Consider the following 41,304-nt stretch of genomic DNA (forward strand, 5'->3'; position numbering starts at 1 on the left):
CTGCAGCGCACCGCCGCGAGGGCGTCAGCCCAGGGCGGTCTCCAGCTTGGCGGTGAGCTCGTCCACATCGAAGTAGTTGTCGATCACGACGATATCGGCATTGGTCTTGCCGATGGCGTCGACCAGCTCCGACGAGGTCAGGATGACCTGGGCATCCGCCCCGACCGTGCTCACCCCGGCGATGTCGGTGGCCGTGACGAAAGCCTCGATATCGAGGCGTTTGAGCGCGCGCTCGGCGTTGATTTTGAGGATGGCGGAGGTTCCCACTCCCACCCCGCAGAGTGCGACGATCTTCATGAGGGCTCCTCGGTTGCGGTCGGCACGCCGAGCAGGGCACGGATGGCGTCGGCATCCGTGGCCGCGGCGAGCGAGGGGATGACGTGCGCGTCGTTGAAGACGTTGGCCAGCTCGGCCACGAGCAGCACGTGCTCGTCGGAGCTGGTGACGGCGAGCCCGAGCACCACGCTGACCGGGTCGTTGTGCGGATGTCCGAACGCCACCGGGTCGGCCAGGGTCACGATGCTGAGACCCTCGGTGTGCACATCGGGTCCGGGTCGGGCGTGCGCGAGCGCCAGCCCGGGCGCGATGACCACGTAGGCACCGAATTCCTCGATGACGGCGATCATTCGCTTCGTGTATTCGGGGGCGGTGGCGCCGGAGCGCTCGAGGGCGTCACCGGCGGCGGCCACCGCGCCGCGCCAGTCGTCGACCTGGACGCCGATCGCGATGGCTTCAAGGGGCAGGGGCGGAAGGGGCATGGGAACTTTCACGGGGTTGGGGGTCGGCTTTCGCGAGTCGCTCAGGCGCTTTCGAAACCGGCGACGATGGCGTCCGCCAGCTCTTCGCGTTCGTCGAGCGGAAGGAACGCGGCCTGCGCCGCGTTGAGCTGGAAGACCTCGAGGTCGTCGATGTCGTAGCCGAACGCGTCGCTGAGCAGCGCGAGTTCCTGGGTCAGGGTGGTGCTGCTCATCAGGCGGTTGTCGGTGTTGACCGTGACCCGGAAGCCCAGCTGGTAGAGCAGGTCGAAGGGGTGGTCGAGCAGGTCCGCGCCCCACGCGGCGATTGCGCCGGTCTGCAGGTTGGACGACGGGCTGAGCTCGAGGGCGATTTCGCGGTCGCGCGCCCACTGCGCCACCGGGCCGAGCGTGACGTAGGTGTTCTCCGCGTCTTCGCGGCCGATCACGATGTCCTCGGCAAGGCGCACGCCGTGGCCCAGGCGCAATGCCCGGCCGTCGTAGAGCGCCCCGCGGATGCTCTCCAACCCGTCAGCCTCGCCCGCATGCACGGTGACGGGCAGGAAGGCCTTCGCGAGGAAGTCGAACGCGTCCCGGTGGTGGTGGGCCGGGAACCCCAGTTCGGCCCCGGCGATGTCGAAGCCGACAACGCCGTTGGAACGATGCCGCACGGCGAGTTCCGCGATCTCCAGGCTGCGCTCGGCATGCCTCATGGCCGTGATCAGCTGGCCGATCCGAATGCGGGACCCGGCGCCCGCGACCAGCGCGATGCCGGCCTCGATGCCCTCCTGCACCGCCTCGACGCTCTGGTCGAGGGTGAGGCCGCGGGCCAGGTGCTGCTCGGGGGCCCAGCGGATCTCCCCGTAGATCACGCCGTCGGCGGCGAGGTCCTCCACGAACTCGCGGGCCACGCGCGCCAGGCCTTCGCGGGTCTGCATCACGCCGACGGTGACGTCGAAAGTCTTCAGGTAGTCGACCAGGGTGCCGGAGTCGGCCTGGGTGCTGAACCAGGACCCGAGCGATCGGGCATCCGTCGCCGGCAGCGCCAGCCCGACCGCGTCGGCCAGCTCGATGATGGTCTGCGGGCGCAGGCCGCCGTCGAGGTGGTCGTGCAGGGAGATCTTCGGCAGTGCGTTGATGCTCGTGCCGACACCGGGCAGCAGGTAGTCCTCAGGGCTCGTGTTCACCCCTTTAATCTACCGGCTGGGTGCTGAGAGTCACACTGCTGGGCCGAGCCGGCCCGCACATCCGTTCAGATGCACGGGCCGAGACCGGCCGGGCGGTTCAGCGGCCGATGCGCTCGGCGATCAACGGGCCGCCGTCCTGCACGGGCTCGTCGGGGTCTCCGATGCGATATGCGCCGTCCACGGCCTCCAGGGCCCGCACGAAGCGCTCGGGCTCGTCGGCGCTGAGGGTGAACAGGGGCTGGCCGGCGCGCACGGTATCGCCGGGCTTGGCGTGCAGATCGATGCCGGCGGCGTGCTGCACCGGATCCTGCTTGCGGGCGCGGCCGGCGCCGAGGCGCCAGGCGCCGATGCCGAATGGCAGCGCCTGCTGCTCGACGAGAACACCGTCTCGCAGGGCGGTGACGACGTGGGTCTCGCGGGCCACGGGCAGCGGGGCGTCGGGATCGCCGCCCTGGGCACGGATCACGTCGCGCCACTTGTCCATGGCGCGCCCGTCGGTGAGGGCGGATTCCACGTCGACGTCGGTGATGCCCACCAGAGCGAGCATCTCCCGGGCCAGGGCCACGGTGAGCTCGACGACATCCGCCGGCCCGCCGCCGGCGAGAACCTCGACCGATTCACGCACCTCGTTGGCGTTTCCGATCGCGAGCCCGAGCGGCACGTTCATGTTGGTGAGCAGAGCGGATGTCGCCACGCCGGCGTCCTCGCCGAGGGCCACCATGGTGCGGGCGAGCTCCCGGGACCGTTCGATGTCTTTCAGGAACGCACCCGACCCGAACTTCACGTCCAGGACGAGGGCGCCGGTGCCCTCCGCGATCTTCTTCGACATGATCGACGACGCGATCAGCGGGATCGCCTCGACGGTGCCGGTGATGTCGCGCAGCGCGTAGAGCTTGCCGTCGGCCGGGGCCAGACCACCGCCGGCGGCGCAGATCACGCCGCCGAATTCCTGCAGCTGCGCGAACATCTCCTCGTTGGTGAGGTGCGCACGCCAGCCGGGGATGGATTCGAGCTTGTCGAGGGTGCCGCCGGTGTGGCCGAGGCCGCGGCCGGACAGCTGCGGCACGGCTGCACCGAAGACCGCCACGAGTGGCATCAGCGGCAGGGTGATCTTGTCGCCGACGCCGCCGGTGGAGTGCTTGTCGGTGGTCGGCTTGCCGAGTCCGGCGAAGCTCATCCGCTCGCCGCTGTTGAGCATCGCCATGGTGAGATCCTTGATCTCCCGACGGTTCATGCCGTTCAGGAAGATCGCCATGGTCATGGCGGCCATCTGCTCGTCGCCGACGTAACCGCGCGTGTACGCGTCGATCAGCCAGTCGATCTGCGGCGTGCTGAGCTCGCCCCGATCACGCTTGGCATGGATCAGGTCCACGGCGTCGAAGGCCTCGATACGGTTCTCGTTGGTGCTCACAGCTACTCTTCCTGATATTCGGCGAGCTGCCTCGGCCCGAAGGCGTCCGGCAGCACTTCATCGATGGTGCGCACACCCGACACGGTCTCCAGCAGCATGCCGGGCGCGGAATGTTCGTACAACAGCTGACGGCAGCGGCCGCAGGGCATCAGCGTTCGGCCGTTGCCGTCGACGCAGGTGAACGCGACGAGCTGGCCTCCCCCGGTCAGGTGCAGCACGGAGACGAGGGCGCATTCGGCGCAGAGGGTGAGCCCGTAGGAGGCGTTTTCCACGTTGCATCCGCTGATCACACGACCGTCGGTGACCTGCGCCGCGGCGCCGACCGGGAACTTCGAGTACGGCACATAGGCCTGGGCCATCGCCGTCGTCGCGGCCTCCCGCAGCGCGGCCCAGTCGATGTCGCCGGCCGCTGGCGAGGCGCCATGGCTTACGCCGGTCACGATTTGATGTAGGGCTTGCCGGATGCCGCCGGTCCCCGCGACGTTCCGACGAACCCGGCAACGGCGGCGATGGTGATCAGGTACGGCAGCATGAGCATGAACTCGCTCGGCACCGGCGAGCCGATGACACTGAGCACATTCTGCAAGTTGGTCGCGAACCCGAACAGGAGGGCGGCCAGCGTGGCCCGGATCGGATCCCAACGGCCGAAGATCACGGCGGCCAGCGCGATGAAGCCGGCTCCGGCGGTCATCTCCTTGCCGAATGCGCCCACCGAACCGAGGGTGAAGTAGGCGCCGCCGAGGCCGACGATCGCCCCGGCGAGCGACACATTCCAGAACCGGGTGCGGCCGACGTTGATGCCGACGGTGTCTGCCGCCTGGGGGTGCTCGCCCACGCTGCGGAGGCGCAGGCCCCACCGGGTGTGGAAGATGCCGTAGTACACCAAGGCGACGGCCACGTACATGATGTAGACGATCAGGGTCTGCCGGAACAAGACCGGCCCGATGATCGGGATCTCGCTGAGCAGCGGGATGTTGATCCGCTCGAATCGAGGCGGCTGGTTGAGCAGGGCCGCGTTGGGCGCCATCACCTGGGAGTAAAGGAAACCGGTGACGCCGATCACGAGAACGTTGAGCACGACACCGACGATGACCTGGTCGACGAAGTACTTGATCGAGAACGAGGCGAGCACCATCGAAACGAGCACGCCGGCGAGCATGGCCGCGACGAGGCCGAGGATGGGCTGGTTGGTCAGGGACGCCACCATGGCCGAGGTGAACGCCCCGGCGAGCAGTTGCCCCTCGATGGCGATGTTGACCACGCCGACCCGTTCGGAGATGACACCGCCGAGGGCGCCGAAGATCAGCGGTACGGCCAAACTGAGCGAGCCGAACAGCAGCCCGGGCACCGGGATGGACTCGCCGGCGGCAGCCCAGACCAGGAATCCGATCAGGAAGAGCACCGCGTAGACGGAGATCAGCCAGATCGGCACCTGACGCCTGGACTGCACCAGCCACACGCTCACGCCCGTGATCAACAGCAGCAGCACACTGATGACGATGCCGGTCAGCCGGGTGGGCAGCAGGAGATCGGAAAGCTGGATCAGGTCGCTCGAGGTGGAGAGCCGCATGGTGCTGACCCCCTCGCGGCCGAAGGCCACGAAGAGCGCGAAGGCGACGACGGTGAAGATCGCCAGGGCGATGGGCGACTTCCAACTCTTCACGATTTCGAAGTCGGGGCGATCGTCGGCGGTGGATGATACGGGCTGGACGGCCGGGGCAACGGTGCTCACTGTGCAGCCACCTCCTGGGAAACGTTGGGCAGTGCCCGGCGGGGCGCGGAGCCCGGGGCCGGCAGTCGGAAGATGGCCCGCACGAGAGGCGGAGCCGCGATGAAAAGCACGATCAGTGACTGCACGACGAGCACGATGTCGATCGGCACACCCTCCGCCGCCTGCATCGAGAAACCGCCGGCCTTGAACGCGCCGAACAGGATGCCCGCGGCGAACACACCCCAGGGCTTGGAACGGCCCAGCAGCGCGACCGTGATCGCATCGAAGCCGATGCCGGAGTCGAGTCCGGCGCCGAAACCGCTGGTCGTGGTGCCGAGCACCTGGTTGATGCCGGCCAGGCCGATCAGTCCGCCCGAGAACAGCATCGCGTAGACGTAGATGCGCTTGACGCTGATGCCGGCGACGCGCGCCGCGTGGGGGTTCAGTCCCACGGCCCGGAACTGGAAGCCCAGGTTCGACCGGGACAGCAGCCACCAGGTGAAAACCGTGGCGGCGATGGCCAGGATGAAGCCGAAGTGCAGCGAGTACGTCGAGCCGAGAAGGTCCGGGAAGACCGCGGTGACCTTCGTCGCCGGGCTCTTCGGGTTGTTCGATCCGGGGGTCTTCAGGAAGCCCTCGCGCAGCAGGTAGCTGACCAGGTAGAACGCGACGTAGTTGAGCATGATCGTGGTGATCACCTCATGGGCGCCGGTGCGGGCCTTGAGCAGACCCACGATCCCACCCCAGAGGGCGCCACCGAGCACGCCGGCCACGAGGGCCGCGACCATGTGCAGGCCGTAGGGCAGGTCGACGGCGAAACCGACCCAGCCGCCGAGGGCGGCGGCGATCAGCATCTGGCCGCGGCCACCGATGTTGAACATGCCCACCCGGAAGCCCAGCGCCACGCCGAGCCCCGCCATGATCAGCGGGGTCGCGAAGGTGAGCGTCTCGGTGAGCGGCTTGATGCCGGCGGCGAAGCTCGGCCGACGGAAGTTGTAGACCGACCCCTGGAACAGGGCCGAGTAGGCGCCGGACACGGAGTACCAGACTTCCCGCAGCAGGTCGCCGGGCCGGGAGAAGAAGTAGCCTGCGGCTTCCTGAACACCCTCGTTGGTGAAGGCGATCATGATGCCGCCGACGAAGAGCGCGAGCACGACGGCGAGCACGGAGATGATCGCGTTGCCGGTGGTGATCTCGCGGAACGCCTGGTTCCAGCGGGACGGCTGTTCGGGGGCCGGGCTTGACGGCGTTCCTGACGTGGTCGTGGGACCCTGTGTCGCGCTCACGCGGCAGCTCCTTCTCCGGCGGGCGTTTCGCCGGCCATCATCAAACCGAGTACGGCGCGCGGCGTGTCACCGGGGACGATGCCGACGATGCGACCGCGGTACATGACCATGATCCGGTCCGCGAGGGCTGCCACCTCGTCGAGCTCCGTCGAGATGACGATCACGGGCGTGCCGGCATCCCGGGTGGCCACGATGCGTTCGTGGACGAACTCCACCGAGCCGACGTCGAGCCCGCGGGTGGGCTGGGCGGCGACGAAGAGGCGCAGATCGCGGCCGAGCTCGCGGGCGAGCACGACCTTCTGCTGGTTGCCGCCGGAGAGCTTGCCGACCGGGGTCTCGATGCCCTGGGCGCGCACGTCGAACTCTGTGACTTTTTTTTCGGCGAACGCGGCGAGGACGGCCCGCTGCACGTTCCACCGTTTGACGAAGGGGAGCGCGTTCGAGCGGTCGAGCATCAGGTTCTCGGCGATGGTGAACTCACCGACCAGTCCGTCTTCGTTGCGGTCTTCCGGCACGAATCCGACTCCGGCGTCGAGTACCTGGCGCACCGAATGCCCGCGCAGCGACTTGCCGTCGAGGGTGATCTCCCCGGAGACCCGCGATTGGAGCCCCATCATCGCCTCGGTGAGTTCGGTCTGGCCGTTTCCCTGTACCCCGGCGATGGCCAGGATCTCGCCCTTGTGCACCTCGAAGCTGACGTTGTTGACCAGGATCTGGCCGTGCGGGTCGAGCACGGTGAGGTTCTTCACCGACAGAACCGCCTCACCGGGCAGTGCCGGGGACTTGTCCACGGTGAGGTCGACCGCACGGCCGACCATCTGGGTGGCCAGCTCGACGTTGCTCGCGGTCGGGGACGCCTCGCCGACGACCTTGCCCAGACGGATGACGGTAATCCGGTCGGCGACCTCGCGCACCTCGCGCAGCTTGTGCGTGATGAACACGATGGAGGTGCCGCTCGCCTTGAGCTGGCGCATGATGACCATCAGCTCGTCGGTCTCCTGCGGCGTGAGCACGGCGGTGGGCTCGTCGAAGACGAGCACCTTCGCGTCGCGCGAGAGCGCCTTGATGATCTCGACCCGCTGCTGCACGCCGACGGGGAGGTCTTCGACGAGCGCATCCGGGTCGACGTCGAACCCGAACCGCCGGGAGATCTCGCGCACGTGCTTGCGGGCCGCGGGCAGGTCGAGGCGACCGCCGGCCTTGGTCTCCTCATGCCCGAGCATGACGTTCTCGGCGACGGTGAACACCGGGATGAGCATGAAGTGCTGGTGCACCATGCCGATGCCGGCGGCCATGGCGTCGCCGGGGCCGCTGAAGTGCTGCACCACGTCGTCGAGGAGGATATCGCCCTCTTCGGCCCGGTACAGGCCGTAAAGCACGTTCATCAGGGTGGATTTCCCCGCGCCGTTTTCGCCGAGCAGTGCGTGGATTTCTCCGGCCTCGACGGTGAGGTCAATGTGGTCATTCGCGACCAGGGCACCGAATCGCTTCGTAATGCCTCGAAGTTCGAGCTTCATGTCGTCGATTCTATTCAGTGGCGAGCGAAAGTTGACGCTCTTGCTCATATGTTGGCGGGGTGGCGCGGTTCGCTCGGGTGTGCAGGCATCACGGCCGGCGACATCCGCCCACTAACGCAGGAGGGGAGGCCCGCATGATGCGTGCCTCCCCGACTGCGTCTGAGTGCTGTTTCGGTGCTACTTCGGGGTCGCGGGCGACTCAACCTTGAGAGCGCCGCTGATGATGTCGGCCTTGATGGCCTCGATCTCGGTCATGACCGCGGGGTCGACCTTGGACTCCCAGTCGTGGAGCGGGGCGATGTCGACGCCCTCGTTCTCGAGCGTGCCGACGTAGGGGGTGGACGAGAAGTCGCCCTCAGCGTCGTCGAGGATGATCTGCTCGGTGGCATCCGTCATCTGCTTGAGCACCGAGGTGAGGTACAGCGAAGCGAACTCGGGCGTGGTCTCGAACAGGTCGCTGTCGACACCGATGATGGCGACGTCCTTGCCGGAGTCCTGAATGGCCTGCGCGGTGCCCTGGAAGAGCGGTCCGGCAACCGGGAGGATGATGTCAGCGCCGGCATCGATCAGGGTGGTGCTGAGCGCCTTGCCCTGGTTGATGTCGTCGAAGCCACCGGCGAACAGGCCGGTCTGGGTGGCCTTGTCCCAGCCGCTGACGGTGACGTCGGTGCCCTTCTTCTCGTTGTGGTAGGCGACGCCGTCGACAAAGCCGTCCATGAAGATGGTGACCGACGGGAACTGGAGTCCGCCGTAGGTGCCGACGACTCCGGTCTTGGTGGTGCCCGCGGCCAGGTAGCCGGCCAGGAACGCGGCCTGCGCCGTGTCGTACAGCACCGGCTTCACGTTGTCGAGCGTCAGCGGGCTGAAGTCGTCATTGGAGAGCGCGGAGTCGATCAGCGCGAAGTTGGTGTCGGGAGCGGCCTGGGCGGCATCGCGGGTGGCGTTGGAGAGGGCGAAACCGACGGTGAGGACGAAGTCGCAACCCTGGTCGACCATGCTGGAGACGTTCGGGCCGTACTGGTCTTCCGACTTGGACTCGGCCTGCTGGAATTCGATGCCGAGGTCGTCGGAGGCCTTGGTGATGCCCTCGAAGCTGGACTGGTTGAAGGACTTGTCGTCGAAGCCGCCGAAGTCGGAGACGATGCAGGGCAGGTAGTCGGATTCGGCACCGCCACCAGCGGTTCCCTCATCGGTCGGCGCCGGCGCACAGGCCGCGAGAAGGGCCACGACGCCCAGCGTGGCAAGGCCGCTGAATGCGACCCGTCGTTTCATGATTGTCAAAATGACCTCCAATGGTCGCCCGGCGCGGGTTCGCAAGGGGCTGTATTGGGTTACACGCTATCGAATGATTCTCTGCTCAAAGGAGCAAAACGGGCCCGTGGGCGAAAGGTTATCAAGACGCGATACTGGTCCACGGAAGGCCTGCCGGACGCCCCGGCCGAATCGGGCCCGAAAATGCCCTCGATCGGGGGGTTTATGCCCTTAGAGCACGTCGTTGCTGCCGGACAGCTTCAGCGCGTCGACGACGGCCTTGACCTTCTGCGCGTTGGCGCTGGTAGTGATGAGGAGGGCGTCCGGGGTGTCGACCACGACGATGTCCTCGACGCCGATCAGGGCGATCATGCGCCCGGTGTGGCTGACCACGATCCCGCTCGAGGAGTCGGCAAGCACCCGGGCACCGTCGCCGAGGATGGCGAGATCGCGCTTGCGGCCGTTGGCGTGGATTTTCGCGATCGATGCGAAGTCACCCACGTCGTCCCAGTCGAACTGACCGGGGATCACGGCGAGCTTGCCGCGGGCGGCCGCCGGTTCGGCGACCGAGTAGTCGATCGCGATCTTTTTCAGGCGGGGCCAGACGCGGTCGACCACGGCGCCGCGGCGCGGGGTATCCCAGGCCTCGGCCAGTGCGAGCAGCCCGGCGAGAAGTTCGGGCTCGGACGCCCCGATCTCTTCGAGCAGGCGGTCGGCGCGGGCGATGAACATGCCCGCATTCCAGAAATAAGTGCCGTTGGCCAGGTAGTCCTGGGCGGTGGCAAGGTCGGGCTTCTCCACGAAGGAGTCCACCGACAGCGCGCTGGCGGCGCCTGCAATGTGCAGCGCGCCGGCGGTCTTGATATAGCCGAAGCCGACGGCCGGCTCCGTGGGCTGGATGCCGATGGTGGCGATGTAGCCGGCGTCGGCGGCGCGCACGGCCTCGGCGACCGCCTGGCGGAACAGGTGGTGTCCCTTGATCACGTGGTCGGCGGCGAAGGAGCCGATGATGACGCCCGGTTCGCGTTTCTCCAGAATCGCCGCGGCCAGGCCGATGGCGGCGGTGGACTCGCGCGGCTCGCTTTCGAGCACCACGTTCAGGTCGGCGAGCTCGGGGAGCTGCTCCTCGACGGCGGCGCGGTGCGCGCGGCCGGTGACCACCATGATGCGCTGCTCGCCGGACAGAGGTGCGAGGCGATCCCAGGTGGCCCGGAGCAGGGTCTGGCCGGAGCCGGTCAGGTCGTGCAGGAATTTGGGGGCGTCGGCGCGGGAAAGCGGCCACAGCCGGGATCCGATCCCACCGGCGGGAATCACGCTGTAGAAACGATCGAGTGGTTCCGTGGAAGGCAGCATTCGGCCAGACTACCGCCCGGCCCACGCCGTTCACGGTGCGTTCACCTGCCCGCCGGAGGGCGTGCCTACGCTCACCCTCATGAGGGTTGCACTCATCACCGAAAGTTTTCTGCCTACGGTCAGCGGAGTCACCACGAGCGTGTGCAAGGTGCTCGAACATCTTTCCCGCACGGGCCACGACGCGATGGTCATCGCCCCGGCCGGCGCCCCGGCCGAGTACGCCGGGTTCCCCGTGCACGGTGTTCCCGCGGCACGCTACCGGCAGTTCCCGGTGGGAATGCCCAGCCCGCAGGTGCACCGGCTGCTGGCCGATTTCGCCCCGGACGTGCTGCACGCGGCGTCTCCGTTCCTGCTCGGCGCCCAGGGCATCGCGGCCGCGAACCGGCAGGACGTCCCCAGCGTCGCCGTTTTCCAGACGGATGTCGCCGGTTACGCCCGCCGCAACCGGCTCGGCCCGGCCGCGCAGTCCGCGTGGCGTTTCGTCAAGTGGGTGCACGAGGGAGCCGATCTCACCCTGGCTCCCTCCTCCGCGTCGATGGCGGACCTGCGCCGCGTCGGCCTGCGGCGGCTGGCGCACTGGACCCGCGGCGTCGACCTGGTCGGCTACCACCCCAACCGGAGATCCGACCCGGAGGCGTCGGCGCTGCGGAGCCGGCTGGCCCCGAACGGGGAGGTCGTTGTGGGCTACGTCGGCCGCCTGGCGCCGGAGAAGCAGGTGGAGAGGTTCCGGGCCCTGCGCGGGCTGCCGGGCATCCGCCTCGCCCTCGTCGGCGACGGCCCGTCGCGGCCGGCACTCGAGCGGGAGCTCGCCGGGATGCCGGTGACCTGGCTCGGCCGCCTGGACGGGGCGGATCTCGCCCGGGCCTACGCGAGCTTCGACCTGTTCCTGCACGCGGGCACCGAGGAGACCTTCGGCCAGACCCTGCAGGAGGCGCACGCCGCCGGGCTGCCGGTCGTCGCACCGCGGGCCGGCGGCCCGATCGACCTGGTCAGCCACGGCGAAAACGGCTTCCTCTTCGTTCCGGACGACGAGAGCGACCTGCGCCGCTGCGTCGCCCGGCTGGTTCTGGACCCTGCGTTGCGGCGGCGGATGGGCGAGGCGGGACGCCGGAGCGTGCTCGGTCGATCCTGGGAAAACGTGTGCGGCGCGCTGCTGGCGCATTACGAGCAGGTCGTCGACGAACGAGCCGCCGTTCGCGCCATGGTTGCGGTTCCGCTGTCAATGCAGCGCTAGCCGGACATTCGCGTTTTATCTCGGCACAGAGACACTTATAATTGATTCACGTGCGCACGGCGCATTGTCGGCCTGATTCGTCGAGGCCGTTACTCAGCCAGGGAGGGTTGGTCATGCCAGAGCAGGCAGCGACACTGACATCCCAGCAGAAGACGACATCACGTCGCCCCGCCGGAACCCTGTATCGGGGCCGTGAGGGCATGTGGTCGTGGGTCCTCCACCGCATTACGGGTGTTGCGATCTTCTTCTTCTTGCTGGTTCACATCTTGGACACCGCGCTGGTGCGCGTCAGCCCGGAGGCCTACAACGCGGTCATCAGCAGCTATCAGACGCCGATCATGGGCCTCGGCGAAACCGCGCTCGTCGCGGCCATCGTGTTCCACGCCTTCAACGGGATTCGGATCATCCTGATCGACTTCTGGAACGCCAAGTACCAGAAGGCCATGTTCTACGTCGTGATCGCCCTGTGGGTGGTAACGATGCTCGCCTTCGTGCCGCGCCACCTGATCAACGTGTTCAGCCACTAGAACGGGGAGAGCCATGACATCCACAATCGAAGCTCCCCGCAGCCCCTACTCTCGCGCGCCGCGCTCCCGCGGCGTGAACTGGGAGAAGTGGGGCTGGATCTACATGCGCGTCTCCGGCGTCGTGCTGGTCGTGCTCATCTTCGGCCACCTCTTCGTCAACCTGATGGTCGGCGAGGGCGTCAGCGCCCTCAACTTCGCTTTCGTCGCCGGCAAGCTGACCACCCCGTTCTGGATGGTCTGGGACGTTCTCATGCTCTGGCTCGCCCTGATCCACGGCGGCAACGGCATGCGCACACTGGTCAACGACTACGCCACTCAGCGTCTGACCCGCGGCATCCTGAAGTCCGCCATCCTGGCGGCCGTCGTGATCCTGATCGTGCTCGGCACGCTCGTGGTCTTCACGTTCGATCCCTGCCCGGCCGGTTCGCCCGCCGATCTTCTTCCCTCGTTCTGCTCGGCCATTTAGGAGCTGCAAACACCCATATGACTACGGATGCTTTAACCGCGCCCTCAGAGTCCACCGTCGTCGACGGTGTGCACTACCACAAGTTCGACATCGTCATCGTGGGAGCCGGGGGTGCCGGTATGCGTGCCGCCATCGAAGCCGGCTCCGGCGCCAGCACGGCCGTAATCTCCAAGCTGTACCCGACGCGCTCGCACACGGGTGCGGCGCAGGGCGGGATGGCCGCGGCCCTCGCCAACGTCGAAGAAGACAACTGGGAATGGCACACCTTCGACACAGTCAAGGGTGGCGACTACCTGGTGGATCAGGACGCGGCCGAGATCCTCGCCAAGGAAGCCATCGACGCGGTCATCGACCTCGAGAACATGGGCCTGCCCTTCAACCGAACGCCGGAAGGCAAGATCGACCAGCGCCGGTTCGGCGGCCACACCAGCGACCACGGCAAGGCGCCGGTACGGCGTGCCTGCTACGCCGCCGACCGCACCGGCCACATGATCCTGCAGACGCTCTACCAGAACTGCGTCAAACGCGGCATCAACTTCTTCAACGAGTTCTACGTGCTCGACCTGGTCATGACACCGGTCGACGGGGTCGACCAGCCCTCGGCCGTCGTCGCCTACGACCTGTCCACCGGCGAACTGCACGTCTTTCAGGCGAAGGCGTTCATCTTCGCCACCGGCGGGTTCGGCAAGATCTACAAGACCACCTCCAACGCGCACACCCTGACCGGTGACGGCGTGGGCATCGTGTGGCGCAAGGGCCTGCCGCTCGAGGACATGGAGTTCTTCCAGTTCCACCCGACCGGACTGGCGGGCCTCGGCATCCTGCTTACCGAGGGCGCGCGCGGCGAGGGCGCCATCCTCCGCAACGCGGCCGGCGAACGGTTCATGGAGCGCTACGCGCCCACCATCAAGGACCTCGCCCCGCGGGACATCATCGCCCGTTGCATGGTCAAGGAGGTCGCGGAAGGCCGCGGTGCCGGTCCGAACAAGGACTACCTGTACCTCGACTGCACCCACCTCGGTGCCGAGGTGCTCGAGACCAAGCTGCCCGACATCACCGAGTTCGCCCGCACCTACCTGGGCGTCGACCCGGTCACCGAGCCGGTGCCGGTCATGCCCACCGCGCACTACGCGATGGGCGGCATCCCCACCAACGTGAACGCGGAGGTGCTGCGCAACAACACGACCGTCGTGCCCGGCCTCTACGCGGCCGGCGAATGCGCCTGCGTGTCCGTGCACGGCTCCAACCGCCTCGGCACCAACTCGTTGCTCGACATCAACGTCTTCGGCAAGCGGGCCGGCAACAACGCCGTCGCCTATGTCGCGACGGCCGAGTTCACGCCGCTGCCGACCGACCCGGCCCGGGGTGTGCGGGAGCTGCTGGAGGGCATCCGCACCTCGACCGGAACCGAGCGCATCGCAGTGCTCCGCAAGGAGCTGCAGGAGACGATGGACGCCAAGGCGCAGGTGTTCCGCACCGACGAGTCGCTCTCCGACGTCACCAACGTGATCCACGGCCTGCGCGAGCGGTACAAGAACATCGGCGTGCAGGACAAGGGCCGCCGGTTCAACACCGACCTTCTCGAGGCCGTCGAACTCGGCTTCCTGCTCGACCTGGCCGAGGTCGTCGTGTTCTCCGCACGCAACCGCAAGGAGAGCCGCGGCGGGCACATGCGCGACGACTTCCCCCTGCGCGACGACGCCAACTACCTCGTGCACACCATGGCCTACCTGACCGGAGACCCGCTCTCCGCCGACGCCGCCGACCACATTGCGCTCGACTGGAAGCCGGTCACCATCACGCGCTACCAGCCGATGGAAAGGAAGTACTGAGTTGAGTACCGCAACCGCAACCGCACCGACAACGGCGAGTGCCCCGGTCGTGCCGGAGGAAATCCAGTCCTTCACCGTGACCCTGATCATCCGCCGGTACAACCCGGAGGTCGACGACGAACCGCACTGGGACGACTTCGACGTGCAGATGTACCCGACGGACCGCGTGCTCGACGCTCTGCACAAGATCAAGTGGGAGCAGGACGGCTCACTGAGCTTCCGCCGCTCCTGTGCGCACGGCATCTGCGGCTCGGACGCTATGCGCATCAACGGCCGCAACCGCCTGGCCTGCAAGACCCTGATCAAGGACCTCGACATCACCAAGCCGGTGTACGTGGAGGCGATCAAGGGCCTGCCGCTGGAGAAGGACCTGATCGTGGACATGGAGCCGTTCTTCGAATCGTTCCGTGCCGTGCAGCCGTTCCTGGTGGCGAACAACGCCCCCACCGACGGCAAGGAGCGGATCCAGACCGTCGCCCAGCGCGAACGCTTCGATGACACGACGAAGTGCATCCTCTGCGCCGCATGCACGTCGAGCTGCCCGGTGTTCTGGACCGACGGACAGTACTTCGGTCCGGCCGCGATCGTCAACGCGCACCGCTTCATCTTCGACTCGCGCGACGACAACGCCGCCGTACGCCTCGACATCCTGAATGACAAGGAAGGCGTGTGGCGCTGCCGCACGACCTTCAACTGCACCGAGGCCTGCCCCCGCGGGATCCAGGTCACGCAGGCCATCTCCGAGGTCAAGCAGGCCATGCTCCGCGGCACCGTGTAGCCGGTCCAAACCCTGGCCGGTCTTGTCACGACGTTTCGTCGTGGCGAGACCGGCCTTTCGCTTTCTCCGTCGCCCGGCTGCCGCTTAGGCTGAGCGGGTGAACACTCCCACGGCGATCGACCGGACCAAGACCCTCATCGCGCGGGTCATGCGCTCGCGCCCGGTGCGGGTCTTCACCCGGTTCGGGGAAAGCGGCGGCGGCATCCTGGCCGGCGGCATGTCCTACCAGGCCATCTTCGCGACGTTCGCGGCCCTCTGGCTGACCTTCTCCATCGCGGGACTGTGGATCACGTCCAATCCCGACCTCGAGCTGACGCTCTACTCCTTCATCAACCAGTCCGTCCCCGGGCTGATCGGCGAGGAAGGCGTGATCGACCCGAGCGTCCTCGCCGACGCCAGGGTCTTCGGCTGGTCCGGCGTCATCGCACTGGTCGGCCTGCTCGCGACCGTGCTCGGCTGGCTCTCGACAACGGCGCAGGCGGTGCGCACGATCTTCCGGATGCCGCCCGACAAAACCTTCATCCTCCTCGTCAAGCTACGGGAGCTGGGCCTCGGAGTTTTGTTCGCGGTCGTGCTCGTGCTGTCGGCGTTGATCTCGATCGCGAGCACCGAGGCGCTCGGGGCCCTGTTCGGGCTTGTCGGGGTGTCCCGGGATTCGTTCTGGTTCAACGCCGCCGCACGCGCGGTCGGCCTGCTCCTCGTGCTCCTGATCGACACGATCACCCTCGCCGCACTGTTCCGGGTGCTGTCGCGGGTGCGGATCCCCGTCCGCCAGCTCATCACCGGCTCCATCCTGGGCGCGGTGGGCCTCGGCGTCCTCAAAGTCCTCGGCAGCACGCTGCTCGCCGGCGCCGGCCGCAACCCGCTGCTCGCCGCATTCGCGGTGATCATCGGACTGCTGATCTGGTTCAACCTGACCAGCACCCTGACACTGCTCGCGGCATCCTGGATCGCCGTCGGCATGGACGACGCCGGGTTATCACCACGACGGATCAGCGCGGACGAGGTTGCCACCGAGAAGCGCCGGCAGGAGGAGGAGGCCTTCCGCGTGGTGGTGCAGGCCGAGCTTCGGGAGGCCCGCCTCGCGCACGACACCGCGAGCTGGCCCCGCCGGCTGCTGACGGGACGGCGCCTGCACGCCGCCGAGAAGCGAGCCGCTGGGCTGACGAACGACGGCCCCCGGCCTGAGCCAAAGTAGAATCGAGGAATGCCTTCCGCCTCGACTGCCGCTTCCACCCCGGCCGCGTCCGACCCTGCCTCCTCCGCCGCCTCCGCCGATTCCGCTGTGGTCGCGGCTTCCGCTGGCGAGCGCCTGCGGATTGCCAGCGTGAACGTGAACGGCGTGCGCGCCGCCTTCCGCAAGGGAATGGGCGACTGGCTATCCGAACGCGACGTGGACATCCTCGCCTTCCAGGAGGTGCGTGCCTCGACCGAGGACCTCGAAGGTCTGCTCGGACCGGAATGGAGCATCCTGCACGACGCCGCCACCGCGAAGGGCCGGGCCGGGGTGGCCCTGGCCAGCCGATCGACCGCGGCCATCCACCGGGTCGAGCTCGGCGCCGCCGAATTCGACAGCGCCGGCCGCTGGCTCGAAGCCGACTACGAGGTCAACGGCAAATTGATCACCGTCGTGAGCACCTACGTGCACTCCGGCGAGGTGGGCACCCCGAAGCAGGTCGAGAAGTACACGTTCCTCGACGCCATGCTCGAACGACTGCCCGAGCTCGCCGCACACAGCGACCGGGCCGTCGTGCTCGGTGACCTGAACGTCGGGCACCGCACGTTCGACATCAAGAATTGGCGCGGAAACGTGAAGCGCGCCGGGTTCCTGCCCGAGGAGCGCGCCTACTTCGACCGCATCGTCGGCGCCGAAGACGCCCCGGACTACAACGCCGGGGCCGGACTTGGCTGGGTCGACGTGGGGCGCCGGTGGGCCGGCGAAGTGGACGGGCCGTTCACCTGGTGGTCGTGGCGCGGCCAGGCGTTCGACAACGACACCGGCTGGCGGATCGACTACCAGCTGGCCACAGCGGCGCTCGCGGCATCCGTCACCGGCTACGTCGTCGACCGCGCGGCCGCCTACGACCAGCGCTGGTCCGACCACACCCCCGTGGTCGTCGACTACACCATCTGACCTCCCCTCCATCTCGCGCCTTCGGCCCGGCCGGCGGCCACACGCTACGAAAAGATCTGATCCCATGACCAAGCCCCGCCTCTACTCGGGCATGCAGCCGAGCGCCGATTCCCTGCAGATCGGCAATTACATCGGCGCCCTCCTGAACTGGAAGGCGCTGCAGCAGACCCACGACGCGTACTTCTCCATCGTCGATTTGCACGCCCTGACCGTGGCGCAGGACCCGGTGAAGCTGCGGGAGAACACCCGCCGCACCGCCGCCCAATACATCGCGAGCGGCATCGACCCGTCGGCGTCGACACTGTACGTGCAGTCGCATGTCGCAGCACACGCCCAGCTGGCCTGGGTGCTGAACACCATCACCGGTTTCGGCGAGGCCAGCCGGATGACCCAGTTCAAGGACAAATCCGCCCGGCAGGGATCGGACGCGACGACCGTGGGACTGTTCGCCTACCCGATGCTGATGGCCGCGGACATTCTGCTGTACGACACCGAGATCGTGCCGGTCGGCGAGGACCAGCGTCAGCACGTCGAACTGACCCGCGACCTCGCGGCGCGCTTCAACGCCCGGTTCGGGCAGACGTTCACCGTGCCGGAGGTCGCCATCGTCACGGAGACCGCCAAGATCTACGACCTGCAGAACCCGACGTCGAAGATGTCGAAGTCGGCCGAGTCGCACGCGGGCGTGATCTGGCTGCTCGACGAGCCGGCGGTGACGAATAAGAAGATCATGCGCGCTGTCACGGATGCCGAGGGCGGCGTGGTCTTCGACCGCGAGAACAAGCCGGGCGTGGCCAACCTGCTGACGATCTACTCGGTGCTGGCGGAGCGCTCGGTGGGTTCGATCGAGGACGAGTACGCCGGCCGCGGCTACGGCGACCTGAAAAAGGGTCTCGCCGAGGTGGTCACGGGCACGTTCGGGCCGATCCGGGCGCGCGTTCTCGAGCTGCTCGACGACCCGGCCGAACTCGACCGTCTCCTCGCCCTCAACGCGGACCGGGCGGCGGCGGTGGCCAACGAGACGCTGGCGCGCGCCTACGACCGCGTCGGCCTGCTACCGCGGCGGTAGGGCGGTGGTGTCGATCGTGCTGAGCTCGCTGCCGATGGGGCGGGGCCGGCCCGTTGACGTCGTCGTCGTCGTCGTCGTCGGGTAGCGGATGTCCGCGCCCGGGCCCGCCGTCGTTCTGTTCGACCTCGATGACACCCTGTTCGCCCATCGCGGCGCCGTGGCCGACGGCATCCGCGCCTACCTCGACTCTCTGGGCGGCACTTACACCGACGCCGACCCCGGCAAGGCGCTGGCACTCTGGGACGACCTGGAAGATCGGCATTACCACGCCTACCTCGCCGGCAGTCTGGACTTCGCGGGGCAGCGCCGGGAGCGGGCCCGCGACTTCGCGGCGGCGCACGGCGTGACCCTGACCGGGCCGGCGGCGACGAGCTGGTTCGACGCGTATTTTCTGCACTATCGGGCGAGTTGGCGCCTCCACACCGATGCGCTCCCCTGCCTCGACGCGCTGGCCATCGCCTTTCCGGGCGTGCGGATCGGGCTGATCACCAACGGTGAGTCGACGCCTCAGGGGCACAAACTGGCGGACACCGGGCTCGACGTGCGGGTGGAGCACGTGATCGCATCCGGCAGCCTGGGCTTCGCCAAGCCGGATCCTCGCATCTTCCGGCATGCCTGCACGGTGTTCGGGTCGGAGCCGGAGCAGGCCGTCTACGTGGGCGACCGGCTGCGCACGGACGCGATCGGAGCCGCCGCGGCCGGGCTGACCGGAGTCTGGCTGGACCGAACCGCGGCCGGGGCTGGTGGTGCTGGGGCCGGGGCCGATGTGGCCGAGGCCGCTCGGCTGGGCGTCATCCGGATCGCCAGCCTCGCCGCGCTGCCCGGGGCTCTCGCGGCCCGCAGCCACACCCCACTGACCGCTGGCCCCCGCTGACGGTGCCGCTGGGGTCCCCGCTGACGGTACCGCTGACCGCTGGCCGGCCCCTGTGTGGCCAACTCAGGACATCCGTCGCATGCGTTCCTCTTCGCACCGGAAACACGCGGCTCTGATGCTGCGATCCGGCCGATCTCCTGAGTTAGCCACACGAGGGTGGGTCTCGACCACATGGAGGTCGGGCCCGCGGGCGGGCCGCCCCGCTGCGCGCGCCGCCCGGCCACGCTGACGGCAACGCCGGGCTCGAAGCAGGCACGGGCCCTGCCTGCGTGGCCAACTCAGGACATCCGTCGCATCCGTCCCTATTTACCCCGCAAACACACGGGTCCAATGCTGCGATCCGGCCGATCTCCTGAGTTAGCCACACGAGGGTGGGTCTCAACCGCATGACCGGCAGGTTGGGTGACCGCCGAGCCGGACCCGGCAGCCCCGCGGGATCGGATGTCGGCTTGCCGGGAACCGACTAGNCCGCGGGATCGGATGTCGGCTTGCCGGGAACCGACTAGACCATGAAGGTGCTGGAGCGGATGTCGGCTTGCCGGGAACCGACTAGACGATGAAGGTGCGGTAGTGACTGGTCGACGCCAGAAGGCCGATGATCGCGGCGATGACGCGCTCCGGGTGGTGGATGATGTCCCGGTAGAGCACCCGCAGAGTCAGGTACCCCCGCATGGCGAGGTCGCAGTCGCGGGTGCGGTCCCGCGCGTGCGCCTCCCAGCCGTCGTGAAACTGCCGGCTATCGGCTTCGACCGCTATGCGCCCCTCGACGATCATGTCGACGCGACCGACGCCCCCGATCTCGACCTGGATCTCGACGTCGAAGCCCGCTCCCGTGATCACGAGGCGGAGCACGGTCTCCTGGCCGGATTCGCTGCGACAGTCGATGAGCGGGCGCAGGGACTGCAACTCCGCGGGCAGGGCTGCGAAGATCTGGGCCACGGCCTGCTCCGCAAGCAGTCTCTTATACAAGGCATTATCGAGTGAGGCGATCGCGAATCTCGGCTCCTGGCACCGGAAAACCTGGACCAGCGCATCGGCCAGCCCGATACGGAACTCGGTGCCGCCGCGGGGGTCGAGCAGTTGACCCCAGTGGAGTTCCACACCGTCTCGGTTGTGAGCGTTGAGCTGTTGAAATCGGTCGTGCGGCGCCCTCAACCGGGAAGCGGTGGGGTCGACATGGATGTGCGCGAAGGTGCTGTCCAGGGCGAAGATCCCGGCATTCGCAACCGCGGAGACGCAGGCGAGTCGCCCACCCAGCCGCACCGCTTCGAGGATGTGCGCATCCGTATCGGGAAGCGCATAGTGCCCTCGACGTGCCCTCACCAGATATTCACTCTTCACGGCCGCCCTCAGCACCCGCCAATTGGCGCCGGCGGCGTTCAGCGCCCCGGTTTCGGCGATCTGCACATTGTGCACGCGGAAGTACTCTGCCCAAGTCATGTCGACAGTGTGGACAGCGCGGGTTCTGTCCGCCGCGTCGGCCGCCCACCTGTGGCCTGCTCCGGTCAGCCTGTGCTGTGGAGGACCCGCGGTGGCGCCGCCGACCCGTGGCTAATTCAGGAGAAACGGCTGTGAAGCGAGGGACAAACTGCACCAGTCCGGCATCCTTCGGCGCCGCCGGGGTAGATCTCCTGAGTTAGCCACACACACCACCCACGGGAGCTGCCCACCGGGACGCGCCATGAAGGAACTGGCCGACGGGGCACGGATGCCGAGACCCGGCGGCCAGGTGCGGCCGACGGGTCTCGGTGGGGTGCGTCGTGTGCGGAGGGGGGGGTGAGGGCTAGATCACGTCGGCATCGACCCAGTCCAGGGACTTGGTGACGGCCTTCTTCCAGTTGCGCAGCAGTCGGTCGCGCTCGGCGATGTCCAGGCTCGGCTCCCAACGTGCGTCTTCCTGCCAATTGGACCGCAGCTCGCCGAGGTCGTTCCAGAAACCAACCGCCAGGCCGGCCGCGTAGGCGGCACCGAGGGCGGTCGTCTCCGCCACCACCGGGCGCACGACGGACACGCCGAGGATATCGGCCTGGAACTGCATCAGCAGGTCGTTGGCCGAGGCCCCGCCGTCGACCTTGAGCTCGGTCAGCGGCACACCGGAGTCGGCGTTGACCGCATCCAGCACCTCCCGGGTCTGGTACGCGATCGCCTCGAGTGCGGCGCGGGCGATGTGGCCCTTGTTCACGTAGCGGGTGAGGCCGACCAGGGCGCCACGGGCATCCGCACGCCAGTACGGCGCGAACAGGCCGGAGAAGGCCGGCACGAAGTAGGCGCCGCCGTTGTCCTCGACGGACAGGGCGAGCGCCTCGATCTCCTCGGCCGTGTTGATGATGCCCAGGTTGTCGCGCAGCCACTGCACAAGCGAGCCGGTGACCGCGATGGAGCCCTCCAGGGCATAGTGCGGTTCGGCGTCGCCGAGCTTGTAGCCGAGCGTGGTGAGCAGACCGTTCTTGGAGTGGATGATCTCGGTGCCCGTGTTGAAGATCAGGAAGTTGCCGGTGCCGTAGGTGTTCTTCGCCTCACCCTGGTCGAAGGCCGCCTGACCGAATGTGGCGGCCTGCTGGTCACCCAGGATGCCCGCGATCGGGGTTTCGCGCAGCAGGCTGTGGCCGCTCGCGATGCCGTAGACCTCGGACGAGGAACGGATCTCGGGCAGCATCGACTTGGGCACATCGAACGCCGCGAGGATCTCGTCGTCCCACTGCAAAGTTTTCAGGTCCATGAACATGGTGCGGCTGGCGTTGGTGACGTCCGTCGCGTGCACGCCGTCCTCGAGGCCGCCGGTCAGGTTCCAGAGAACCCAGGTGTCGGTCGTGCCGAACATGAGGTCGCCGGCCTCGGCTTTCTCGCGGGCCCCCTCGACGTTCTCGAGGATCCAGACGATCTTGGTGGCGGAGAAGTAGGTCGCCAGCGGCAGACCGACCTGGGCCTTGAACCGTTCGACGCCTCCGTCGGCGGCGAGCCGATCCACGATGGGCTGGGTGCGGGTGTCCTGCCAGACAATGGCGTTGTAGACGGGGATGCCGGTGTGCCGGTCCCAGACGACGGCGGTCTCGCGCTGGTTGGTGATGCCCACTGCCGCGATGTCGTGGCGGGTCAGGTTGGCCTTGGCCAGAGCCTGGCCGATGACCTCACGGGTGTTGTTCCAGATCTCCATCGGGTCGTGCTCGACCCAGCCGGCCCGGGGGAAGATCTGCTCGTGCTCGAGCTGACCGGTCGAAATGATCGACCCGGCCTTGTCGAAGATGATCGCACGGGAACTGGTGGTTCCCTGGTCGATTGCGATGACGTACTTTGCCATTGTTAACTCCTTTGTCAATGCTGGGTTCACGGTTGTTCAGGAACGAGAAGAGGAGAAGAGCGCGCCGCCTAGGCGAGGATCGGCAGGAGGAACGCGGAGGTCCAGCCGGCCAGCAGGCCACCGATGACGGGACCCACGACGGGCACCCACGAGTAGGCCCAGTCGGAGGAACTCTTGCCCTCGATCGGAAGCAGGAAGTGCGCGATGCGCGGGCCGAGGTCACGGGCGGGGTTGATCGCGTAGCCGGTCGGTCCACCGAGCGAGGTGCCGATCACGATCACGAGCAAGGCCACCGGCAGGGCACCGAGGGCGGCCAGGCCGCCGTTCTCGCCCTGGCGTCCGCCGCCGAACGCGATGACGACGAAAACGAGCACGAAAGTGCCGATGATCTCGGTGACCAGGTTCCAGCCATAGGAACGGATGGCCGGGCCGGTCGCGAACACGCCCAGCTTGCTGGCCGGATCCGGTTCCTGGTCGAAGTGCTGCTTGTAGGCGAGCCAGACGAAGGTGGCACCCAGGATGGCACCGACCATCTGGGCCCCGATGTACGTCGCCACGGACACGGCGTTGACCGGGACACCCGAGCCGAATTCGGTGGCCCCGGACGACACGAGTCCCAGGGTGACGGCGGGGTTCAGGTGAGCGCCCGAGTTATAGGAGACGATCACGCCGGCGAAGACCGCGAGGCCCCAGCCGATGGTGACCATCAGGAATCCGCCGCCGAAGCCCTTGTTCTTGGTCAGGGCGACGTTGGCGACCACCCCGCAGCCCAGCAGGACCAGGAGAGCGGTTCCCACCACTTCCGAGAGAAATACGATACCGAGATTGTCCACGTTGACATCCTTTTAGATCATTGAAATGAAGAAAGCGAAAGAAACGGATAGTAGAAAACCTAGCGACTCGAGACCGCCGATGGTCCTGAGCGTGCTGCACGTTTGTGCAGATCAGCCTGTAAGTCTGTGGGTACGGAGCCGAGCCGGGGCCGAGCCGGAGGTCAGGCTGAGGCAGGCGACCGCAGCGGCCGCCCGTCGAGTAGCCGCGAGCAGTACCTGGCAGCTCCGAGCAGCCCCGAGGAGTCCCTAGACGGCCGTGACGGCCGGCGTCTCCACCGGGGCCAGGTGCACGCCGTACATGTCGAGCAGCGTGTTCGCCGCGGTGTCGACCTCATGCGCGCTCCGGGCGGCGTCCCAGCCGAGAACCGGTGCGAGCACGCCGGCCAGCTCGGTGAGCAGTGGCAGAGTCACTTCGCCGCGGAAAGCGATGCTGGTGCGGCGCAGCAGCAGGTCCATCAGGTGCATGACCGATTCCGCCCGGGCGATGAGCTCGATTTCGCGCCGGGTGTAGCCGGGGTGCTGCGTGAGCGGTGCGTCCGGTTCGGCGGTGAGCCAGGCGATCACCTCGGTGGCGCGCGTGCCGTACCGGGTCAGCAGCACGTCGGCACGCTCGGCGCCGACCTCGTCGCCGTTGGCGGCCACCCAGACCCGGCGTGCGGCATCCGTCGCCGGGAAGTCTCGGCCGCCGCCGATGGGCAGGCCGACCGTCGAGACGGTGCGCGGCACGCCGAGCAGGGTCAGGATGTCACCGCTCAGGTGCTCGGCCAGGGCTCGGAAGGTAGTCCACTTGCCGCCGACCAGGCTCAGCAGGGTGCCGGGCCGGGCGCCGAGCGGGCGCGATTCGATGCGATAGTCGCGCGAGACGAAACCGGGCGCCTCGTCATCGTGGCGGGGCAGCGGGCGCACGCCGGCGAACCGGAACACGATCTGCGACCGGTCGACGGCCACCTTCGGGAAAACGTGGTTGACGAGTTCGAAGAAGTAGTCGACCTCGGCCTCGGTGCAGCGCGCCGGCTGGGTCATGTCGTGCTCGAGGTCGGTCGTGCCGACGAGAACGCGGCCCGCGAGCGGGTAGATCAGCACGATGCGGCCGTCCTTGTGCTCGAAGAAGATCTCGCGACCGCCGGTCGCGGCGAGCAGTTCGGGGTTGTCGAGCACGACGTGCGACCCCTTGGTGCCGCCCATGTAGGTGCTGGCCTGGCCGAGGGCCGTGTTCGTGAGGTCGGTCCACGGTCCGGATGTGTTAACCACGATGTCGGCCTCGAAGCTGAATTCAGCGCCGGTGACCGTGTTGCGCAGACGCACGCCCGCAGCATCCATGCCGACGGCCTCGATGTAGTTGGCGCTGCGGGCATGGGGGCCGGCGGCCAGGCCGTCAGACAGCACATCGAGGGCGAGACGCTCCGGGTCGTGCATGGAGGCGTCGTAGTAGGTGGCCGTGTATTTGAGGCCCGGATTGATCTGCGGCAGCACCGTGAGCGACGCTTTCTTGCCGAGGAACTCGTGCCGGGGCACATTGCCACCGTCGCGGGAGAAGGAGTCGTAGAGCATCATGCCGATCTTGATCAGCAGAGCTCCGCGCTCCTGGGCCGCGCCCTGTTTGTGGGTGAGGAACCGCATCGGCGCCGACATCACTCCGGAGAAGGTGGAGTAGATCGGGATGGTCGTCTTGAGCGGTTTGACGTAATGGGGGGCGATCTTGAGAAGGCTGTTGCGCTCCTCCACCGACTCCTTGACCAAGCGGAATTCGCCGTTCTCGAGGTAGCGCACACCGCCGTGGATCATGTGCGAGGAGGCCGAGGATGCTCCGGAAACGTAGTCGCCCTTGTCGACGATGGCGACGTCCACGCCCTGCAGGGCCAGATCGCGAAAGGTCGCGATGCCGTTGATGCCGGCTCCGATGATGAGAACCTGGGCGCGGGGGCAATCCTGGATGGCGGCCTGGGCGGCGGCGCCACTGGACGTGGCCGGTGCGGAGGAAGACTGATCGGGTGTGGACAGCACTGTTCGCTCACTTCTCTGTGGGGTTTGAGGGGATTGCTTCCACCCTGCTAGGTTCTACACAAACGGTCAAGCGGTTTGAACATATGTGCAAGGAGTCAGAATGACCCATCCGGACGATCCGTCCCTGTCGGACCGAACCAGTGACGCTCTCACGGCGGCCCACCTTTATTACATGCAGGACCTGACCATGGAGGCCATCGCCCGGGAGTTGCACACCTCCCGCTCCTCGGTGTCCCGCCTGCTCAGCCAGGCCAGGACCAGCGGGTTGGTCGACATCCAGATCCGGTCCCCGCTCGACGCGACGAGCCGGGTGGAGAAACTCATCCTGGACCGATTCCAGGTCACCGCGCACGTCGTGCCGGTGCCCGACCACGCCAGTGACGTCGACCGATTGGAGCGGGTGGCCCTCTCGGTTGCACGCATTCTCGGCGAGTTCTTTGATTCGAACATGATCATGGGTATCGCCTGGGGTTCCACCATGAATGCGGTCAGCCGCCACGTGACCCCCAAGCGCACTCACAACGCACAGATCGTGCAGCTGAATGGCGCCGGCAACACGCGCAGCACCGGCCTGGACTACGCCAACGAGATCTTGCAGCGGTTCAGCAACGCGTTCGGCGCCCGCCTGGAACAGTTCCCGGTTCCCACTTTTTTCGACGACCCGGCCACACGCACGGCGTACTGGCGGGAACGCGGCCTGCGCCGGCTCCTGGAGATGCAGCGGAACATGGACGTCGCTCTCTTCAGCGTGGGTTCGCCCTTCTCCAACGTCCCCAGCCACGTCTATGTCGGCGGTTACCTCGACGATGACGAACTCACGGAGCTCAGCGATGCCGGGGTCGTCGGCGACGTCGCGACGGTCTTCTACCGCGCGGACGGATCAACCGACGGCATCCCGCTCAATGATCGCGGCACCGGCCCGGAACTGTCGGTGCTGCGCCGCACCCCCCGGCGCATCTGCGTCGTCTCGGGCAAGTCCAAGGTGGACAGTCTCCGTGGTGCGCTGGCCGCCAACCTGATCACCGACCTGTTCATCGACGAGAGCACCGCCCGGGAACTGTGCGAGTGAAAAGACGCAGGCCCGCCGGCGCCACGAAAGTTCGTGGCGCCGGCGGGCCGACAAGTCAGTGCTTCTGCACGTACTTGACGGGGGCAGGCAGGCCGCGTGCCACGCGAACGGAGCGCGAGAGCCGCTCGATCGACTTGAGGGCGTCGAGGACGTCGTCGGCAGTGACCACGAACGGCATGTTGTGGATCGTCTCACCCGGCAGGGTTGACGCCGCGGCGATGGCCCTCAGCTCCTTCTCGTCGTCCAGGCTGAGACCGATCTCGGTCAGCGTGGTGGGCAATCCGACGAGAGTGGTGAACTCGATGAAGTCTTCCACCTCGGCCCGTGGCGCGCCCTCAAGGACCAGCTGGGTCAGCGAGCCGATGTTCACCTTCTGACCGTGGGTGAGCCCGTGGGTCTGCGGGGCCGCGGTCAGGCCGTTGTGGATGGCGTGGGCGGCGGCCAGACCGCCCGACTCGAAACCGAGGCCGGACAGGAGCGTGTTCGCCTCCACCAGCTTCTCGAGGGCAGGAGTGACCAGGTTGTCACGCACGGCGTCGAGGGCGGGAAGAGCGTTCTCCCAGATGACGTCCCACGACAATTTGGCCAGCGCGGTGCCGGTCTGGGTCGGCAGCCCCCCGGCCATCGTGGTCGCATGGGCAGCCGCCGTGGCCCGGGCTTCGAGCCAGGTTGCCAGCGCATCGCCGACTCCGGCGATCAAGAACTCGACCGGCGCGTTGGCCACGATCTGGGTGTCGATGAGCACGAGGTCGGGATTGCGCGGGAAGAACCGGTACTCGACGAACTCGCCCTCATCCGTGTAGATCACCGAGAGTGCGGAGGTGGGAGCATCGGTCGACGCCACCGTGGGCACGCTGACCCAGCGAATACCGGCCAGGAAGCCGGCGGCCTTGGCGGAGTCGATCGTGCTTCCGCCACCCACGCCGATGATCACGTCGGCCGCGGTCGCGCGGATCTTCTCGACCAGCGCGTCGACCGCGGATGCGGTTGCGAAGCGGCCGAAGGCGACCCGTTCAACGCGGAGGCCGGCAGCAGCTAAGCTCGCCGAGACCTGCTGCCCTGCGAAACCCCACACGACGTCATCAGCGACGATCAGGGGGGCGGAGCCGATCTGGGATACGAATTCGCCGAGGCGATCGATCGCTCCCTTGCCTTGGACGTAACGTCCGGGGCTCATGACTGTGCGGATTGGAGTGGTCATCGTGGACCTTCTTCCTGGTCGAACTGCGTCTACATCTTTGTCGGACGGCGGCGGTGAACCGGTCTTCCGGGGCACAGATTTCACACTACATCCGCCGATTCGACCGATACCGGATGCTGTGCAGCGGGCGACCGTGCAACCGCACCCTCCGCGCGCTGCCCCGCACGTCCGCCCAACCCGAGGCCCCGGATTCGAGAGGAGATCTGGCGCAAGAACAGGCGTCTCGAGACCTATTTCTGAATGCTATTCAGGATTTGCGGGACATACATTGCTTTTTCTGAAGACACGCGGTGCACGTCTGTGCAAATCCGATGCTCGGGCGGACCCGGCACCGGCAGCTAGTCCGGCGCCGGGTCCAGCAGGAGCGCGGCGGCGGACCGGGCAGCACCGGCGCTGCCGGCGGCGACCGCGGCGATCGCGGCGTCCCGGCACTGGGTTACCGTCACGCCGCGCAGGAACTCCGCCACACCGCCCAGGGCGCGCGGGGACATCGACAGGCTGGTCGCCCCGAGTCCCACCAGGATGGCGGAGAGCATCGGATCGGCCGCGGCCTCACCGCAGACCCCGACCGGTTTGCCGGCCGCCAGACCGGCCTGGCAGGCCTCCCGGATCATCCTCAGGACCGCGGGCTGCCAGGGGTCGTTGAGCAGGGCGAGCTCCCCCATCAGCCGATCGGCCGCCATGGTGTACTGGGCGAGGTCGTTGGTCCCCAGACTTGCGAAGTCCACCCGTTCGAGGATGGGGCCCGCCGTGATGGCGGCAGCGGGAGTCTCGATCATCACGCCCACATTGTGCAGGCCGTGCGCGGCACAGCGGGCCGCGAAATCCACGGACTCGTCGACGGTCGCGATCATGGGGGCCATGACGCCGACGTCGGCGTTTTCCGCGGCGGCCGCCGCTGCGATGGCCTGCAGCTGGGTGTCCAGCAGTTCTGGCCGCTGCCACGCTGTGCGATACCCCCGGATGCCGAGGGCAGGGTTGACTTCGTCGGCCGCCGTGACGAAGGCCAGCGGCTTGTCGGCCCCGGCATCCAGCGTTCGAATCGTGACCTTCTTTCCGGGGAATCCGGCGAACACCTGCCGGTACGCGGCGACCTGTTCGTCGAGTCCCGGAGCCTCGGCGTGGTCGAGGAAGCAGAATTCGGTGCGGAAGAGGCCGACACCCTCGGCCTTCGCCTCGATCGCGGCGGCAACACTGTCCGGCGACGCCACGTTCGCGAGGAGCTGAACGCGGTGCCCGTCCCTGGTCTGTCCCGTGCCGTCGAAGGTGATCACCCGGCTGTGCTGTTCCTCGGCTCGCGCCACCTGGTCGTCGGAGGGGTTCACGACGATCTCACCGGTCGTGCCGTCAACGATCACCACGCTTCCCTCGGGCAGGTCCATCGCGTCACGAGCCGCCACGACGGCAGGCAGGCCGAGCGCCCGCGCGAGGATGGCCGTGTGGGAGGTGGGGCCGCCTTCGACGGTGACGATCGCCCGACACACCGTGGGGTCGATCAGGGCCGTGTCGGCGGGGGCCAGGTCCCGGGCCACGAGCACATACGGCTCCACACGATCCGGCAGCCCCGGTGCCGGTCGGCCGAGCAACTCGGACACGATGCGGTTGCGCACGTCATGCAGGTCCGGGATGCGTTCGGCGAGGAGCCCACCCTGCGCCGTGAAGGCCGCCGTGACCTCGCCCACGGCCGCCCAGACGGCACGCTCCGGAGTGTGGCCCTGCCCGGTCACGCGGGAAACGGCAGCGTCGATCAGCCCGGGATCCGCCGCCATCAGCGCCGTTGCTTCCAGGATGCCCCGCGCCGCGCCCGACACCCGGGCCGCCTTGTCCCGCAGTGCCCGGGCTACGGATGATGCGGCGGCCACGATCCGCTCCGCGGCCGCCTCCCGCGCGCTCACCGGGAGTGCGGCTGCCGGTCCCGGTTCATCCAGTGTCTCCGGCATGCGCACGATCGGACCGACGGCCAGGCCGGGGCTCACGCCCAGGGGCCCGCTCGACGGCGCTCCGCTGGATGGTGCCCCGCTGGATGGCTGAGCCTGCGGTTGGGACAGGGACAGCGCGGGCTCGGGCGCGCGAGCGGAGGCGGCCCCCAGCTCCCCGAAGCCCTTCCCCACGAGGTCGCTCACGGCCTCGAGCGCCTCCACGGCCTGCCGCCCGGCCGCGGCGACGGAGATCGTGTCGCCCTTCCGGGCGTCGACGGTCAGCAGGGCAGTCGGGCTGTTGGCCGGCACCGGGGGCCGCCCGGTGCGGAGGTTGGCGACCGTGACCGTGGCCTCGAAGGCGCTGAGGGCGGTGACGAGCATCGACACCGGTCTCGCGTGCAGGCCGTCGGGGTTCGGCAGCGTCACCTCGATCGCGTGTTCCGCCGCCGGGCCCGAGTCGGCCGGCAGATCGGCCGGGTCCTCGTCGCCCAGGTGACTCTGCTTGGCGCGGAGAGCACCTCGGGCCTCACGTTCCACTTCGTCCAGGGTGGCGCCACCCGCCGCGCGCACCACGGCCGCCATCAGGCCCTCCACGAACGGGCCGCTGCTGAGCCGGACGGGCAGGTCGGGGTCGTCCGAGAACTCGAGCGCCATTTCGGCGCTCATCACAGCCGATCCCAGATCCATCATCACGAGCACGCCTTCGGGAGAGGCAACCTCGGCGATGGCCTCGGCGACCTTGAACGCATCCGTTCCGATCACGCCCTCGCCGGCACCGGCTGCGATCGCGATGTCCGGGCCGTTGACCCCGACCATTTCCACTGCGAGGTCCACTGCCGCCTGCGCGAGACGGAGGCTGTGCGACACCACGACGATTCCGATCACGGTCTACTCCTCGCCGAGGATCTCGGCCAGAGCCTGGAAAAGCAGCGCCGTCGACGCGGCTCCCGGGTCGATGTGGCCGATGCTGCGTTCCCCCAGATAGCTGGCCCTGCCCTTGCGGGCGACCAGGGGTGCGGTGGCATCCCGCCCGGTTTGCGCGGCGGAGTAGGCGGCACGGGCCGCCGAGGAGATATCGGAGGAAATGACGAGTTCGGCATCGAACGCGTCGAGCGCGGGAGCGAGGACGTCGAACATGGTCTTGTCGCCGGCCTCGGCCTTGCCGCGGGCAACAACGCCGCCCAGCCCTGCACGGAGCGCGGCCGCCAGGCCGGGCGCGTCCAGGGTGCCGACCGGTCCTGCCGAGGTACCGATCCGCAGGAAGAAGGTGCCGTACAGGGGGCCGCTGGCGCCACCCACGGACGTCACCAGGGTCATCCCCACGCCTTTGAACAGTTCGTCGACGGCGCCGGCCGGTGAGGCCTGGATTTTCTCCAGTACCGCACCCATTCCACGGGTCATGTTCGAGCCGTGGTCCGCGTCGCCGATGGCCGAGTCCAGCTCGGTGAGGTAGGAGACCTGCTCGGTCACCAGGTTGCGAAAGCGGGTGAGCCAGCCGGTGAACTGGTCAAGGCTGATCGTGTCATTCGTCATGGTGCTAGATCCCCCACCGCAGTCCGGAGGTGTTCACCGGCGCGTCCCACAGCTGAAGCAGATCCTCGTCGGCCTTGAGGATCGTGACGGAGCAGCCCGCCATGTCCAGCGCGGTGATGTAATTGCCCACGAGTGAGCGGGCAACCGTGATGCCGGCGGCGCCCAGGATCTTCCTGACTTCGGCATACATGACATAGAGCTCGATCAACGGGGTTCCGCCCAACCCATTCACCATCACGATCGTCGGGGCGCCGGTGTAATCCAGGTCGGCGAGGATCGGCTCAACGAGCAGACGAGCGATCTCGGCGGCGCCGGCCAGCGGCACGCGGCGGCGTCCCGGCTCCCCGTGAATGCCCACGCCGATCTCCATTTCGCCCTCGGCGAGTTCGAAGGTCGGCTTCCCGGCCGCGGGAACCGTGCAGCTGCTCAGGGCCACGCCCATGGAACGGCCGGACTCATTGACCTGGCGGGCCACCGCGGCGACGGCCGCGAGGTCGCGGCCTTCCTCAGCCGCCGCACCCGCGATCTTCTCGAGCAGGACAGTGGTGCCGACGCCCCGGCGGCCGGCGGTGAAGGTGGAATCCTCGACCGCGACGTCGTCGTCGACGACCACGACGGCAACCTCGATCCCGGTCTCCGCCGCGGCCAGTTCCGCGCCCATTTCAAAGTTCATCACGTCGCCCGTGTAGTTCTTGACGATGTGAAGCACGCCCGCTCCACTGTCCACGACCTTCGTGGCCTCAAGCATCTGGTCGGGTGTCGGCGAGGTGAAGACCGCCCCGGCGCAGGCCGCGTCCAGCATTCCCACGCCGACGAAACCACCGTGGAGCGGCTCATGGCCGGTTCCTCCACCGGAGAGCAGCGCGACTTTGCCGGCTCTGGTCGGGTCTGCTCGGTAGATGATGCGGTTGACGTGGTCGACGCGAAGTTCCGGGTGTGCGGCCGCCACGCCGACGAGGGAATCGGCGAGAACCGTCTCCGGGGAATTGATCAGTTTCTTCATGGTGAGACCTCCAGGATTATCTTCATGTTTGCTCTCCGTTGAACTTTTCGAGCTGGATCCGCGAGCACCTTTCCTCGCGACTCAAAGAAATACAGAACGCAATTCGATAATGTCGAATATCCTCCGGAGAGATGGTCGATGTCAACACGGTGCAGGAAGACTTGTCGGGGACGCGGCATACTGAAGGGATCAACCGGAGAGGCAGCTGTGATTCAAGCCATCGATCGTGCGGCGAAAGTGCTGTCGTCGTTGCAGGGCGCACGCCACCTCGGCATCACCGAGCTCGCCACCGAACTCGGGCTGCCGGTCTCGACCGTGCACGGCATCGTCAAATCTCTGCAGGGCCACGGTCTTGTCGCGCAGGAGCCCGGCGGCAACCGGTACATGCTCGGCCCGGCCCTGCTCAAACTGTCGAATGTCTACCTCGACACGCTCGATGTGCGCGCGCGGGCCATGCGCTGGACCCTCGAACTCGCGCGCAGAACCGGACTGTCCACACGTCTGGGGGTGCAATTGTTCGACGAGGTCATCATCATTCACCACAATCAGCGGCCTGACGGCAGCCAGCAGATGCCCGAAACGGGCCTGTCCATCCCGGCCCACGCCTCGGCAATGGGCAAGGTTCTCCTCGCATACAGTCCGGAATACGCCTCCGGACTGCTGGGGAGGCCCCTGCGCAGTCTCACCGGCGCCACGATCATCGACCCGGCTCAGCTGGCCATCCAATTCGCGTCGATCGTGAGCAACGGCATCGCCACCGAAGAGGACGAGGCCGTGCTGGGCGAGTCGTCGATCGCGGCGCCCGTGGTCGACACCCGCGGCAATGTCATTGCCGCGGTCGCCATCGTCGTACCGTCGAGCGAGTGGCCTCCCGACTCCAGCGTGCTGAACGGACTGCGTGAGACGGCCCGGAACATCTCCCGGGAACTTGGCGCCAGCACCTGGCCGCCGCGGGCCCCCCAACCGGCCGTCGCCGCGCATCCGCAGTCGTGAGCACCACCCGCAGGCCGCACTCTCGAACGGGAATTTTTCTATGGCCGACGCGTTGAGATATAACTAGTAGTAGTTATATGAAACGTGCTCCGGGGTCGGTGTAAGTCCGAACCGGCGGTGAAAGTCCGCGACCCGTGCCGCTCCCAGAGCGGAACGGTTGAGCTGGTGAAATTCCAGCACCGACGGTTAAAGTCCGGATGAGAGGCGCACGAGTCGATGGACCATTCCGGTCGGTCGGCGGGTTTCGCAACCCACATGGTGTTCGCCGCACCGAAAACCCGGAGTTCGTTGCACCAACGGACAGGACGGGAATGACGGACCAAGCGACGCTCGAGGCCACCATGCGGCGTGCGCTCGCGTTGGCCGCGAATGGGCCCGCCACAGGCCCGAACCCCCGCGTCGGCTGTGTTCTCCTCGACGATTCCGGGCAAGTCCTGGCCGAAGGCTGGCATCACGGCGCCGGAACCCCCCACGCCGAGGTTGTCGCCCTGAGCCGACTCGCCGCCGGCGCGGCCCGCGGTGCCACCGCCGTCGTCACCCTCGAACCCTGCAACCACACCGGCCGCACCGGCCCCTGCTCGCTCGCCCTGATCGACGCCGGCGTCCGCCGGGTCGTCTACGGCGTCGCCGACCCCGGTGTCGACTCCTCGGGCGGGGCCGACCGGCTCCACGGCGCCGGAATCGACGTCACCGGCGGGCTGCTCGCCGGCGCGGGAGAGGCATTCCTCGCCGACTGGCTCGTCGCCGCCCGTCTTGGGCGCCCGTTCGTGACGCTCAAGTGGGCGTCGAGCCTCGACGGGCGCGCGGCGGCCGACGACGGGACCAGCCGCTGGATCACCGGACCGGAGGCCCGGCAGGACGTGCACCGGCGTCGCGCGGCAGCCGGCGCCATTCTCGTCGGCACCGGCACCGCGCTCGCCGACGACCCTGCCCTGACCGCCCGCGACGCCGCTGGAGAGCTTCTGCCCACGCAGCCGGTGCCGGTCGTGATCGGCACCCGCGGCATCCCCACCGACGCCGTTCTCCGCGCCCACCCGCATCCGCCCCTCTTCTTCGCCACCGACGATCTGCTGGCCGTGCTGCACGACCTGCACCGGCGCGGCATCCGTCACGCCTTCATCGAGGGTGGGCCCACTCTCGCCAGCGCGTTCGTCGCGGCCGGCCTGGTCGACGAGTACCTCGTGTACCTCGCGCCCACGCTGCTCGGCGGCGCCCGACTCGCCCTCGGCGACATCGGGGTGGCCGGCATCACCGACCAGCGCCGCCTGGCCATCGACCACTACGACCGACTCGGCGACGACCTCCTCGTCGTCGCCCGGCCGAGATAGGACACCCATGTTCACCGGAATCATCGAGGAACTCGGCCAGGTCGAGAAGGTGGAGCGATCCACGGATGCCGCCCGCCTCACCATCCGCGGCCCGCGAGTCGTGGCCGACGTCGGCCACGGCGACTCGATCGCGGTCAACGGCGTCTGCCTCACCGTGGTGGAGCGGACCGGCGACACCTTCACCGCCGATGTGATGGCCCAGACCCTCCTGATGTCCACCCTCGACGCCGCCCGCGCCGGCAGCCCGGTCAACCTCGAGCGCGCCGCCCTCGTCGGCGACCGCCTGGGCGGCCACATCGTGCAGGGTCATATCGACGGCACCAGCACCCTGCTGGCCGTCACCCCCGGTGAGGCCTGGCGGGTGCTGCGATTCAGCCTCTCCGCCGAACTCGCCCCGCTCGTGGTGGGCAAGGGCTCCATCGCCGTGGACGGCGTCTCGCTGACCGTCAGCAACATCAGCCCGGCGAGCGAACCGGACCAGTGGTTCGAAGTCTCGCTCATCCCCGAAACCCTCACCGTCACGACGCTGGGACAGCGCGCGATCGGCGATCACGTCAACATTGAAACCGACATCCTGGCCCGCCACGTCGAGCGCATGCTCGCCCTGGCGGACGCCGGATCGAAAAGGAGCCACTCATGAGCCTCGCCGACATTCCCACCGCACTGGCTGCCCTCCGGCTCGGGAAACCGGTCATCGTCGCCGACGACGAGGGCCGTGAGAACGAGGGCGACGTGATCATCTCCGCCCAGATGGCCACCCAGGAGTGGATCGCCTGGACGGTGCGGTACTCCTCCGGCTTCATCTGCGCGCCGATGACCAACGACCTCGCCGACAAGCTCGATCTGCCGGTGATGGTGCCGAACAATGAGGATCCCCGCGGCACGAATTACACGGTGTCGGTCGACGCGGCCGACCGGCTCAGCACCGGGATCAGCGCGGCCGACCGCGCGCACACCCTGCGCGTGCTTGCCGATCCGGCCTCCAGGCCGTCGAGCTTGCACCGGCCCGGCCACATCATGCCGCTGCGCGCGAGGGATGGCGGTGTGCGCGAGCGGGACGGCCACACGGAGGCGGCCGTCGACCTGATGAAACTGGCCGGCCTCGTGCCGGTCGCCGGGATCTGCGAGATCGTCGCCGAAGACGGCGAAATGATGCGCCTTCCCGGGCTTCTCGCCCTCGGCGAGCGCGAGGGCGTGCTGGTGATCACCATCAAGGACCTGATCGCCTACCTGCAGGAGTTCCACACCGACACCGCGCTGCCCACAGTCAGCCCGATCCTCGAATCGCCGCGGGTGGACTTCGAGGTGGAGACCACGGTGCCCACCCGGCACGGCTACTTCCAGGTGCGCGCCTACCGGGACCGGATGACCGGCGCCGACCACGTGGCCATCGTCTCCGGCACCCCCGCCGACGGCGCGATCGTGCGGGTGCACTCCGAGTGTCTCACCGGTGAGGCGTTCGGCTCTCTCAAATGCGAGTGCGGACCGCAGCTGGATGCCGCCCTGGAGACCATTCAGGAGCTCGGCGGCGTCGTGGTCTACCTGCGCGGCCAGGAGGGCCGCGGCATCGGGCTGATCAACAAGCTGCGCGCCTACAAGCTCCAGGAGGAGGGCCTGGACACCTTCGACGCCAACGTGGCGCTGGGCCTTCCCGCCGACTCCCGCGACTACGGCGCCGCCACGGCCATTCTGCACGACCTGGGCCTGTCCGGCGTGCGGCTGCTGACCAACAACCCGGAGAAGGTGCGCCAGCTCGAGGCGCACGGCATCACCGTGACCGAGCGAGTGCCGCTCGTCGTCGGCGTCGGCACGCACAATCAGGGCTACCTGGCCGTCAAGCGCGACCGGATGGGCCACCACATCGCAGAAGCAGACATGCTGAAAGGAATCGCACTATGAGCGGAGCAGGCTCCCCGGAGATCGAGATCGACGGAACCGGGCTGGACATCGTGATCGTCGCCGGACGCTGGCATGACGTGATCACCGACGGGCTGATCGCCGGTGCGACCCGGGTGCTCGAGGCATCCGGTGCCCGCTACTCGCTCGTGCGGGTTCCCGGCAGCTTCGAGCTGCCGGTGGCGTGCAAGGTGGCCCTCGACAACGGCGCCGACGCGGTCGTCGCGCTCGGCGTGATCATTCGTGGCGGCACCCCGCACTTCGAGTACGTGTCGTCGGCGGCAACGGATGGCCTCACCCGGGTGGCGCTGGACACCGGCAAACCGGTGGGTTTCGGCGTGCTCACCCTCGACGACGAGCAGCAGGGTCTGGACCGGGCGGGCCTGCCCGGCTCGAAGGAGGACAAGGGCGAGGAGGCGGCCGCGGCGGCCATCGCGACCGCTCAGCTGCTGCAGAAGCTGCGCGCGTAGACGTTCGAGTGATCCCATTCCGGCCGAGAGTGCCCGTTCCGCGGTCACTCTCGACCGGAACGGGCACTGCGCGGCGGCATCCGTGTACCTGCGCCGGCAGATGTTGCCGCATCGGACAACAGTTGCCGGCGTGCCGGCAACAGTTGCGTCGCGCGCGGGAGCTAGTCGCTCACGGGAGCTAGTCGAGGAACAGGGTGCGCAGTCGCCGGGTCGTGAAGACCAGTCCGAGCAGGATCATCACCAGGTAGTAGAGCACGTGCCAGAGCATCCCGGCGTCGACCTGACCGGCGGTCAGGCCGCGCACCAGCTCCACCCCGTGCCAGAGCGGGAGCGCCTGGATCACGTACTGGATCGGCTGCGGGTAGACGCTCAGCGGGTAGAACGTGGCCGAGAACAGGAACATCGGCAGCAGCAGGAACGTGATCCAGTCCATCTGCTGGAACGTCTTCATGAAGCTCGTCACGGCCATCCCCACGCTCGCGAAGCCGAACGCGATCAGGAGCACGGCCGGCAGGGCCAGCAGTGCCGACCAGGACAGGTTCAGCCCGAGCGCCTGCATCACGACCAGGAAGCCGGTGGCGTAGAGCGCCCCGCGGAGCAGCGCCAGCGAGATCTCGCCGAGCGCGATATCCAGCGGGCCGAGCGACGTGGACAGCATGCCCTCGTAGAGCTTGGCGAACTGCATCTTGAAGAACACGTTCCAGGTGGAGTCGTAGATGGCGCCGTTCATCGCGGCGACCGCGAGCAGGGCCGGCGCGATGAACGCCGCGTATGGCACCTCCTGGCCCGACTCGGTCGTGATCGTGCCGACCAGCGCGCCGAGGCCGAGGCCCATCGAGAGCAGGTAGAAGATCGGTTCAAAGAAGCCGCTGACCACGACGAGCCAGTTGGTGCTCCTCGTTGCCTGCCAGCCCCGGAACATGACGCTGCGGGCGTTGCCGGCGTAGAGCGCGCCGAGTGGGCGGGATGCCGGGGCATCCGTTTGCCGCTCGGTTCCGGTCATTTGTTCAGCCGCCTCGCCGTGATGCGCCGGGCTGCGACCCAGCCGGCAGCGAGCAGCACGGCCAGGTAGAGCACGTGCACCACGCTCAGCCAGAGCGGTTCGTTCGCGCCGTAGGCGAACACCCGGGCCAGTTCGGTGCCGTGCCAAAGCGGGGAGATCCAGCCGATCCACTGCAGCCAGATCGGCAGCACGCCGAGCGGGAAGAAGGTGCCGGAGAACAGCGTCATCGGCAGGATGACGAAGCGCATCACCATGGCCAGCTGGCCGGTGTCCTCGGTGAGGGTGGCCGTGTACGCCATCAGCAGGGCGCCGAAGCCGAGGCCGGTGAGCAGGGCGACGAACACGGTGACGAACCCGGCCGCTGCCGAAACCGCGCCGAACAGCAGCATGAACCCGTAGAAGATGCCGCAGGTGACGACCATGCGCACGGCCACCGCGATGACGATGCCGTTGATGATCTGGCCCGGCTGGATCGGGGCGGCATTCATCGCGAAGAACACCGGGTTCCATTTGAAGCCGAGCATGATCGGGTAGGTGAACTCGTCGCTCGCCACGGCAATCGCCGCGCTGCAGAGCAGGGCGGGGGCGACGAACGGCAGGTAGCTGACCCCGCCGACGGCATCCGTGCCCAGGTTGGCGTCGACGAGGGTGGCCAGGCCGACCCCCATCGCGTAGAGGTAGATGACCGGGTTGCCGATCGCGGTCACGACCACCGTCTGGGCGTAGGCGCGCAGCGACAGGAAGCGGTGCTCGGCGACGTACCAGGAGCCCCAGCGCCGGGTGCGCCGGGTGGAACGGATGGCCCGGTCGCCGACGGTCTCATCGACGGTCATTCGATCAGGGTCCGTCCGGTCAGGCGCAGGAACACGTCTTCCAGGCTGGAGCGCCGCACCAGGCTGGTGATCGGGGTGAGTCCGGCCTCCACGATGCGCACCAACTCGGACTCGCCATTCTCGCTGTAGATCAGGATGCGGTCGGGCAGCACCTCGATGCGGTCGCCCATGCCTTTGAGGCGCGCGGCCACGTCGGCGTTGAGATCGGAGCCGAACCGCACCTCGAGCACCTCCCGGGAGGAGTAGGTGCGGATCAGCTGAGCCGGGGCACCCTCGGCCATGATCACGCCCTTGTCAATCACGACCAGCCGGTCGCAGAGCTGCTCGGCCTCGTCCATGTAGTGGGTGGTGAGCAGCAGGGTCGTGCCCTGCTCCTTGAGCCGGAACAGGCGGTCCCAGAGGATGTGCCGGGCCTGCGGGTCGAGGCCCGTGGTCGGTTCGTCGAGCAGCAGGATGCTCGGGTCGTTGATCAGGGCCCGCGCGATCGTGAGGCGCCGCTTCATGCCCCCGGAAAGCGCGTCCACCTTCGACTTCGCCTTGTCCTCGAGCTGCGCGAACGCCAGCAGCTCGTCGGCGCGGCGGGCCACCTCGGCCCGCGGCAGGCCGAAGTAGCGGCCGTAGACGAGCAGGTTCTCGCGCACCCGCAGCTCGGTGTCGAGGTTGTCGGCCTGCGGCACCACGCCGAGCCTCGAGCGGATCTCCGGGCCGTACCGGTTCGGGTCGAGGCCCAGAATGCGGAGGTCGCCGCCGGTGCGGGTGGAGACGGCGCCCACCATGCGCATGGTGGTCGACTTGCCGGCCCCGTTCGGGCCGAGCAGCCCGAACGATTCGCCCGGTGCCACCTCGAACGAGATACCGTCGACGGCGGCGAAATTCTTGTACTTCTTGACAAGATTCTGGGCAACGATGACTGGCTCCGGCACAGTTCCTCACTGTAGACCGCCGGGCCAATCCACCGCAGGATGCGGTTAAGCTCATTTGGTGAGTACCCCCAGCAATCCCCGTTCCACCGCCCGCCCGACCACCACCACGGACTCCCGCACGGCCGGTCGCACGGCCGGTCGCGGTCGCCTCGGCCGGATGGGGCGCCGCGACGATGCCGGCGGCCCCCGCGCGACGTTCAGCCAGCTGGTCCCGTACCTGCTCGAGCACAAGAAGGTGCTCGGCTTCGTCGTCGTACTCAGCATCCTCGGCGCCCTCGCCAGCCTCGCCCAGCCGCTTCTGGTCAGCCAGGTCATCACTATCGTGCAGGAGGGTGACGCGCTCGGCGGCCTGGTGTGGGCGCTGGTCGCACTCGTCGTCGTCTCCGCCCTGATCAGCGGTTACCAGCACTATCTACTGCAGCGCACCGGTGAGGGCGTCGTGCTCTCCAGCCGCCGCAAACTGATCGGGCGGATGCTCCGCCTTCCGATCAGCGAATTCGACACCCGTCGCACCGGTGACCTGGTCTCCCGGGTGGGGTCGGACACCACGCTGCTGCGGGCCGTGCTCACCCAGGGTTTGGTCGAGGCGATCGGCGGGTCGCTCACGTTCGTCGGCGCGCTCATCGCCATGCTCGTGATCGATCCGGTGCTGCTCGGCCTGACGGTACTGGTGATCGCCGTGTCGGTGGTCACCGTCACACTGCTGTCGCAGCGCATCCGTGCCGCCAGCCTCGCCGCGCAGGCCAAGGTCGGCGACCTCGCCGCCAGTGTCGAACGCGCCATCAGCGCGGTGCGCACCGTGCGCGCCTCCAACGCCACCGACCGGGAGATCGCCGCCGTCGAGGAGGACGCCAAGGGCGCCTGGCGGATGGGCATCCAGGTCGCGAGGATCTCGGCCCTCGTCGTGCCGATCGCCGGCATCGCCATGCAGGTGTCGTTCCTGGTCGTGCTGGGCGTGGGCGGCTTCCGCGTGGCCAGCGGCACCATCACGATCGCGGACCTGATCGCGTTCATCCTGTTCCTGTTCCTGATGATCGTGCCGCTCGGCCAGGCGTTCGGCGCGATCACCTCCGTGAACTCCGCGCTTGGCGCCCTCGGCCGCATCCAGGAGATCATCGACCTGCCCACCGAGGACCAGTTCGACCGCGACATCGCGCCGCTGGCCATCACGGTCGGCGCCGCCAACGAGTCGGTGCGGCCGGATGCCCCGGCGATCTCGTTCGAGAACGTGCAGTTCGGCTACCTGGTCGCCCTGGCAGCGACGGATGCCGCGGGTGCGGGCGCGGAGGCAGGGTCGGAGGCAGGTGCTGCCGGTGTCGGCCGTGTTGCCGGCGTCGCAGCCGGTGCGGGCGCTATCGGCTCTGCTCCGGCCGCGCCGGCGGATGCCAGCGCTCTTTCCGGTGCCGGGCGTTCCGCTCACACGGCTTCCGACGCCGAGCTTGTCGCCGCCGAGAACGCGCTGATCGAGACCGCCGTCGCGGCTCCGTTCGTGCTCGAGACCGCCATCGTGGTTCCGGCCGTGATGGAGGCCGTGCTGGCCGAACCCGACCCCGTCGAGGCAGATCTCGCCGCCGCCGACCGCGCCGCCGCGGCTCGGTCCGAGGCCGCCGCCGGCCGGGCGACCGCGCACGCCG

At 68.0% G+C, this 41,304-nt stretch carries 37 protein-coding genes and 1 riboswitch; of the genes, 16 read left to right on the plus strand and 21 right to left on the minus strand.

Going from position 1 to position 41,304, the window contains the following annotated elements; genetic code table 11:
• Positions 1–24: 24 nt before the first annotated feature.
• From E3O62_RS13410 to E3O62_RS13455, 10 genes are all read right to left on the minus strand, one after another.
• Positions 25–297, minus strand: coding sequence for a PTS sugar transporter subunit IIB (locus E3O62_RS13410; protein ID WP_104100338.1), 273 nt, complete (start codon positions 295–297; stop codon positions 25–27).
• A complete protein-coding gene (locus E3O62_RS13415) occupies positions 294–758 on the minus strand; it encodes a PTS sugar transporter subunit IIA (RefSeq protein ID WP_134395260.1) in 465 nt (154 codons plus the stop codon). Before E3O62_RS13415 ends, E3O62_RS13410 begins: the two co-directional genes overlap by 4 nt.
• A gap of 41 nt (positions 759–799) precedes the next feature.
• Positions 800–1,921, minus strand: a complete 1,122-nt coding sequence (locus E3O62_RS13420; RefSeq protein WP_134398843.1) for an adenosine deaminase — start codon at positions 1,919–1,921, stop codon at positions 800–802.
• 97 nt (positions 1,922–2,018) lie between these two features.
• Positions 2,019–3,332, minus strand: coding sequence for a thymidine phosphorylase (locus E3O62_RS13425; protein ID WP_134398844.1), 1,314 nt, complete (start codon positions 3,330–3,332; stop codon positions 2,019–2,021).
• A 2-nt stretch (positions 3,333–3,334) separates the two neighbouring features.
• Entirely contained in the window at positions 3,335–3,772 is a 438-nt protein-coding gene (locus tag E3O62_RS13430) for a cytidine deaminase (RefSeq protein WP_255570047.1), read from the minus strand.
• Positions 3,769–5,064 carry an ABC transporter permease gene (locus E3O62_RS13435; RefSeq protein ID WP_370448418.1) on the minus strand — a complete coding sequence of 432 codons (1,296 nt, stop codon included), beginning with the start codon at positions 5,062–5,064 and terminating at the stop codon, positions 3,769–3,771. Before E3O62_RS13435 ends, E3O62_RS13430 begins: the two co-directional genes overlap by 4 nt.
• Positions 5,061–6,329 carry an ABC transporter permease gene (locus E3O62_RS13440; RefSeq protein WP_166784597.1) on the minus strand — a complete coding sequence of 423 codons (1,269 nt, stop codon included), beginning with the start codon at positions 6,327–6,329 and terminating at the stop codon, positions 5,061–5,063. Before E3O62_RS13440 ends, E3O62_RS13435 begins: the two co-directional genes overlap by 4 nt.
• Complete coding sequence (locus tag E3O62_RS13445; RefSeq protein WP_134395263.1) at positions 6,326–7,846, minus strand: ABC transporter ATP-binding protein; 1,521 nt, start codon at positions 7,844–7,846, stop codon at positions 6,326–6,328. The genes E3O62_RS13440 and E3O62_RS13445 overlap by 4 nt, the downstream gene beginning before the upstream one ends.
• Before the next feature lie 177 nt (positions 7,847–8,023).
• Positions 8,024–9,118, minus strand: coding sequence for a BMP family protein (locus tag E3O62_RS13450; protein ID WP_134395290.1), 1,095 nt, complete (start codon positions 9,116–9,118; stop codon positions 8,024–8,026).
• A gap of 210 nt (positions 9,119–9,328) precedes the next feature.
• On the minus strand, positions 9,329–10,450 hold the full coding sequence (locus E3O62_RS13455; RefSeq protein WP_134395264.1) for a mannose-1-phosphate guanylyltransferase: 1,122 nt from the start codon (positions 10,448–10,450) through the stop codon (positions 9,329–9,331).
• Positions 10,451–10,529: 79 nt separating this feature from the next.
• Here E3O62_RS13455 and E3O62_RS13460 point away from each other — a divergent pair, with 79 nt between their 5' ends.
• The 9 genes from E3O62_RS13460 to E3O62_RS13500 all read left to right on the plus strand — a co-directional run bounded on the left by E3O62_RS13460 (position 10,530) and on the right by E3O62_RS13500 (position 19,364).
• Positions 10,530–11,684: a glycosyltransferase family 1 protein gene (locus E3O62_RS13460; RefSeq protein ID WP_134398845.1), complete on the plus strand. Its 1,155-nt coding sequence runs from the start codon at positions 10,530–10,532 to the stop codon at positions 11,682–11,684.
• 113 nt (positions 11,685–11,797) lie between these two features.
• The gene (gene sdhC / locus E3O62_RS13465; RefSeq protein ID WP_134395266.1) at positions 11,798–12,211 is read left to right on the plus strand and encodes a succinate dehydrogenase, cytochrome b556 subunit; all 414 of its coding nucleotides are present in this window, start codon (positions 11,798–11,800) and stop codon (positions 12,209–12,211) included.
• Between the two features lie 13 nt (positions 12,212–12,224).
• On the plus strand, positions 12,225–12,677 hold the full coding sequence (locus E3O62_RS13470) for a succinate dehydrogenase hydrophobic membrane anchor subunit (protein WP_104100347.1): 453 nt from the start codon (positions 12,225–12,227) through the stop codon (positions 12,675–12,677).
• Between the two features lie 17 nt (positions 12,678–12,694).
• The gene (gene sdhA / locus E3O62_RS13475) at positions 12,695–14,509 is read left to right on the plus strand and encodes a succinate dehydrogenase flavoprotein subunit (protein ID WP_134395267.1); all 1,815 of its coding nucleotides are present in this window, start codon (positions 12,695–12,697) and stop codon (positions 14,507–14,509) included.
• 1 nt (position 14,510) lies between these two features.
• A complete protein-coding gene (locus E3O62_RS13480) occupies positions 14,511–15,287 on the plus strand; it encodes a succinate dehydrogenase iron-sulfur subunit (RefSeq protein WP_174720147.1) in 777 nt (258 codons plus the stop codon).
• 97 nt (positions 15,288–15,384) lie between these two features.
• A complete protein-coding gene (locus tag E3O62_RS13485) occupies positions 15,385–16,485 on the plus strand; it encodes a YihY/virulence factor BrkB family protein (protein ID WP_134398846.1) in 1,101 nt (366 codons plus the stop codon).
• A 9-nt stretch (positions 16,486–16,494) separates the two neighbouring features.
• Positions 16,495–17,421, plus strand: a complete 927-nt coding sequence (locus E3O62_RS13490; RefSeq protein ID WP_134398847.1) for an exodeoxyribonuclease III — start codon at positions 16,495–16,497, stop codon at positions 17,419–17,421.
• A gap of 64 nt (positions 17,422–17,485) precedes the next feature.
• A complete protein-coding gene (gene trpS, locus E3O62_RS13495) occupies positions 17,486–18,490 on the plus strand; it encodes a tryptophan--tRNA ligase (RefSeq protein WP_134398848.1) in 1,005 nt (334 codons plus the stop codon).
• An 88-nt stretch (positions 18,491–18,578) separates the two neighbouring features.
• Entirely contained in the window at positions 18,579–19,364 is a 786-nt protein-coding gene (locus E3O62_RS13500; protein ID WP_134398849.1) for an HAD family hydrolase, read from the plus strand.
• 549 nt (positions 19,365–19,913) lie between these two features.
• Here the strand turns inward: E3O62_RS13500 and E3O62_RS13505 are convergent.
• The 4 genes from E3O62_RS13505 to E3O62_RS13520 all read right to left on the minus strand — a co-directional run bounded on the left by E3O62_RS13505 (position 19,914) and on the right by E3O62_RS13520 (position 25,496).
• A complete protein-coding gene (locus tag E3O62_RS13505; RefSeq protein WP_134398850.1) occupies positions 19,914–20,804 on the minus strand; it encodes an endonuclease domain-containing protein in 891 nt (296 codons plus the stop codon).
• Positions 20,805–21,147: 343 nt separating this feature from the next.
• Complete coding sequence (glpK, locus tag E3O62_RS13510; protein ID WP_134395273.1) at positions 21,148–22,662, minus strand: glycerol kinase GlpK; 1,515 nt, start codon at positions 22,660–22,662, stop codon at positions 21,148–21,150.
• A gap of 68 nt (positions 22,663–22,730) precedes the next feature.
• Positions 22,731–23,495: an MIP/aquaporin family protein gene (locus E3O62_RS13515; protein ID WP_134395274.1), complete on the minus strand. Its 765-nt coding sequence runs from the start codon at positions 23,493–23,495 to the stop codon at positions 22,731–22,733.
• Between the two features lie 246 nt (positions 23,496–23,741).
• On the minus strand, positions 23,742–25,496 hold the full coding sequence (locus E3O62_RS13520) for a glycerol-3-phosphate dehydrogenase/oxidase (RefSeq protein WP_174720148.1): 1,755 nt from the start codon (positions 25,494–25,496) through the stop codon (positions 23,742–23,744).
• 103 nt (positions 25,497–25,599) lie between these two features.
• Here E3O62_RS13520 and E3O62_RS13525 point away from each other — a divergent pair, with 103 nt between their 5' ends.
• Positions 25,600–26,568 (plus strand): sugar-binding transcriptional regulator, encoded by a 969-nt coding sequence (locus E3O62_RS13525; RefSeq protein WP_134395275.1) that lies wholly within the window; start codon positions 25,600–25,602, stop codon positions 26,566–26,568.
• Positions 26,569–26,623: 55 nt separating this feature from the next.
• Here E3O62_RS13525 and E3O62_RS13530 read toward each other — a convergent pair whose 3' ends face one another.
• The 4 genes from E3O62_RS13530 to dhaK form a co-directional block, all read right to left on the minus strand.
• Complete coding sequence (locus E3O62_RS13530; protein WP_134398851.1) at positions 26,624–27,769, minus strand: glycerol dehydrogenase; 1,146 nt, start codon at positions 27,767–27,769, stop codon at positions 26,624–26,626.
• A gap of 338 nt (positions 27,770–28,107) precedes the next feature.
• A complete protein-coding gene (gene ptsP, locus E3O62_RS17185) occupies positions 28,108–30,573 on the minus strand; it encodes a phosphoenolpyruvate--protein phosphotransferase (protein WP_134398852.1) in 2,466 nt (821 codons plus the stop codon).
• A 3-nt stretch (positions 30,574–30,576) separates the two neighbouring features.
• Entirely contained in the window at positions 30,577–31,221 is a 645-nt protein-coding gene (gene dhaL, locus E3O62_RS13540) for a dihydroxyacetone kinase subunit DhaL (RefSeq protein ID WP_134395278.1), read from the minus strand.
• Between the two features lie 4 nt (positions 31,222–31,225).
• Complete coding sequence (gene dhaK / locus E3O62_RS13545; protein ID WP_134398853.1) at positions 31,226–32,224, minus strand: dihydroxyacetone kinase subunit DhaK; 999 nt, start codon at positions 32,222–32,224, stop codon at positions 31,226–31,228.
• 207 nt (positions 32,225–32,431) lie between these two features.
• Here dhaK and E3O62_RS13550 point away from each other — a divergent pair, with 207 nt between their 5' ends.
• The 5 genes from E3O62_RS13550 (at position 32,432) to ribH (ending at position 36,911) form a co-directional block, all read left to right on the plus strand.
• On the plus strand, positions 32,432–33,217 hold the full coding sequence (locus E3O62_RS13550; protein ID WP_134395280.1) for an IclR family transcriptional regulator: 786 nt from the start codon (positions 32,432–32,434) through the stop codon (positions 33,215–33,217).
• 81 nt (positions 33,218–33,298) lie between these two features.
• Positions 33,299–33,430: riboswitch (FMN riboswitch) on the plus strand.
• Positions 33,431–33,528: 98 nt separating this feature from the next.
• Complete coding sequence (gene ribD, locus E3O62_RS13555; RefSeq protein WP_241973495.1) at positions 33,529–34,545, plus strand: bifunctional diaminohydroxyphosphoribosylaminopyrimidine deaminase/5-amino-6-(5-phosphoribosylamino)uracil reductase RibD; 1,017 nt, start codon at positions 33,529–33,531, stop codon at positions 34,543–34,545.
• A 7-nt stretch (positions 34,546–34,552) separates the two neighbouring features.
• Positions 34,553–35,185 carry a riboflavin synthase gene (locus tag E3O62_RS13560; RefSeq protein WP_134395281.1) on the plus strand — a complete coding sequence of 211 codons (633 nt, stop codon included), beginning with the start codon at positions 34,553–34,555 and terminating at the stop codon, positions 35,183–35,185.
• Positions 35,182–36,444: a 3,4-dihydroxy-2-butanone-4-phosphate synthase gene (gene ribB / locus E3O62_RS13565; RefSeq protein WP_134395282.1), complete on the plus strand. Its 1,263-nt coding sequence runs from the start codon at positions 35,182–35,184 to the stop codon at positions 36,442–36,444. The genes E3O62_RS13560 and ribB overlap by 4 nt, the downstream gene beginning before the upstream one ends.
• Positions 36,441–36,911 carry a 6,7-dimethyl-8-ribityllumazine synthase gene (gene ribH, locus E3O62_RS13570; RefSeq protein ID WP_134398854.1) on the plus strand — a complete coding sequence of 157 codons (471 nt, stop codon included), beginning with the start codon at positions 36,441–36,443 and terminating at the stop codon, positions 36,909–36,911. Before ribB ends, ribH begins: the two co-directional genes overlap by 4 nt.
• Before the next feature lie 178 nt (positions 36,912–37,089).
• Here the strand turns inward: ribH and E3O62_RS13575 are convergent, their stop codons facing one another.
• Genes E3O62_RS13575 through E3O62_RS13585 form a run of 3 tightly spaced genes read right to left on the minus strand, consistent with a single transcriptional unit; the run spans position 37,090 to position 39,670 of the window.
• Positions 37,090–37,914, minus strand: coding sequence for an ABC transporter permease (locus E3O62_RS13575; protein ID WP_134398855.1), 825 nt, complete (start codon positions 37,912–37,914; stop codon positions 37,090–37,092).
• Complete coding sequence (locus E3O62_RS13580) at positions 37,911–38,747, minus strand: ABC transporter permease (protein ID WP_134398856.1); 837 nt, start codon at positions 38,745–38,747, stop codon at positions 37,911–37,913. Before E3O62_RS13580 ends, E3O62_RS13575 begins: the two co-directional genes overlap by 4 nt.
• Complete coding sequence (locus tag E3O62_RS13585; RefSeq protein WP_134395284.1) at positions 38,744–39,670, minus strand: ABC transporter ATP-binding protein; 927 nt, start codon at positions 39,668–39,670, stop codon at positions 38,744–38,746. Before E3O62_RS13585 ends, E3O62_RS13580 begins: the two co-directional genes overlap by 4 nt.
• Positions 39,671–39,827: 157 nt before the next feature.
• Here E3O62_RS13585 and E3O62_RS13590 point away from each other — a divergent pair.
• Positions 39,828–41,304, plus strand: a 1,477-nt coding sequence (locus E3O62_RS13590) for an ABC transporter ATP-binding protein (RefSeq protein WP_241973500.1), incomplete at its 3' end; no start/stop codon positions are given.

The organism is Cryobacterium sp. TMT2-15-1, from assembly GCF_004402345.1.
Taxonomy (GTDB): Bacteria; Actinomycetota; Actinomycetes; order Actinomycetales; family Microbacteriaceae; genus Cryobacterium; species Cryobacterium sandaracinum.

Coding starts and splice junctions, on each gene's coding strand:
- dhaK (WP_134398853.1), bottom strand. CDS start 32,224: ATGAAGAAACTGATCAATTCCCCGGAGACGGTTCTCGCCGATTCCCTC.
- sdhA (WP_134395267.1), top strand. CDS start 12,695: ATGACTACGGATGCTTTAACCGCGCCCTCAGAGTCCACCGTCGTCGAC.
- trpS (WP_134398848.1), top strand. CDS start 17,486: ATGACCAAGCCCCGCCTCTACTCGGGCATGCAGCCGAGCGCCGATTCC.
- E3O62_RS13575 (WP_134398855.1), bottom strand. CDS start 37,914: ATGACCGGAACCGAGCGGCAAACGGATGCCCCGGCATCCCGCCCACTC.
- E3O62_RS13455 (WP_134395264.1), bottom strand. CDS start 10,450: ATGCTGCCTTCCACGGAACCACTCGATCGTTTCTACAGCGTGATTCCC.
- dhaL (WP_134395278.1), bottom strand. CDS start 31,221: ATGACGAATGACACGATCAGCCTTGACCAGTTCACCGGCTGGCTCACC.
- E3O62_RS13470 (WP_104100347.1), top strand. CDS start 12,225: ATGACATCCACAATCGAAGCTCCCCGCAGCCCCTACTCTCGCGCGCCG.
- E3O62_RS13410 (WP_104100338.1), bottom strand. CDS start 297: ATGAAGATCGTCGCACTCTGCGGGGTGGGAGTGGGAACCTCCGCCATC.
- E3O62_RS13450 (WP_134395290.1), bottom strand. CDS start 9,118: ATGAAACGACGGGTCGCATTCAGCGGCCTTGCCACGCTGGGCGTCGTG.
- E3O62_RS13560 (WP_134395281.1), top strand. CDS start 34,553: ATGTTCACCGGAATCATCGAGGAACTCGGCCAGGTCGAGAAGGTGGAG.
- E3O62_RS13415 (WP_134395260.1), bottom strand. CDS start 758: ATGCCCCTTCCGCCCCTGCCCCTTGAAGCCATCGCGATCGGCGTCCAG.
- E3O62_RS13525 (WP_134395275.1), top strand. CDS start 25,600: ATGACCCATCCGGACGATCCGTCCCTGTCGGACCGAACCAGTGACGCT.
- E3O62_RS13505 (WP_134398850.1), bottom strand. CDS start 20,804: ATGACTTGGGCAGAGTACTTCCGCGTGCACAATGTGCAGATCGCCGAA.
- ribH (WP_134398854.1), top strand. CDS start 36,441: ATGAGCGGAGCAGGCTCCCCGGAGATCGAGATCGACGGAACCGGGCTG.
- E3O62_RS13530 (WP_134398851.1), bottom strand. CDS start 27,769: ATGACCACTCCAATCCGCACAGTCATGAGCCCCGGACGTTACGTCCAA.
- E3O62_RS13490 (WP_134398847.1), top strand. CDS start 16,495: ATGCCTTCCGCCTCGACTGCCGCTTCCACCCCGGCCGCGTCCGACCCT.
- ribB (WP_134395282.1), top strand. CDS start 35,182: ATGAGCCTCGCCGACATTCCCACCGCACTGGCTGCCCTCCGGCTCGGG.
- ribD (WP_241973495.1), top strand. CDS start 33,529: ATGACGGACCAAGCGACGCTCGAGGCCACCATGCGGCGTGCGCTCGCG.
- E3O62_RS13460 (WP_134398845.1), top strand. CDS start 10,530: ATGAGGGTTGCACTCATCACCGAAAGTTTTCTGCCTACGGTCAGCGGA.
- E3O62_RS13445 (WP_134395263.1), bottom strand. CDS start 7,846: ATGAAGCTCGAACTTCGAGGCATTACGAAGCGATTCGGTGCCCTGGTC.
- glpK (WP_134395273.1), bottom strand. CDS start 22,662: ATGGCAAAGTACGTCATCGCAATCGACCAGGGAACCACCAGTTCCCGT.
- E3O62_RS13580 (WP_134398856.1), bottom strand. CDS start 38,747: ATGACCGTCGATGAGACCGTCGGCGACCGGGCCATCCGTTCCACCCGG.
- E3O62_RS13500 (WP_134398849.1), top strand. CDS start 18,579: ATGTCCGCGCCCGGGCCCGCCGTCGTTCTGTTCGACCTCGATGACACC.
- sdhC (WP_134395266.1), top strand. CDS start 11,798: ATGCCAGAGCAGGCAGCGACACTGACATCCCAGCAGAAGACGACATCA.